Origin of the sequence: Acidovorax sp. SUPP950, assembly GCF_030158935.1 — a bacterium.
Classification (GTDB): domain Bacteria; phylum Pseudomonadota; class Gammaproteobacteria; order Burkholderiales; family Burkholderiaceae_C; genus Paracidovorax.
In genome coordinates this window covers 1-56,486 of sequence record NZ_BQXE01000004.1, presented here as the reverse complement: position 1 = coordinate 56,486, position 56,486 = coordinate 1, and the positions used below count along the sequence as shown (strand labels likewise).

Annotated in this window: 49 protein-coding genes, 4 tRNA genes and 1 pseudogene (1 of these 54 running past the window's edge); 17 read left to right on the top strand and 37 right to left on the bottom strand. The window is 68.1% G+C overall.

Features of this window, described 5'->3' with window-relative positions; all coding sequences use genetic code 11:
- From uvrC to AVME950_RS17115, 14 genes are all read right to left on the bottom strand, one after another.
- On the bottom strand, positions 1-514 hold the start of the coding sequence (gene uvrC / locus AVME950_RS17180; RefSeq protein WP_284430755.1) for an excinuclease ABC subunit UvrC. It extends 1,535 nt beyond the left edge of the window; only the first 514 of its 2,049 coding nucleotides appear in the window; the start codon lies at positions 512-514; its stop codon lies off the left edge, out of view.
- Positions 515-575: 61 nt separating this feature from the next.
- Positions 576-1,343, bottom strand: a complete 768-nt coding sequence (locus AVME950_RS17175) for an aspartate/glutamate racemase family protein (protein ID WP_284430754.1) — start codon at positions 1,341-1,343, stop codon at positions 576-578.
- A complete protein-coding gene (locus AVME950_RS17170; RefSeq protein WP_284430753.1) occupies positions 1,340-2,158 on the bottom strand; it encodes a M55 family metallopeptidase in 819 nt (272 codons plus the stop codon). Before AVME950_RS17170 ends, AVME950_RS17175 begins: the two co-directional genes overlap by 4 nt.
- 10 nt (positions 2,159-2,168) lie before the next feature.
- Positions 2,169-3,257 carry a P1 family peptidase gene (locus AVME950_RS17165; RefSeq protein ID WP_284430752.1) on the bottom strand — a complete coding sequence of 363 codons (1,089 nt, stop codon included), beginning with the start codon at positions 3,255-3,257 and terminating at the stop codon, positions 2,169-2,171.
- Entirely contained in the window at positions 3,254-4,192 is a 939-nt protein-coding gene (gene gsiD / locus AVME950_RS17160) for a glutathione ABC transporter permease GsiD (protein ID WP_272568665.1), read from the bottom strand. Before gsiD ends, AVME950_RS17165 begins: the two co-directional genes overlap by 4 nt.
- Positions 4,193-4,235: 43 nt before the next feature.
- Positions 4,236-5,156 (bottom strand): glutathione ABC transporter permease GsiC, encoded by a 921-nt coding sequence (gene gsiC / locus AVME950_RS17155; protein WP_284412092.1) that lies wholly within the window; start codon positions 5,154-5,156, stop codon positions 4,236-4,238.
- Between the two features lie 94 nt (positions 5,157-5,250).
- Positions 5,251-6,789, bottom strand: a complete 1,539-nt coding sequence (gsiB, locus tag AVME950_RS17150; RefSeq protein ID WP_284430751.1) for a glutathione ABC transporter substrate-binding protein GsiB — start codon at positions 6,787-6,789, stop codon at positions 5,251-5,253.
- Positions 6,790-6,886: 97 nt separating this feature from the next.
- Entirely contained in the window at positions 6,887-8,770 is a 1,884-nt protein-coding gene (locus tag AVME950_RS17145) for a dipeptide ABC transporter ATP-binding protein (RefSeq protein WP_272568660.1), read from the bottom strand.
- Positions 8,771-8,845: 75 nt separating this feature from the next.
- On the bottom strand, positions 8,846-9,853 hold the full coding sequence (locus tag AVME950_RS17140; protein ID WP_284398544.1) for an isoaspartyl peptidase/L-asparaginase family protein: 1,008 nt from the start codon (positions 9,851-9,853) through the stop codon (positions 8,846-8,848).
- A gap of 92 nt (positions 9,854-9,945) precedes the next feature.
- Positions 9,946-10,902, bottom strand: a complete 957-nt coding sequence (locus AVME950_RS17135) for a MurR/RpiR family transcriptional regulator (protein WP_284430750.1) — start codon at positions 10,900-10,902, stop codon at positions 9,946-9,948.
- A 249-nt stretch (positions 10,903-11,151) separates the two neighbouring features.
- Entirely contained in the window at positions 11,152-12,099 is a 948-nt protein-coding gene (locus AVME950_RS17130; protein WP_284430946.1) for a Bug family tripartite tricarboxylate transporter substrate binding protein, read from the bottom strand.
- A 179-nt stretch (positions 12,100-12,278) separates the two neighbouring features.
- Positions 12,279-13,256 carry a Bug family tripartite tricarboxylate transporter substrate binding protein gene (locus AVME950_RS17125; RefSeq protein ID WP_502868932.1) on the bottom strand — a complete coding sequence of 326 codons (978 nt, stop codon included), beginning with the start codon at positions 13,254-13,256 and terminating at the stop codon, positions 12,279-12,281.
- Positions 13,257-13,343: 87 nt separating this feature from the next.
- Entirely contained in the window at positions 13,344-14,375 is a 1,032-nt protein-coding gene (locus AVME950_RS17120) for a hydroxymethylglutaryl-CoA lyase (RefSeq protein ID WP_284430748.1), read from the bottom strand.
- Positions 14,372-15,589 carry a CaiB/BaiF CoA transferase family protein gene (locus tag AVME950_RS17115; RefSeq protein ID WP_284430747.1) on the bottom strand — a complete coding sequence of 406 codons (1,218 nt, stop codon included), beginning with the start codon at positions 15,587-15,589 and terminating at the stop codon, positions 14,372-14,374. The genes AVME950_RS17120 and AVME950_RS17115 overlap by 4 nt, the downstream gene beginning before the upstream one ends.
- Positions 15,590-15,720: 131 nt before the next feature.
- Between AVME950_RS17115 and AVME950_RS17110 the strand changes: the two genes are divergently transcribed.
- The 3 genes from AVME950_RS17110 to efp all read left to right on the top strand — a co-directional run bounded on the left by AVME950_RS17110 (position 15,721) and on the right by efp (position 18,457).
- On the top strand, positions 15,721-16,620 hold the full coding sequence (locus tag AVME950_RS17110; RefSeq protein ID WP_284430746.1) for a LysR family transcriptional regulator: 900 nt from the start codon (positions 15,721-15,723) through the stop codon (positions 16,618-16,620).
- On the top strand, positions 16,617-17,732 hold the full coding sequence (gene earP, locus AVME950_RS17105; RefSeq protein ID WP_284430745.1) for an elongation factor P maturation arginine rhamnosyltransferase EarP: 1,116 nt from the start codon (positions 16,617-16,619) through the stop codon (positions 17,730-17,732). Before AVME950_RS17110 ends, earP begins: the two co-directional genes overlap by 4 nt.
- Before the next feature lie 170 nt (positions 17,733-17,902).
- Positions 17,903-18,457 carry an elongation factor P gene (gene efp, locus AVME950_RS17100; RefSeq protein WP_272552191.1) on the top strand — a complete coding sequence of 185 codons (555 nt, stop codon included), beginning with the start codon at positions 17,903-17,905 and terminating at the stop codon, positions 18,455-18,457.
- A gap of 81 nt (positions 18,458-18,538) precedes the next feature.
- Here the strand turns inward: efp and AVME950_RS17095 are convergent, their stop codons facing one another.
- A complete protein-coding gene (locus AVME950_RS17095) occupies positions 18,539-19,096 on the bottom strand; it encodes a helix-turn-helix domain-containing protein (protein ID WP_284398565.1) in 558 nt (185 codons plus the stop codon).
- A 158-nt stretch (positions 19,097-19,254) separates the two neighbouring features.
- Here AVME950_RS17095 and AVME950_RS17090 point away from each other — a divergent pair, with 158 nt between their 5' ends.
- Both AVME950_RS17090 and AVME950_RS17085 read left to right on the top strand, forming a co-directional pair.
- A complete protein-coding gene (locus tag AVME950_RS17090; RefSeq protein WP_284430744.1) occupies positions 19,255-20,145 on the top strand; it encodes a DMT family transporter in 891 nt (296 codons plus the stop codon).
- Between the two features lie 223 nt (positions 20,146-20,368).
- On the top strand, positions 20,369-20,881 hold the full coding sequence (locus AVME950_RS17085) for a hypothetical protein (RefSeq protein ID WP_284430743.1): 513 nt from the start codon (positions 20,369-20,371) through the stop codon (positions 20,879-20,881).
- Between the two features lie 56 nt (positions 20,882-20,937).
- On the opposite strand, the pseudogene AVME950_RS17080 reads toward AVME950_RS17085, so the two are convergent.
- From AVME950_RS17080 to AVME950_RS17045, 8 genes and pseudogenes are all read right to left on the bottom strand, one after another.
- Positions 20,938-22,316 (bottom strand): annotated as a pseudogene (locus AVME950_RS17080) (Nramp family divalent metal transporter).
- Positions 22,317-22,541: 225 nt separating this feature from the next.
- On the bottom strand, positions 22,542-23,912 hold the full coding sequence (gene rimO / locus AVME950_RS17075) for a 30S ribosomal protein S12 methylthiotransferase RimO (protein WP_284430742.1): 1,371 nt from the start codon (positions 23,910-23,912) through the stop codon (positions 22,542-22,544).
- A gap of 305 nt (positions 23,913-24,217) precedes the next feature.
- The gene (locus tag AVME950_RS17070; protein WP_284430741.1) at positions 24,218-24,922 is read right to left on the bottom strand and encodes an SDR family oxidoreductase; all 705 of its coding nucleotides are present in this window, start codon (positions 24,920-24,922) and stop codon (positions 24,218-24,220) included.
- A gap of 83 nt (positions 24,923-25,005) precedes the next feature.
- Complete coding sequence (locus AVME950_RS17065) at positions 25,006-26,007, bottom strand: NADP-dependent oxidoreductase (RefSeq protein WP_284430945.1); 1,002 nt, start codon at positions 26,005-26,007, stop codon at positions 25,006-25,008.
- A gap of 109 nt (positions 26,008-26,116) precedes the next feature.
- On the bottom strand, positions 26,117-26,722 hold the full coding sequence (locus AVME950_RS17060; protein WP_284430740.1) for a TetR/AcrR family transcriptional regulator: 606 nt from the start codon (positions 26,720-26,722) through the stop codon (positions 26,117-26,119).
- 55 nt (positions 26,723-26,777) lie between these two features.
- On the bottom strand, positions 26,778-29,861 hold the full coding sequence (gene ydiJ, locus AVME950_RS17055; RefSeq protein WP_284430944.1) for a D-2-hydroxyglutarate dehydrogenase YdiJ: 3,084 nt from the start codon (positions 29,859-29,861) through the stop codon (positions 26,778-26,780).
- 155 nt (positions 29,862-30,016) lie between these two features.
- The gene (locus AVME950_RS17050; protein WP_284430739.1) at positions 30,017-30,940 is read right to left on the bottom strand and encodes a tripartite tricarboxylate transporter substrate binding protein; all 924 of its coding nucleotides are present in this window, start codon (positions 30,938-30,940) and stop codon (positions 30,017-30,019) included.
- Between the two features lie 88 nt (positions 30,941-31,028).
- A complete protein-coding gene (locus AVME950_RS17045; RefSeq protein WP_284430738.1) occupies positions 31,029-31,904 on the bottom strand; it encodes an amidohydrolase family protein in 876 nt (291 codons plus the stop codon).
- A gap of 86 nt (positions 31,905-31,990) precedes the next feature.
- Here AVME950_RS17045 and AVME950_RS17040 point away from each other — a divergent pair, with 86 nt between their 5' ends.
- On the top strand, positions 31,991-32,956 hold the full coding sequence (locus AVME950_RS17040; protein ID WP_284430737.1) for a LysR family transcriptional regulator: 966 nt from the start codon (positions 31,991-31,993) through the stop codon (positions 32,954-32,956).
- Positions 32,957-33,062: 106 nt separating this feature from the next.
- On the opposite strand, the gene phaR is transcribed toward AVME950_RS17040, so the two are convergent.
- The gene (gene phaR / locus AVME950_RS17035; protein WP_272568591.1) at positions 33,063-33,602 is read right to left on the bottom strand and encodes a polyhydroxyalkanoate synthesis repressor PhaR; all 540 of its coding nucleotides are present in this window, start codon (positions 33,600-33,602) and stop codon (positions 33,063-33,065) included.
- Between the two features lie 195 nt (positions 33,603-33,797).
- On the opposite strand from phaR, the gene AVME950_RS17030 reads away from it, so the two are divergent.
- Positions 33,798-34,223, top strand: coding sequence for a surface-adhesin E family protein (locus AVME950_RS17030; protein ID WP_272568590.1), 426 nt, complete (start codon positions 33,798-33,800; stop codon positions 34,221-34,223).
- Positions 34,224-34,243: 20 nt separating this feature from the next.
- Here the strand turns inward: AVME950_RS17030 and AVME950_RS17025 are convergent, their stop codons facing one another.
- Positions 34,244-35,164 (bottom strand): alpha/beta hydrolase, encoded by a 921-nt coding sequence (locus AVME950_RS17025; RefSeq protein ID WP_284430943.1) that lies wholly within the window; start codon positions 35,162-35,164, stop codon positions 34,244-34,246.
- Positions 35,165-35,345: 181 nt separating this feature from the next.
- A complete protein-coding gene (locus tag AVME950_RS17020; RefSeq protein WP_284430736.1) occupies positions 35,346-36,215 on the bottom strand; it encodes a 2-keto-4-pentenoate hydratase in 870 nt (289 codons plus the stop codon).
- A gap of 77 nt (positions 36,216-36,292) precedes the next feature.
- On the opposite strand from AVME950_RS17020, the gene gbd reads away from it, so the two are divergent.
- The gene (gbd, locus tag AVME950_RS17015) at positions 36,293-37,429 is read left to right on the top strand and encodes a 4-hydroxybutyrate dehydrogenase (protein WP_284430735.1); all 1,137 of its coding nucleotides are present in this window, start codon (positions 36,293-36,295) and stop codon (positions 37,427-37,429) included.
- Between the two features lie 25 nt (positions 37,430-37,454).
- On the opposite strand, the gene AVME950_RS17010 is transcribed toward gbd, so the two are convergent.
- From AVME950_RS17010 to AVME950_RS17000, 3 genes are read right to left on the bottom strand one after another with little or no spacing between them, the layout of a single operon-like run.
- A complete protein-coding gene (locus AVME950_RS17010; RefSeq protein ID WP_284430734.1) occupies positions 37,455-38,639 on the bottom strand; it encodes a phospholipase in 1,185 nt (394 codons plus the stop codon).
- A gap of 28 nt (positions 38,640-38,667) precedes the next feature.
- The gene (locus tag AVME950_RS17005) at positions 38,668-39,492 is read right to left on the bottom strand and encodes an HDOD domain-containing protein (RefSeq protein ID WP_272568586.1); all 825 of its coding nucleotides are present in this window, start codon (positions 39,490-39,492) and stop codon (positions 38,668-38,670) included.
- 43 nt (positions 39,493-39,535) lie between these two features.
- Entirely contained in the window at positions 39,536-41,902 is a 2,367-nt protein-coding gene (locus AVME950_RS17000; protein WP_284430733.1) for a Tex family protein, read from the bottom strand.
- 459 nt (positions 41,903-42,361) lie between these two features.
- Here AVME950_RS17000 and AVME950_RS16995 point away from each other — a divergent pair, with 459 nt between their 5' ends.
- From AVME950_RS16995 to AVME950_RS16960, 8 genes are all read left to right on the top strand, one after another.
- Positions 42,362-43,573, top strand: a complete 1,212-nt coding sequence (locus tag AVME950_RS16995; RefSeq protein WP_284430732.1) for an ABC transporter substrate-binding protein — start codon at positions 42,362-42,364, stop codon at positions 43,571-43,573.
- A 181-nt stretch (positions 43,574-43,754) separates the two neighbouring features.
- A complete protein-coding gene (locus AVME950_RS16990; protein WP_284430731.1) occupies positions 43,755-44,675 on the top strand; it encodes a branched-chain amino acid ABC transporter permease in 921 nt (306 codons plus the stop codon).
- A gap of 5 nt (positions 44,676-44,680) precedes the next feature.
- Complete coding sequence (locus AVME950_RS16985) at positions 44,681-45,676, top strand: branched-chain amino acid ABC transporter permease (RefSeq protein ID WP_284430730.1); 996 nt, start codon at positions 44,681-44,683, stop codon at positions 45,674-45,676.
- Positions 45,673-46,431, top strand: a complete 759-nt coding sequence (locus AVME950_RS16980; protein WP_284430729.1) for an ABC transporter ATP-binding protein — start codon at positions 45,673-45,675, stop codon at positions 46,429-46,431. The genes AVME950_RS16985 and AVME950_RS16980 overlap by 4 nt, the downstream gene beginning before the upstream one ends.
- Before the next feature lie 17 nt (positions 46,432-46,448).
- Positions 46,449-47,183 (top strand): ABC transporter ATP-binding protein, encoded by a 735-nt coding sequence (locus AVME950_RS16975; RefSeq protein WP_502869424.1) that lies wholly within the window; start codon positions 46,449-46,451, stop codon positions 47,181-47,183.
- A 90-nt stretch (positions 47,184-47,273) separates the two neighbouring features.
- Entirely contained in the window at positions 47,274-48,416 is a 1,143-nt protein-coding gene (locus AVME950_RS16970) for a hypothetical protein (protein ID WP_284430728.1), read from the top strand.
- 72 nt (positions 48,417-48,488) lie between these two features.
- Positions 48,489-48,893 (top strand): hypothetical protein, encoded by a 405-nt coding sequence (locus tag AVME950_RS16965; protein ID WP_284426305.1) that lies wholly within the window; start codon positions 48,489-48,491, stop codon positions 48,891-48,893.
- A gap of 166 nt (positions 48,894-49,059) precedes the next feature.
- Positions 49,060-50,151: a DUF72 domain-containing protein gene (locus tag AVME950_RS16960; protein WP_284430727.1), complete on the top strand. Its 1,092-nt coding sequence runs from the start codon at positions 49,060-49,062 to the stop codon at positions 50,149-50,151.
- Between the two features lie 107 nt (positions 50,152-50,258).
- Here AVME950_RS16960 and AVME950_RS16955 read toward each other — a convergent pair whose 3' ends face one another.
- The 3 genes from AVME950_RS16955 to AVME950_RS16945 form a co-directional block, all read right to left on the bottom strand.
- A complete protein-coding gene (locus AVME950_RS16955) occupies positions 50,259-51,611 on the bottom strand; it encodes an MFS transporter (RefSeq protein WP_284430941.1) in 1,353 nt (450 codons plus the stop codon).
- Between the two features lie 83 nt (positions 51,612-51,694).
- Positions 51,695-52,906 (bottom strand): multidrug effflux MFS transporter, encoded by a 1,212-nt coding sequence (locus tag AVME950_RS16950; RefSeq protein ID WP_284430726.1) that lies wholly within the window; start codon positions 52,904-52,906, stop codon positions 51,695-51,697.
- Positions 52,907-52,994: 88 nt separating this feature from the next.
- Entirely contained in the window at positions 52,995-53,270 is a 276-nt protein-coding gene (locus AVME950_RS16945; protein ID WP_272568573.1) for a metal/formaldehyde-sensitive transcriptional repressor, read from the bottom strand.
- 61 nt (positions 53,271-53,331) lie between these two features.
- Between AVME950_RS16945 and dmeF the strand changes: the two genes are divergently transcribed.
- The gene (dmeF, locus tag AVME950_RS16940) at positions 53,332-54,318 is read left to right on the top strand and encodes a CDF family Co(II)/Ni(II) efflux transporter DmeF (protein ID WP_284430725.1); all 987 of its coding nucleotides are present in this window, start codon (positions 53,332-53,334) and stop codon (positions 54,316-54,318) included.
- Between the two features lie 46 nt (positions 54,319-54,364).
- Here the strand turns inward: dmeF and AVME950_RS16935 are convergent, their stop codons facing one another.
- The 5 genes from AVME950_RS16935 to AVME950_RS16915 all read right to left on the bottom strand — a co-directional run bounded on the left by AVME950_RS16935 (position 54,365) and on the right by AVME950_RS16915 (position 56,436).
- Complete coding sequence (locus AVME950_RS16935; RefSeq protein WP_284430724.1) at positions 54,365-55,546, bottom strand: acetyltransferase domain-containing protein; 1,182 nt, start codon at positions 55,544-55,546, stop codon at positions 54,365-54,367.
- Positions 55,547-55,984: 438 nt separating this feature from the next.
- A tRNA-Asp gene (locus tag AVME950_RS16930) sits at positions 55,985-56,061 on the bottom strand.
- Positions 56,062-56,111: 50 nt separating this feature from the next.
- Positions 56,112-56,187, bottom strand: a tRNA-Glu gene (locus tag AVME950_RS16925).
- Between the two features lie 34 nt (positions 56,188-56,221).
- Positions 56,222-56,297, bottom strand: a tRNA-Ala gene (locus AVME950_RS16920).
- A gap of 62 nt (positions 56,298-56,359) precedes the next feature.
- A tRNA-Asp gene (locus AVME950_RS16915) sits at positions 56,360-56,436 on the bottom strand.
- Positions 56,437-56,486 lie beyond the last annotated feature (50 nt).

Sequence of the window (56,486 nt, the reverse complement as noted above, 5' to 3'; positions counted from 1 at the left end):
CCGTGTCTTCGCAGGTGCGCAGGCGAAAAACCTTCTGCAGCAGCAAGATGGTTTCCTTGACCGCCCAGGCCCCCGGGTAAGGACCGAAGTAGCGGTGCCGCTTGTCGATGGCGCCGCGGTAGTAGGCCATGCGCGGGAAGAGCTGGCTTGGCGCCTCGCCGGTGCCGTCCTTGCCGGCCACGCCGGTGATCTTGAGATACGGATAGCTTTTGTCGTCCCGAAACAGAATGTTGTATTTCGGATTCAGCGACTTGATGAGGTTGTTTTCCAGCAGCAGTGCCTCGGCCTCGGAGCGCACCACCGTGGTTTCCAGCCGGACGATCCGGCCCACCATGTGGCCGATCCGCGTACCGCCATGGGTCTTGGTGAAGTAGCTGGAGACGCGCTTCTTGAGGTTGCGTGCCTTGCCCACATAGAGCAAGGCGCCTTGCGCATCAAAGTAGCGGTAGACACCCGGCAGCGGCGGCAGCGCGGCCACTTGCGCGAGGAGTTCGGGGGAATGCACATCGGACATGGCGCTATTGTGGCCAGTCTCTGCGCCCCGTCGCATGCCGCAACGGCCAAGCCCTGCCGGATCAGTGCCCGACGTGCCCTTCGTAGGCCTTGCGGGCCAGCGCCATGGCCAGGATTTCGGAAGGATCGATCAATGTCCAGCCTTGCGCTTGCGGGGCCTGGGGCAAGGCCAGCGGGATTTCGGTGCAGGCCATGATCAAGGCGATGCCATCGCCATGGCGCCCACGCAACTGCCTGCCCACGCGCGTGAAACATGCCTGCGCCAACGCCAGGTTCCCGGCCTTGACCCCTTGGTAGATGCCCTGCATGAGTTCTTCACGCTCGGAGGAATCGGGAATCACGCATTCGATGCCATGGGCCGCCATGACGGTGTCGTATAGGCCCATGCCGTAGGTGCCTTGCGTGGCCAGCAGCGCCACTTTGCGGATGCCCCGCCGCTGCAATTCGGCGGCAGTCTCACGTGCGATGTGCAGCAGGTCCACGGACGGCACCCGCTCCTGCAGTGCAGCGTGCCAGGCGTGCGCGGTGTTGCACGAGATGGCCACGGCGCGGGCGCCCACGGCAGAGAGTTGCTGCAGCACCCGCGCCATTTCGTCCAACGGCTGCGGTGCGTTTGCATCGCTGAGCGCGCGGGACCGGTCCGCCACCGGGACCTGTGCCATCCAGTGCTCGGGGTATGCCTGGTCCTGAACCGCCAAACCATGGTCCCGCAGCCAGCGCTCGGACGCCTTGAGGAACAGGCGGGCGAAATCCACACCTGCCGCCGGCCCCATGCCGGCCAGGATGCCGACCTTCGCGGGCGCGCCAAAAAAATGCGGTTCGCCGTTCATCGCAGCATGCTCGACATGGCCGATAGGCAATTGACCATTCGCACGGCCGACTCGGTGTCCGGTGCCTGAAAGCGCACGGCGTTGGAGGCCGCGCGCTCCAGCGTGGGCCACTGGCAGAACAGATCGGCCAGGGCAGGCGTCTGGGCCTGCACGTCCACCAGAATCTCGCCCTCGATGCGAAAAGGCGGTATGGCAGCACAATCCTGCACGGCTGCCGCCACGCCCGCCCGGATGGCCGCGCAGGACTGCGCGGGCGACAGGCTGATGCCGCTCGTCTGGCCCGTCGCCCGCTTGGTTTGCACGAACCGGGCCTGGGGAAACAGCGGCTGGGTTTCCGCGATGAACACGTCGTCACCCGACCCCATGATCACCGGCACCCCATAGGCGCCTGCCAGGGCGCCATAGATCCCCGCCTCGCCCAGTTCCTGGCCGTTGAAGGCGATGCGCGCGAAGGCGAAGCTGTTGATGGTGTGGGCCAGAATGCCGCGCCCCTGGGCTCGGGAGTGATAGCCGATGATGCACACGCCGTCCATGCCCAGTTCCACGCCCGCCACCATGCTCAGGTAGCGGGGCTTGCCCTGGATGGCCTGCGCGCGTTCGTCGAGCAGGTCCGGCGGCATGTTCCGGAAACCACCGTGCGAATCGTTCACGTAGACCTCGGAGGCCCCGGCATCGAAGGCGCCGGCGATCGCCGCGTTGGCCTCGGCCGCCATCAGGCGCCGCGCGCGCTCGTATTCGGGATTGCCGGGCCGCACCTGCTCGGGGTGGTAGACGCCCGCGACGCCTTCGATATCGACGGAAATGAGAATTTTCATGGAGGGGTCTTCAGGAAATCGATGCGGGCAGACAGGGCAGCAACCCGCGCAATGCAGGGCGGTGGTGCCCATCCCGGCCGGTGACGGGCGTGGCATGCCACAGGGCATGGACGATGGCCTGCTCCACGCTGTCGGCCGCTGCCTGGAACAGGCCGTCCAGCAAGGTTTCGTGCAGCATCGGCGTGGCCGGCATGGGCTGGTCCGCCAGATGCGGCAGGGTGTAGCCCGTGGAGAACGCCAGGGCGATGTCGCCGCTGCCATGGCCGTAGACTGAGCCGGTGCGTGCCAGACCTGCGCCCGCGCGCAGGGCCAGGCGGTTCAGTTGGCGGGCATCCAGCGGCGCATCGGTGGCAAGCACCATGATGATGGAGCCGCGTTCGGTCTCCGCAGACTGCGCGCGCGCGCTGTCGTCCAGCAGGGTGGCCACTTCGGCACCGATGGCCTTGCCGCCCCATACCAGGTTCGGAAGCAGCCCGTAGTTGGCCAACACCAGTGCGCCGACCGTGCAGATGCCCCCCTGGCGCAGCGGCACCCGGCGCGACGCCGTGCCGATGCCGCCTTTCAGCTGGAAACTCGACATGCCCCGCCCCGCACCCACCGAACCCTGTGCCGCGCGCGCGCCGGCGTTGCCGCACGCCGCCAGGTAGTCGCCCCCGTCCAGGGCCATGCGCTGGATGTCGTTCAAAAAACCGTCATTGCACTCCAGCACCAGCGGATTGACCGTGGGCAGCGCCCTGCCCGTCTCCGGATTGGCCTCGATGCATTGGCGGATCTGCGCCTGGGCCATGGCGCCGACAGAGAAGGTGTTGGTCAACGCGATGGGCGTCTCCAGTTGCCCCAATTCCGCCAACTGCACCAGGCCCACGCTCTTGCCGAAGCCATTGATCACCGACGCACCGGCCGGCACCTTGTGGCGATAGGGGTCCAGCCCATGCGGATGGATCACGGTGACGCCGGTCTGCACCGGACCGTCATCGCGCGTCGCATGCCCCACGGTCACGCCCGCCACGTCGGTGATGGCATCGAGTGGCCCGGCCAGCAGGTTGCCGATGCGTGGCGGCACCAATGCCGCCGTGATGCCTGTCGAAGACGGTCTCATGACTGCCGGTCGATCTTCGGGTCGAGGGCATCGCGCAAGCCGTCCCCCAGCAGATTGAAGGCGAGCACGGTCAGGAAAATGGCCAGGCTGGGGAACAGCGCCACGTGCGGTGCGTTCACCATGTCCGCACGGGCCTCGTTGAGCATGGCGCCCCATTCCGGCGTGGGCGGCTGCGCGCCCATGCCCAGGAACGACAGGCTGGCCGCCGTGATGATCGAGGTGCCCACGCGCATCGTGAAGTACACGACGATCGAAGAGATCGTGCCCGGCAGGATGTGCCGCACGATGATGGTCCAGTCCGACGCACCAATGCTGCGCGCCGATTCGATGTAGGTCATCTGCTTGAGCACCAGCGTGTTGCCGCGCACCAGCCGCGCGAAGGCCGGCACGCTGAACACCGCCACGGCCACGATAACGTTCGTCATGTTGCTGCCCAGGATGGCTACCACGCCGAGCGCCAGCAAGATGCCGGGGAAGGCGAACAGCACGTCCGAGATGCGCATCACCACGCGGTCCCACCATCCCTCGTAGTACCCGGCCAGCAGACCGAGGGTCGTGCCGATCAGGCAGCCGATGAGCACCGACAGGAATCCCGCCGCCAGCGAGATTCGCGCGCCCATCAGGATGCGGCTGAAGATGTCGCGCCCCAGCGGGTCCACGCCGAACCAGTGGACGGCCGACGGCAGTTCGTTCAGCCTTTCGTAGTCGAAAAAGCCTTCGGGGTCGTAAGGCACCAGGACCGGTGCCAGCACGGCCACCAGCACCAGCAGCAGCACGAAAGCCAGCGCCACCATGGCCACGCGCTGCTTCTTGAACTTGCGCCAGAACTCGCGCCAGGGCGTGCGGACCGCGCCGGAACTGGCAGCGGCAGGCGCCACCGAGGCGGCCGCCAGTTGCGCGGCATCGGGGGGCGTGGGGATGGAGGGCGTGGTCATACCGTCTCTTCGTGTTCGTGGAATGGGATGCAGGCCGCCGTGGTCACTTGTAGCGGATGGTGGGATTGATGAAGCCGTAGAGCATGTCCACCACGAGATTGATGAGGATGAACTCCAGCGAGAACAGCAGCACCAGCGTCTGGATCACGGGGTAGTCCCGCATGGTCACGGCATCCACCAGCAGGCGGCCCAGGCCCGGCCAGTTGAAGACGGCCTCCACCACGATGGAGCCGCCCAGCAGGAAGCCGAACTGCAGCCCCATCATGGTGATGACGGGAATGAGCGCATTGCGCAGGCAATGCTTCAAGATCACGAGGCGCTCGTTGAGCCCCTTGGCGCGCGCCGTGCGCACGAAGTCTTCCTGCACCACCTCGACGAACGACGCGCGGGTGAAGCGCGCCATCACCGCGGCAACGGCCGCCCCCAACGTGATGGAGGGCAGGATGTAGTGCTGCCAGCTTGCCGCACCCACCGTGGGCAACCAGCCCAGGTTGACCGAGAACACCTGCATCAGCACCATGCCCAGCGCGAACGCGGGAAACGAGATGCCCGATACCGCCAGCGTCATGCCCAGCCGGTCGGGCCATTGGTTGCGATACACGGCCGAGATGATGCCGATGCCCATGCCGAAGATGACCGCCCAGACCATGCTGGTGACCGTGAGCGCCAGCGTGGGCATGAAGCGCTCGCCGATCTCGGCCGCCACCGTGCGGCCGGTGCGGATGGACTTGCCGAAGTCGCCCTGAACCATGCGCGTGAAGAAGTGCACGAACTGCTCGGGCAGCGGCCTGTCCAGGCCCAGGTCGTGGCGCACTACCGCGACGGCGGCCTCGTCGGCGTCCTGCCCCGCCGCCAGGCGCGCGGGGTCGCCGGGCAGCATGTGGACGAACAGGAACACCAGCACAGCCACGATCAGCAGCGTGGGCAAGAGTCCCAGCAGTCGTTTGAGAAAGTAGTTCAGCATGGGTGCGGCGCTGCGGGCGCAGCGATGTGTTTTTTGATGAAAACAGGAGCAGCCCCGCGCACGCCGGATCAGCGTGCGGGGCGGTCTTGGCCTGTTATTTCAGGTCGATCTCGTCACTGTTGATGTTGCCGTCGGGCATCACATGCACACCGGACAGGCGCTTGGCGTGGGCGTACAGCACGTCCTCCGTCACCAGCGGGATGCGCGGCAGGTCCTTGGCGAGTTGCTCCTGCGCGGTCTTGTAGAGCGCCGCGCGCTCGGCGCCGTTGGTGGTCAGCAGCGCCTTGGCGATGGACTCGTCCACCACGGGGTTGCTATAGAAGGCGTAGTTCGCCAGCTTCGGCGCCCACGACTCCGTGGAGAACAGGGGGCGCAACGCCCAGTCGGCCTCGCCGGTCGAGGAAGACCAGCCGATGTAGTACAGGCGCACCTTGGCGGTCTTGGGATCGGGCCACGAATCCACCTGCTCGGCGCGCTGGCCGGGCTCCAGTGCCTGCACCGACACCTTGATGCCGACCTGCTGCAACTGCTGCTGAATGAACTGGATCACCTTCTGGCTGGTGGTGTTGTTGTAGCCGCTCCACAACACGGATTCGAAACCGTTGGGGTAGCCCGCTTCCTTCAGCAGTTCCTTGGCCTTGGCCACGTTGTAGGGAATGGGCTGCATCTTCACCGCGTATTCCACGCCCTGCGGCACGAAGCCCTGGGCCGGGAAGGCATGGCCGTTGAAGGCCACCTTGGCCAGCGCTTCCTTGTTGATGGCGTAGCCGATCGCTTCGCGCACCTTGGGGTTGTCATACGGCTTTTGCAGCATGTTGAAGGTGAGGAAGCGCTGGATGATCGACGGCGCGGACACCACCGTGACCTTGTCGCTCTTCTTGAGCGTGGCGATCTGCTCATAGGGCAGCGTGAAGGCGAAGTCGGCCTCGCCCGTCTGCAGCATGGCAGCGCGGGTGTTGTTCTCGATCACAGGCTTCCAGGTGACCTGATCGACCTTGGGATAGCCCTTCTTCCAGTAGCCCGCGAACTTCTTGCCCACGATGGCCTCGGTCTGCTTCCATTCGACGAACTCGAACGGGCCGGTGCCCACGGGGTGGAAGGCGATGTCCTTGCTGCCCCACTTGGCCAGCGCGGCGGGCGAGATCATCGCGGCCGAGGCGTGGGCCAGCGCATTGATGAAGGGGCCGAAGGGCTCCTTGAGCGTGATGCGCAGCGTGGTCGGGTTCACGGCCTCGACCTTGGCGACGCGGTTGAACTGGTTGGCGCGCAGCAGGCGGTTCTCGGGGTTCATCACGCGGTCGAGGGTGGCCTTGGCCGCGGCGGCGTTGAAGTCGGTGCCGTCGTGGAACTTGACGCCCGAGCGCAGCTTGAAGGTATAGACGAGGCCGTCGTTCGACACTTCGTAGCTCTCGGCCAGCACGTTCTTGACCTTCATGTCCTTGTCGAACGCGAACAGGCCTTCATAGAAACTCTTGGTCACGGCCGTGGTGATGGTCGTGTTGGTGTTGTAGGGGTCGAGCGTCTCGGGCTGCTGGTAGATGGCCAGCACGGCGTTGCCGGCGGCCAGCGCGGAGCCGGACATGGCCAGGGCCAGCAGGCTGAAGGCGATGCGGCGGGTGGAAGCTTTCTTCATGGGTGAACTCCGGTGTGGAAAAGATCAGGGGTTTTCAAAATGGATAGCTGCTTTCGCTTGTCAGGCAAGCGCTGAAGGTCAATTCGAGTTGGAAACATCACCCCCCTTGCGGCGCCACGAAATGGCCGGGTCCCACCTGCACCATCGGCAGCACCACGGGCTCGTCGCCCACCGCGCGGATGGGGCTGGGAATATCCCCCTCCAGCAGCGTGCGCCGGAGGTGCCGGCGCGCCGGGTCGGCGACGGGCACGGCGGACATGAGCTTTTTGGTATAGGCATGCTGCGGGTTCTCGAAGATGGCGCGGCGCGGTCCGATCTCCACGATCTGGCCGAGGAACATCACCGCCACGCGGTGGCTGATGCGCTCGACGACGGCCATGTCGTGCGAGATGAAAAGAAACGCCACCCCCAGTTCGCGCTGCAGGTCCAGCATCAGGTTGACGATCTGTGCCTGGATGGACACATCCAGTGCCGACACGGATTCGTCCGCCACCACCACCTTGGGGTTGAGGGCCAGCGCCCGTGCGATGGCGATGCGCTGGCGCTGGCCGCCCGAGAACTCGTGCGGGTAGCGCTGCGCGTAGTCGCGCGGCAGCCCCACCTTTTCCAGCAGCCAGTCCACGCGCTCCTGCGCCTGCCGGCCACTGGCCACCTTGTGCACCAGCAGCGGCTCCATGATCGAAAAGCCGACGGTCAGGCGCGGGTCGAGGGAGGCGAACGGGTCCTGGAAAATGAACTGGATGTCGCGGCGCAGCGCCTGGACCTCGCTCGTGGGCAGGTCCAGGATGTTGCGCCCGCCGAACTCGATGGCACCGCTCTGGCTGTCCACCAGCCGCAGCAGCGAGCGGCCCGTGGTGGACTTGCCGCAGCCGGACTCACCCACCAGCGCCAGCGTCTCGCCCGGATAGAGGTCGAAGCTCACCTTCTCCACCGCGTGCACGCGGCGCTTGACGCGGTTGAACAGCCCCGAGCGCAGGTCGAAACGCGTCACCAGGTCTTTCACCCGCAGGATGGGCTGGGCCCCTGCGGGGCGCGTATCCACCGGCGTGGATTGCAGGACCGGCGCCGTCGCGGCATCGCCGGATGGTCGCAGCAGTTCGAAATGCCGCGGCAGGTCGGTGCCCTGCATGGCGCCCAGCTTGGGCACGGCCGACAGCAGCGCCTGCGTGTAGGCATGCTGCGGGGCGGCGAAGATCTGGGCGGAAGGGCCCTCTTCCACCTTGTCGCCGCGGTACATGACCAGCACGCGGTCAGCCACTTCGGCAACCACGCCCATGTCGTGGGTGATGAAGATCACGCCCATGCGCATCTCTTCCTGCAGTTGGCGGATCAGCTGCAGGATCTGCGCCTGGATGGTCACGTCCAGCGCGGTGGTGGGCTCGTCGGCGATGAGCAGCTGCGGCTTGCACGACAGCGCCATGGCGATCATCACGCGCTGGCGCATGCCGCCGGACAGCTGGTGCGGAAACCGGTCGAGCACGTTGCGCGCCTCGGGAATGCGCACCAGCTCCAGCATGCGCAGCGCCTCGGCGCGCGCCGCCGCCCGGTCCTTGCCCTGGTGGTAGCGAATGGACTCCGCGATCTGCTCGCCCGCCGTGAACACGGGGTTCAGCGAGGTCATGGGCTCCTGGAAGATCATGGCCACGTCGGCACCACGCACCGACTGCAGCGTGGCGTTGCTGGCGCGGCGCATGTCCAGCACCTGCCCGCTGCTGCGGCGCAGCGCGATGGAGCCGCCCACGATCTTTCCGCCGCCATGCTCGACCAGCCGCATCAGCGCCAGCGAGGTGACGGACTTGCCCGAGCCCGACTCGCCCACGATGGCCAGCGTTTCGCCCCGGTCCACGTGGAAGGACAGGTTGCGCACGGCGTCCACCGTGCGCTCGGAATTGGCAAAGCGGACCGTCATATCGTCCACGGCCAGCACGCGCTGCTCTGCAAGGGCCAGGGAGGTCGTCGCGCTCGAAGGGGTTGGGGTCATGGCAGGACAGGGATAGGAAATTCGGTCAGGCGATCAGGCAGCCAGTCGGTCGGTCGATGCATCGGCCCGTGGGCTTCATGCATCCGGGGTGCGGAAGATGAAGGACTCGGCCGCGTGGCCGACGCGGGCCAGCCCGCGGTACATGCCCTCGGTGTTGAACGGCAGGCACACGTTGCCGTGGCGGTCCACCGCGATCAGGCCCCCGGTGCCGCCCACGGCAGGCAGCGCGCCATGCACCACGGCATCGACAGCCGCCTCCAGCGAGGCGCCGCCGTAGGCCATGCGCGCACAGATGTCATGCGCCGCGCTCACGCGGATGAAGGCTTCGCCATGCCCCGTGCACGACACGGCGGCCGTGCGGTCGTCCGCATAGGTGCCCGCGCCGATGAGCGGGCTGTCGCCCACGCGGCCGGGGCGCTTGTTGGTCATGCCGCCCGTGGAGGTGGCCGCCGCGAGGTGGCCCTGGGCATCCAGCGCCACCGCGCCCACGGTGCCCATCTTGCGGTCTTCGTCCAGCGCGCGGCCCGACAGGCCGGCCATTGCAGCGGCCCCGTCGTGGTCCAGCACCGCGCCCGACTGGCGGGCCTGCGCGGCCAGCAACTGGGCGCGCCGGGCTTCGGTCGAAAAGTAGTGGGGCTCGACCATGGCCAGCCCAGCATCGCGCGCCAGGCGCTCGGCGCCCTCGCCCGCCATGAGGACATGCTGGCCCTGGCGCAGCACCGCGCGGGCCGCCAGGATGGGGTTGCGCACGTGGCGCACGCCGGCCACCGCGCCGGCCGCCAGCGTGGCGCCCTCCATCAGCGCGGCATCCAGTTCATGGGTCGCGTCGGCGGTGAACACCGCGCCATGCCCGGCGTTGAAGAGCGGGCAATCTTCCAACAACTGCACGGCCGTGCACACCGCATCGGCGGCGGACCCGCCCTGCTCCAGCACCGCCTGCCCGGCGCGCAGCACGTCCTGCAGCACACCGTGGTAGGCCCGCTCCTGCCGGGCGTCGATCTGCGCGCGGCTCAGCGTGCCGGCACCGCCGTGGATGGCGATCACCGGAACGGGACGGCCGGAAGGAGACGGAAAAACGGTCATGGAAGAAGCGGCAAAACCGGTCAGCGAAGTGGATGGGAACGAATCAATCGGCCAGGCGAAAGGCGATCGGGAGCGATGGATGCGGCCGCCGTTCAGGCGCGGCCACTGCCCTTGGCAGCGGGCTTCCTGGCGGCGGTGTCGGCCGAGCGTGGCGCCAGCCGCGTGCGCGAGCTGTCGTGCAGCCAGGGCAGCACCGCCTCGGTCATGCGCGCCGCGGTCTTCACCGACTCCTTGGCCTGGTGCGCCACTGCGCTGGTGAGCGCCTCGATCATGGCCAGCGCCGACGATTCGGAATTGGCCGCGTACTGGTTTTCGGTCTGCGCGAACAGGCAGCCGTGGGCGAAGGGCACCAGGGGCGACTGCAGCCCGTCGGTCAATGCCAGCACGCGCACGCCGCGCTCGAAGGCGCCCTGCGCCAGCACGACGGTGTCGGTCAGGTAGCGGGGGTAGCTGATGGCGATGAACAGGTCTTCCTCGCCCATGCGAGGCAGCAGCCGCGCGCCGTAGGACGCACCCGCCACCCCGGCCAGCAGGTGCACGCCGTCGCAATGCGCATCCAGCCCGCGCTGCAGCAGCCCGGCGAGCCAGCCACTGGCGCCGAAGCCGGCCAGGTAGATGCGCCGCGCCCCCACGATGGCCTGCACGGCGGCCTCGCACGCGGCCGGGTCCAGGGCCTCACGCGTGGCGGCGATGTTGCGCTGGCTTTCCTCCAGCGCGGCGGCGAACACATCGCCGATGCTGCTGGGCTTTTCCAGCTTGATGCGCATCTTCTCGATGGGCGCCAGCATGGCTTCGAAACCGCGCACCAGCTCGGCCCGCAGCATGGGGTAGCCGTCCAGGCCGATGGCCCGGGCGAAGCGGTTGGCTGTTGCGATGGAAACGCCCACCGCCGCCGCGAGTTCGTCGATGGGCATGGTGGCCGCCTGCAGCGGGTGGGCCAGCACGTAGTCCGCCATCTGCTGGTGCGACCGCGTGAGCGTGGGGCGCACCCGGCCGATGCGGATGGCGATCGTGGGGGCTTCGGTGCTCGGGTCGGGAACAGCGGACATGGGACAGGTGCCAGGTGGGTGGGGGAAAGCGTTCAGCCGCTTTTGATAAAAAATTTACAACACCGTCATATTAAAGAAAAAATTCAATCATTCAAAGAATTTTTACAAGCGCATGAAGGGTCCTGTTCACGGCGGCCCTCCCGCTGTCTCGGCGCACCACGGAGCGCACAAAGCAAAAAGCCCTGCGCACTGCGCAGGGCTTCGATGGCTGGAGGGCCCTCAGCGGGCAGCCCGAGGGGCGACGAACGATCAGTCCGCCTCGATCCTGGAGGCCTTGACCACTTGTGCCCAGTTGGCCAGATCGGCCTTCACCCGCTCGGCGAGCGGTTGCGGTCCCTGGTAGTCGGCGGTGGCGCCCTGCTCCAGGGCCTTTTGCTGGAATGCGGGGTTTTGCACCACGGTGCGCACATCGGCCACCAGCTTGTCCACCACCGCCTTGGGCACATGGGCCGGGGCGAACAGCGCGAACCACGACGTGGCATCCACCTTGGGGTAGCCCGCCTCGGCGGTGGTGGGCACGTCCGGCAGGCTGGCCAGGCGCTGCTTTCCAGTGACCGCCAGCACGCGCAGCTTGCCGGCCTGGATGTGGGGCATGAACGGTGGCGCGGTGCCGAAGGTCAGGTCCACCTGACCGCCCAGCAGGTCCTGCAGCGCCGGGCCGGTGCCTTTGTACGGCACGTGCACCATCTTCACGCCGCCCTGCTGCTCCAGCATGGCACCGGTGACGTGCTGCAGCGAGCCGTTTCCGGACGAGGCGTAGTTGAGCTTGCCGGGATGCGCCTTGGCGTAGGCGATCAGATCGGCCAGCGTCTTCACGGGCAGGCCATCGCGCACGACGATGATCTGCGGCGCCGACAGCACGTTCGCGATGGGTTGGAAATCGCCCGGCTCCCATTGCTTTTGCCGGGTGAGCAGCGGTGAGATCACGTGATAGCCCGAGTACTGCATGAGCAGCGTGTACCCATCGGGCTCGGCCCGCTTGACGGCACCGGCGGCGATGTTGCCGTTGCCGCCGCCCTTGTTGTCCACCACCACCGACTGGCCCAGCACCGGGCCCAGGGCCTGCGCGAGCATGCGCGCGGACAGGTCCGTGGTGCCGCCCGCGGCGGTGGGCACCACCAGGGTCACCGGCTTGTTCGGATAGCCGCCCTGCGCCCAGGCGGGGCCGGCGAAGGCCGCAGCCAGCGCGATGGCCATCGCCGCCAGGCGGCGGGATGCGCAAGGGGCGGTCGGGGTGACCGTTGTCGCTTTCGTTGTCGTTGTCGTTGTCGTTCTCATGCCATGTCTCCTTGGTTTTTTGAAATTCAAAAGAAAAAAAGCCCTGCGGCGGCAGGTCGCGCCCCGCCCTCGGTCCGCACGGGCGGGTCGGCCTGCCGTCAATCCAGCTTGGCCCCGGTGTCCTTCACCGCCCGGCCCCAGCGCGCGAGGTCGTCCCGCACCAGCGCAGCCAGCTGCGCCGAGTTGCCCTTGTAGGGCTCGCACCCCACGGCGGCGAGCCGCTCGGCCACGTCTTTCTGCTCCAGCGCCTTGGCCACCTCGGCCTGCAGCCGCGCGACCACGGCGGGCGGGGTGCCGGCCGGCGCGAAAAGCCCGTACCACGGTGTCTGGCCGAAGCCCGCCAGCGTCTCGCCGATGGTGGGCACGTCCGGCAAGGCCGCCACGCGCCGCGTGTTCACCACGCCCAACACCTTGAGCTTGCCGGCCTTGATGAAGGCGATGGAGGACGGCAGGCTCTGCACCGACAGCGGCACCTGCCCACCCACCACGTCCGTGGCCGCCGCGGCGGAGCCCTTGTAGGGCACGTGCTGCAGCGTGATGCCCGCGGTCTTTTGCAGCATCTCGCCGATCAGGTGGTTGAGCGTGCCGTTGCCCGCCGAGGCGATGGCGTACTGGCCCGGGTGCGCCTTGGCCAGCGCCACCAGCTCGGCCACGTTGGACGCTGGAAACGCCGGGTTCGCCACCAGCACGTAGCCCGCCGTGGCCAGCGGCGCCACCGGCTCGAAATCCTTCACCGGGTCGAACCCCGTGTGCTGGTAGAGCCAGGGGTTGATGACCTGCGCGCTGTCCGCCGTGAGCAGCAGGGTGTAGCCGTCCGGCCGGGCCTTGGCCGCCGCGGCCGTGCCCACATTGCCGCCCGCGCCGGGGCGGTTGTCCACCACCACCGGCTGGCCCAGTTGTTCCGACAGCTTTTGCGCCACCACGCGGGCGATCGCGTCGTTGGCGCCACCGGCCTGCTGCGGCACCACGAGGGTGATCGCGCGCTGGGGGTAGCCCGCCTGCGCCAGGGCCGTGCCCGCCATGCCGCACAGCAGCGTGCCCAGCGCCGCGCGGCGCGAGAGTGAATGCGTGTCCATCATTTTTGTCTCCTTGGGTTTTTGTCGATGCATCGCGCCGCGCCTTCCCGCGGGCCTTCCCGCGGGAAGGCCGCTGCCGCCCGGCGTTCAGGCGGCTTCGCGCGCCCGTGCCCGGTCGCGGATCGCCTCGAAGCCGTCCGGCACCGGGTGCAGGTCCAGCCGGCGCCCCGCCTTCACGATCTGGCTGGGAATGTCGTGGCCGATCAGCCCGGGCAACCTGGCCGCCGCGGCGATCAGCTGCGAAAGATCCACGCCCGTGTCGTAGCCCATCCATTGCAGCGCGTGTGCGACCTCCTCGCTGCACACGTTGCCCGACGCACCCGGCGCATAGGGGCAGCCACCCAGGCCGCCGAGCGACGCATCGAAACGGTCCGCCCCCGCATCGATGGCGGCGAGCACGTTCGCCAGCCCCATGCCGCGCGTGTTGTGAAAGTGCAGCGTGAAATCCACGCCCGGCCAGCGCGCCCGGGCGGCGGCGGTGAGCTGCGCCACCTGGGTCGGATACGCCATGCCGGTCGTGTCGCACAGGGTGATGCCGCGCACGCCCAGGTCGGCGAAGCGCTGCACCCAGCCAAACACCTGCGCCGGCGCCACATCGCCTTCCATCGGGCAGCCGAACACGCACGACAGGGACACGTTCACCGCCACGCCCGCGGCCTGGGCGGTGGCCACCACCTGCGACAGCGCCGCGAACGACTGCGCGCGCGCCATGCGCAGGTTGGCCAGGTTGTGCGTCTCGCTGGCGGACATGACCAGGTTCAGCTCGTCGGTGTGCGCCTCGATGGCGCGCTCGGCGCCGCGCACGTTGGGCACCAGCGCGCTGTACACCGTGCCGGGGCGCCGCACGATCTCGCGCATCACGATCTCGGCATCGCGCAGCGCCGGTATCGCCGTGGGCGAGACGAACGCCGTCACCTCGATCTTCGACAGGCCCGCTGCCGACAGCGCATCGACCAGCGCGATCTTGTCTGCCGTGGGCACGAAGGCCTGCTCCATCTGCAGGCCGTCGCGCGTTCCCACTTCCTGCAGGTGAATGCGGCGGCCGTTGCCGCTCCACACGCCGGCCCGGGCTTCGCCCGTTTCATCCGCCCCGTTCGACGGGTTGCGAGTCGCGGTCATTGGATCACCCCCTTGCTGCGCAGCAGCGCGATCTGTTGGGCGGTCAGGCCCGCCTCGGCCAGCACCGCATCGGTGTCGTCGCCCAGGTGAGGCGCACTGGAGCGGATCGTGCCCGGCGTGCCCGACAGCTTGGGCACGATGCCCGGCACCTCGACCACATAGCCGTCGCGCGTGGTCTGCGGCAGCAGCATGTCTCTGGCGCGGTAGTGCGGGTCTTCGGCGATGTCCTGCGCCGTATACACCTTGCCGGCGGGCACGCGGGCGGCGCCCAGGCCCTCCAGCACTGCCTGCACGGTGCGCCCGGCCGTCCATTCGCCGATGGCCGCGTCGATCTCCGCCACCCGGGCCACCCGCCCGGCATTGCTGCCCAGGTCGGGCGCCGCCGCCAGATCGGGCCGACCGATGGCGTCCATCAGCCGCTTGAAGATGCTGTCGCCATTGCCTGCCACCAAGACCCAGCCATCGGTGCACGGATACGCGTTGGACGGCGCGATGCCCGGCAGCGCGCTGCCGGCTGCATCGCGCACGGCACCGAAGGCGCTGTACTCGGGAATGAGGCTCTCCATCACGTTGAATACGGCTTCGTGCAGCGCCACGTCGATCACCTGGCCTTTGCCGCCATTCACCTTGCGGTGGTAGAGCGCCGTCAGCACGCCCACGGCGCCGTGCAACGCCGCCAGCGTGTCGCCGATGGAGACGCCTACGCGCACCGGCACGCGGCCGGGCTCGCCCGTCAGGTGGCGCAGGCCGCCCATGGCCTCGCCGATCATTCCGAAGCCCGGCAGGTCGCGGTAGGGGCCGGTCTGCCCATAGCCCGAGATGCGCAGGATCACCAGCCCGGGGTTGAGCGCATGCAGCGCCTCGGGCGACATGCCCCAGTCCTCCAGCGTGCCGGGGCGAAAGTTCTCGATCAGCACATCGGCCTCGGCGATGAGCCGGCGTGCGATGTCCTGCCCTTCCGGCTGGCGCAGGTCCAGCGCCAGCGAACGCTTGTTGCGCGACTGCACCTGCCACCACACCGAGGTGCCTTCCTTGATCAGCCGCCAGTTGCGCAGCGGATCGCCCGCGCCGGGCGCCTCGATCTTCACCACATCGGCCCCGAACTCGCCCAGCGTCTTGCCGCAAAACGGCCCGGCGATCAACTGGCCCATCTCGATCACCCGCACCCCGGCCAGGGCGGCGGGGGCTGCTGTCGTATCCGTCGTCGTCGTCATTCCTGTCGCGTCCCTTCGTTCGAATGGCGCGGATCATGCCGTGGCCCCCGCCCACCGCAAAACCCCGATGCGCGACGCCGCCATCGCAAACCGGCATGGCCGGCTGCCCGGCGGCAGTACCATCGGCGCCCATGAAGCTCGACCCGGTTTCCCTGCGCCTGTTCGTGGCGGTGATGGAAGAAAACGCCATCGCCCGCGCCGCGGCGCGCGAGCACATCGCCCCGTCGGCCGCCAGCCGGCGCCTGGCCGAGCTGGAGGGCACCCTGCAGGTGGAGCTTTTCAGCCGCAGCAACCGGGGTACCGAGCCCACCGACGCGGCCTATGCGCTGCTGAACATGGCGCGCGGCGTGCTCAACGAACTCGATGGCATCGCCCTGCAGATGCGCGACTTTCGCGCCGGGGTGCGGGGCCACGTGCGCGTGGTGGCCAACATCTCGGCCATCACCCAGTTCCTGCCGGCCGAGCTGCCGGCCTTCATGGCCGCGCACCCGCAGGTCCAGGTGCGGCTGCAGGAGCAGATCAGCAGCGCCATCGCCCATTCGGTGGCCGAGAACGCGGCGGACGTGGGCATCCTCAACCACGGCAGCTACGGAGAGCGCGTCGCCCTGCTGCCCTACCGCACCGACGAACTGGTGCTGATCGCCCCCGCCGGCCATCCGCTGGCCCGGCGGCGCTCGGTGCGGCTGGCCGATGCGTTGCCGTTCGACTTCGTGGGCGTGCACCCGGGCAGCGCCATCAACAACCAGCTCACCCGCGCGGCGGCCGAAGCGGGCCTGCCGCTCAAGCTGCGCATCCAGGTGACCAGCTACGACGCGCTGTGCCTCATGGTGTCCGCGGGCCTGGGCGTGGGCGTGCTGCCCCGCGGCAGCGCCCAGTTGTACCGCGCCACCCTGGCCCTGCGGCCCATCACCCTGGCCGAGCCGTGGGCGCACCGGCAGCTGTCGCTGTGCGTGCGGTCCGGGGAGCCGCTGTCGCGCGTGGCGCAACTGCTGGTGGAGCATCTTCGGGCACCGGCCCGGGGTGGCGCATGAGCCCTGCGCACCCCATAGCCTCCCCCCTGCGCTGGGACCTGTTCTGCCAGGTCATCGACAACTACGGCGACATCGGCGTGTGCTGGCGCCTCGCCGCCGACCTGGCCGGGCGGGGCCACGCCGTCCGCCTGTGGACGGACGACGCCACCGCGCTGGGCTGGATGGCCCCTGCCGGCGCACCGGGCGTGCAGGTCCTGCCCTGGCCTGCGCAGGCCCCGCCCGACGGCGCGGGCGATGTGGTCATCGAGGCGTTCGGCTGCGAGATTGCTCCTGATTTCATAGCATCCATGGCAAATTCCACTAGGGCATCAGGCCAAGAACGCCTTTGGATCAACTTGGAGTACCTCAGCGCCGAAAGCTATGTGGAGCGCAGCCACCGCCTGCCCTCCCTGCTGATGTCGGGCCCCGGCGCGGGCTGCACGCGCTGGTTCTTCTACCCCGGGTTCACCCGCCGCACGGGCGGGCTGTTGCGCGAACCGGGGTTGATGGACCGCCAGGCCGCCTTCGACCGCGCCGGCTGGCGTGCCCGCCACGGCGTGGCGACCGGGGCCTTCGCCGTTTCGCTGTTTTGCTACGAGCCACCCGCCTTGCCTTCGCTACTCGACCGGTTGCGGCAGCATGCCGGCGCCCATTTGCTCGTCACCCCCGGCCGCGCAACGGCAGCCGTCCAGGCGCTGGACAATCAGGACCGAAATGGCCTCCAGCGCAATCAAGACGCCGGCAGTCTGCTATCGATTTCATACCTCGCTCCCTGCCCCCAGCCGGCGTTCGACGAGATGCTGTGGGCCTGCGATTTCAACTGCGTGCGCGGCGAGGACTCGCTGGTGCGCGCCCTGTGGGCCGGCCAGCCCTTCGTGTGGCACATCTATCCCCAGGACGACCAGGCCCACCATGCCAAGCTGCACGCGTTCCTCGACTGGCTCCAGGCGCCGCCTTCGCTGCGGCGTTTCCACGCGCTGTGGAACGGACTCGAACAGGACGGTCCCCTGCCCGCCCTGGACGCCGCCACGCTGCAGGAATGGCGCGCGACCGTGCAGGCGGCGCGCGCACGGCTGCTCGCGCAGGACGATCTGTTGACCCAACTGCTGGGGTTCGTGGCCGAAAAAAGCTAAAATCCACGGTTTTGCGCCAACCCAAGGCGGCACTTTCTGACGAAGTGACCGGCCGGCGCATCCCGCCGCGGAACATGCGCTGGCGCTCGGACCTTGCGCTGCACCCCTCAGGCAGCGCCCGCAGCGCCCCGGCGCGTAGAGCGGCTTCAACCCCAGCCCAGCAATCTGCTATGAAAATCGCTCAAGAAATCCGCGCCGGCAATGTGATCATGCACGGCAAGGACCCGATGGTCGTCCTGAAGACCGAATACGCACGCGGCGGCCGCGGCGCCGCCACGGTCCGCATGAAGCTCAAGAGCCTGATCGGCAACTTCGGCACCGAAAACGTGTTCAAGGCCGACGACAAGATCGACAACGTCATCCTGGACAAGAAGGAGTGCACCTACTCCTACTTTGCCGACCCGATGTACGTCTGCATGGACACCGAATTCAACCAGTACGAAGTCGAAGCCGAGAACATGGGCGACGCACTGAACTACCTGGAAGACGGCATGACCGTCGAAGTGGTGTTCTACGACGGCAAGGCCATCTCGGTCGAACTGCCCACCAGCGTGGAACGCGAAGTCACCTGGACGGAACCCGCCGTCAAGGGCGACACGTCCGGCAAGGTGCTCAAGCCCGCCAAGATCGCCACCGGCTTCGAAGTGCCCGTGCCCCTGTTCGTGAGCCAGGGCGACAAGATCGAAATCGACACCCGCACGGGCGAGTACCGCAAGCGCGTCTGATCGATCCGGATCGAGTTTCGATCCCCAAAGGGCACCCGCTTCGGCCGGTGCCCTTTTTCATTTCCGCTGGGCCAGTCCATGTCATGTGTGCTCGATCAGCATGACCGCCGTCGTCTGAGGTTCCAGCGCTTCGAACACATGCGTTTCATCCGCCGAGTAGCTGGCATAGTCCCCCGGGCCGAGTTCCACCAGATGGCCGACCGGCCCCAGCCTGGCGCGTCCGCTGCACAGGACGACGTGCTCCACCGTGCCCGGCAAGTGGCGCTCGGAAGTCCTGGGTGCGCCGGGCTGGACCGACAGGCGGTAGAGATCGCGCTGCACGCCGGCAGGGCACACCGCCAGCAAGGTCGCCGCGTAGTTCGCCTGCTCCGAAGCCAGCGCCACCCCCTCATGGGCCCGGATGACCTGCACATGGGTTCTGGGCTGGGCGATCAATTGCGTCACCTGCACATCCAGCGCCGTGGCGAGCGCCCAGAGCGTTTCCAGGCTCGGATTGCCGACGCCCGCCTCCAGCTGGGAGAGCGTCGATTTGGCGATGGCCGCCCGTTTGGCGAGTTCCGACACGGACAGGCCGAGGCGCTCGCGCTCGCGGCGCACGGCCGCGGCCAACAGGCGGATGGGTGAAGGACTGGTGGTCAAGGGATGGTCATCCTATCTCATCAAAAAGAACAATCGTTCGACTTGACGAACGAATGAAGCAAGTTCATCATACCGCTCGTTCGTTCTTTTTAAAGAACGAACCGCTTCCTTCTGATCCCTTGCCCAGGCGACTGGGCAATCCACACAGGCAACGATCCATGCATCCGAAAACGGCAGGGACGCTGGAGATGACCACCGCCATGGTCATCGCCGGCACGGTGGGCTGGCTGGTGCTGCAGACCGGAATGCCTGCCGGCGCAGTGGTCTTCTGGCGCTGCGCGTTCGGTGCCGTGGCGCTGCTGATGCTCTGTCTCCGTCCGGGCCAGCCGGAGCGATGGAACATCGGCCGCAGGCAAGCCGGCATGGCCGCACTCGGCGGCATCGCCCTGGCGGCCAGCTGGGGCCTGCTCTTTGCCGCCTACTCGCACGCATCCATCGCGATTGCCACGGTGACCTACCACACCCAGCCCTTCATGCTCGTGGCGCTGGGGGCGCTGTTCTTCGGAGAAAAGCTGACCGCGTCGCAGGCAGGATGGCTGGGCATCGCGTTCGGCGGCCTCGTGCTCATCGTCGTGGGCGGTGGACAGTGGGGCGCGCTGCCCTCCGGCTACCTGGAAGGCGTCGGACTGGCACTGGCCGCCGCGTTCTTCTACGCCATGGCGGCCGCAATCACCAAAAGGCTGAGCGGCGTGCCGCCCCGGCTGATCGTCCTGATCCAGCTGATCGTCGGCACCCTGCTTTTGCTGTCGTTCGCCCAGGCCCCGACGGGCGGATCGACACTACCCACCTGGGGTTTGCTGCTGGCGATCGGATTCATTCACACGGGCCTGATGTCCACGCTCCTGTACAGCGCCATACAGAAGTTATCGACGTCGATGGTGGGCGTTCTGTCGTTCATCTATCCCATCGTGGCCATCGGGGTGGACGCGTGGGCCTTCGGCCATCGGCTGAGCCCGATGCAGGTCGGTGGCGCCGTCGCCATCCTCATGGCCGTGGCAGGGATGAACTTTGGATGGCGCATGGCCGCACGCCACCCAGCGCCGCGATAGCCACGCGCACGAAGCGTGCGCTGCCGCGCTTCAGCCCATTTCAGGACGATTCACGCAATCTTCAGAGCGCTGCAAGGGGAGTCTTTCCAGAATGGAGCCACCGGAAGGCCGACAGGCGCGCACCCCTTGCCAGCATCCAGGCCCGCCATGGCACAGCGGCTTCGGGTGGGCAATTGCCAGGCCTTCCGGCAATGATTTCCTTACATAACACCAGGGAGCCCGCATGCATTCGATCCGCTTTTTTTCGTCCACCACCCCCTTGGCGCTGTCCGCCATGGCCGCGCTGCTCATGGCCTCGGGCCTCAGCCGCCCCGCCCATGCCGTGGAATGCCGCGCCATCGCGACCGTGCAGCACAGCGCCGTCTCGGCCAACAACAACGCCGATGGCGGCCACCTCAACCAGCACGTCTTCGGCGCGACGCCGCCCAAGGGTTCCAGCCAGAAGGACAAGACGCTGTTCTCCAGCGTGGGGGAATACAGCGGCTTCTGGAACAACTACCAAGACCCGAAAAAATACAAAGGCACGGCCGTCGACTGCTCCGGCACGCATGCACGGCAAAAGGTGACGGTCTACAGCGTGCTGAAAAAAGACCTGATTGGCGGCTTCAACTGCACCGCTGCCAACGCCAACGGCGAATGCACCACCAAGACGAAATCGCAGTTCTCCAACGTTCAGCTCGACTTCGAAGTGGTCGGCGGCAAATGGATTCTGCTGACGGCCTATCCGACCAACTGAGCCGACCAATCAAGCAAGGGGGCCGCAGCGGCAGCTTCTGGCGGAAACGGCCTCTCTCAGCCGAACACCGCCGTCACCAGCCAGAGGTTCGCCAGCGAGATCACGGCGAACAGCCCCCAGGCCGCCAGCCGGAGGGTCCGTCCGGTGGCAAAGCGGCCCATCACCTCGGGGCTGCTGCTGAACCGGATCAGCGGCCACATCGCGAAGGGCAGCTGAAAGCTCAGCACCACCTGGCTGAGCACCAGCATCTTGCCCACACCCGCATCGCCCAGCCACCACACGCCCACGAAAGCCGGCACCAGCGCCAGGCCCCGCGTGATGAGGCGCCGCTGCCAGCAGGGAATCTTGAGGTCCAGGAATCCTTCCATGACGATCTGCCCGGCGATGGTGCCCGTGAAGGTCGAACTCTGGCCCGAGGCCAGCAGCGCGATGCCGAAGAGCGCGGCCGCGAGGGCGCTGCCCACCAGGGGTTTGATGAGGTGGTAGGCGTCGGCGATGTCGGCCACGTCGCGGTGGCCGCTGTGATGGAAGGCACTGGCGGCCAGCACCATGATGGCCGCGTTCACCAGCAGCGCGAGCGACAGCGACACCACGGCATCCCAGGTGCAGAAACGAATGGCCTCGCGCCGCGCCGTATCGGTGTCGGCCACCAGCCGGGTCTGCACGATGGACGAGTGCAGGTACAGGTTGTGCGGCATGACCGTGGCGCCCACGATGCCGATGGCCAGGTACAGCGCCCCGGGCTGCTGCAGCCGCTCCAGGCTGGGCACGAAGCCGATCGCCACCTGCGACCAGATCGGCTGCGAGAACGCCAGCTCCACTGCAAAGCACGCAGCGATGGTGGCCACCAGCGCCAGCACGATGGCCTCCACCCGCCGGAACCCCGCGCCCTGCAAGCCCAGCACCAGACCAGCGCCAGCACGATGGCCTCCACCCGCCGGAACCCCGCGCCCTGCAAGCCCAGCACCAGCACAGTGTCGAAGGCGGTGATGGCGATACCCACCGGAATCGACACGCCGAACAGCAGGTGCAGCGCCAGCGCGCTGCCCAGCACCTCGGCCAAATCGCAGGCCACGATGGCCAGTTCCGCTCCCAGCCAGAGGCACCGGTTCACGGCGGGGGAATAGCGCTCGCGGCACAGCTGGGCCAGGTCCCGGCGCGCCACCAGCCCCAGGCGCACGCACAGGGTCTGCAGCAGCATGGCGGCGAGGCTCGCCAGCAGCACGACGAAGAGCAGCCCGTAGCCGAAGCGCGAGCCGGCCTCGATGTCCGTCGCCCAATTGCCGGGGTCCATGTAGCCCACCGAGACCAGCAGGCCCGGCCCTGCGTAGCGCAGCAGCTTTTTGGAAAACGGGAGGCCAGGGTCCACCTGGACGCTGCCCTTGACTTCGGATGGGCAGAAAGGCGCGGTGGCGGTGCGCGGCAAGGGGAACATGGGCATGGGAGCTCGATGATACGTAGCCCGGTCCCGCAGCAGGCACGCGACGGCATGGCGCCGCGCCTATTGCGCAGATAGACGGCGTGGGGTTGCCATGGCGGCGCGCTCGGACTATGCGGCGAGTGATCAATCGCCGCCATGGCATGGCGCGATGGGCGGTACCTGCCGTCAGGCCTGCGCCCGCCGCGGCGACCGCCCGCGCGGGTCCCGCGCCACCTCGGGTCAGATCGGCAGTGCGACCAGGTCGTGTCCCTGCGTGCCGACGATGCGGGCCCGGGTGAACTCGCCCACCTTCATCGTCTTGCTGATCTTCTCAGGTGGCAGCAGGTGCACCACGCCGTCGATCTCGGGCGCATCGGCATAGGTGCGGCCGGTGCCGCCCTTTCTGCCCAGCGCGGGGGCGGAGTCGACCAGCACCTGCATGGTGGCGCCCACGCGGCTGCGCAGCTTGGCGGCGGACACTTCCTCGGCCACGGCCATGAAGCGCGCGCGGCGCTCTTCGCGCAACTCGAGGGGCAGCATGCCTGGCAGTTCATTGGCCACAGCGCCGTTCACGTCGCTGTAAGCAAAGCAGCCTGCGCGGTCGATCTGCGCCTCGCGCACGAAGTCCAGGAGGTGCTGGAACTCTTCTTCGGTCTCGCCCGGAAAGCCGGCGATGAAGGTGCTGCGGATGACGATTTCGGGACAGGTCTCGCGCCAGCGCTGGATGCGCTCCAGATTGCGCTCGCCGCTGGCGGGGCGCTTCATGCGCTTGAGCACGTCCGGGTGGCTGTGCTGGAACGGCACGTCCAGGTACGGCAGCACCTTGCCCGTGGCCATGAGGGGGATGACCTCATCGACGCTCGGGTAGGGGTACACGTAGTGCAGGCGCACCCAGGCGCCGTAGGGCTCGGCGATCTCGCCCAGGGTCTGCACCAGCTCCAGCATGCGGGTCTTGACGGGCTTGCCGTCCCAGAAACCCGTGCGGTACTTCACATCGACGCCAAACGCCGAGGTGTCCTGGCTGATGACCAGCAGTTCCTTCACGCCGCCTTCGAACAAAGCCTTGGCCTCGCTCAGCACATCGCCGATGGGACGCGAGACGAGGTCGCCGCGCATGGAGGGGATGATGCAGAAGGTGCAGCGGTGGTTGCAGCCTTCGCTGATCTTGAGGTATGCGTAGTGCTTGGGCGTGAGCTTGATGCCCGCCACACCGAAGCTGCCCGGCACCAGGTCGATGAACGGGTCGTGCGGCTTGGGCAGGTTGAGGTGGACGGCATCCATCACCTCCTGCGTGGCATGGGGGCCGGTGACGGCCAGCACGCTGGGGTGCATTTGCCGCACCAGGTTCCCGCCACCGTCGCCGGACCGTGCACCCAGGCAGCCGGTGACGATGACCTTGCCGTTCTCGGCCAGCGCCTCGCCGATGGTGTCCAGGCTTTCCTTGACCGCATCGTCGATGAAGCCGCAGGTGTTGACGATGACGAGATCGGCACCTTCGAAAGTCTTGGAGGTCTGGTAGCCCTCGGCACTGAGCTGCGTGAGGATCAGTTCGGAGTCGGTCAGGGCTTTGGGACAGCCGAGACTGACGAAGCCTACCTTGGGGACCTTCATCGTCTCTGGCGTCGCGATTTCATCGTAAGTATCTGATTTCATTTGGGTTTCGCAGGACGGCCCGGCGGGCAAGATAACCCGACATTGTAAATGAGGCCAGGAATTGCCCTCAGCCGCGCTGCATCCCCACGCTTGAAATCATGGGTTCCGAGGCCCTGTCTGGCATTGACTCGGCCATCTGCGCACCGGGCATGCGATTCTCCAAAGCCCCCGCTTCCCACCCCGGGCGCCGTGATCACGCGCTGGCGACACGCTTCACGGCAGGGGCAGGGAGTTTGTTGAGTGGCATGCCGGTGTGGCCGGGCTCAAAGGGCCTGAGGGAGGTAGACCGGACGCGGCGCTGTCAGGCCCTGCCTCACCTGCTGGGTGAGCACGTCGGCCAATACCTCATCGGCGCCGGCCTCCAGTCCGTCGAGTGCACGCTGCACGATCTCCTCGGCGCTGCTTTTCGGGACCTCGAAGCCCCGCGTGAGGTCAGTGTCCACATACGCCATGTGCAGGCCCAGCACCTGGGTCTTCTGCCCGGCCAGCTCATGGCGCAGTGCGTTGGTCAACGACCACGCCGCCGACTTGCTGGCCGAATAAGCGGCCAGCTCGCCACCATTGACCCACGATGCCACCGACAGAACGTTGAGCAGTGCGCCACCGCCATTCGCCTGGAGCACGGGCGCAAACGCCTTGCTCACGTTCAGCACACCAAAAAAGTTCGTTTCAAAAATGCGACGCGCCACCGCGTCGCTGTCCTGCGCCAGAAAGCCGCCCGGCTGGGCGATGCCCGCGTTGTTGATCACCAGGTTCACGTCGGCGGCCTGCTGTGCCGCAGCAGCGATCTCTTCGGGCTTGGTAACGTCGAGCCGCAGGGCGTGCACGCCGGGCAAGGTGACGGTGGCGGCGTCGCGCGCGGCGGCGTAAACCTTGCGAGCACCGCGCGCAAGCAGTTCGCGCGCAAATGCCAGGCCGATGCCGCGGTTGGCGCCCGTGACGAGGACGACGGAGTTTTCAAGGTGCATGGGGAGCTCCAAAGGGTTGGACTGGTATTTCAAATGACGATCGTCATATTTACGGACGTGCGATGTCGTTCCAATGGAACGGCTCATCGGACCTTGATGACCACCTTGCCCTTGGCTCGGCCGCTTTCGACGTAGGCAAGGGCATCGTTAGTGGATTCGAAGGGGAAGACCTGGTCGATCACGGGGCGGATGGCGCCCGATTCGATCAGCGGCGTGATCTGCCGCAACTGGCTGCCGCTGGCCTTCATGAAAAGGAATGCATAGGCGACATCGAGGCGCCGGGCCTGCCTGCGGGCGCCAGAGCTGAGGGCGCGCATCACCTGCTTCACCCACCATGGGGCATGGATGTCTTCGGCGAACCGGGGGTCCGGTGGCCCTGAGATGGAAACGAGGGTTCCGCCCGGCTTGAGCACGCCCAGGGACTTCGCCAGGGCCTTGCCGTCCTGGCTGTTCAGCACCACGTCGTAGCCGCTCAGGTGGTCTTCAAAGGCCTCGTTCTTGTAGTCGATGACCACATCTGCGCCCAGGCGTTTCACCAGAGCGACGTTGCCGGTGCTGGTGGTGGTGGCAACCGTCGCGCCCAGGTGCTTGGCCAACTGGATGGCAAACGTGCCCACGCCCCCGGAGCCTGCCTGGATGAAAACCTTCTGCCCCTTCTTGAGCTTTGCCTTTTCGACCAGCGCCTGCCAAGCCGTCAAACCCACCAGGGGGATGGACGCAGCCTCCTCCATGGTGAGGTTCCTGGGCTTCATCGCCACCGAGTCTTCCTTCACGGCCACGAATTCGGCGAACGTGCCGATGCGCAAGTCATCGGGCCTGGCGTACACCTCGTCGCCCGCCTTGAACTGGCGGACACGCGGTCCGGCGCGCACCACCACGCCGGCCACATCGTGCCCCAGGACGAACGGTGCGCGATACGGCAGGATGAGTTTGAACTCGCCATTTCGGATCTTGGCATCCAGCAGGTTCACCGCGGCCGCGTGAACCTGGATCAGCATCTCGTCGTCACGCAAGTCCGGCTCAGGCACGTCGGCGGCGCGCAAGCGCTCTTTTTTCCCATAGCGGTCCAGGATGAAAGCTTTCATGGGGTTCCCTTTTTGCAGGCAGAGCAGGCGACGAACCTGGCAGCATTGGCTGTCAGGCATTTTGAAATGATGGTCATCATATTTATGAGTAAAAAAAAGCCCAGTGATCTCACGCACCGGACGGGGCCAGACTTTTCAACGCGGCGCTGCACAGCGACTCCGACAGCGCCGAGTCATCGACGGCACGGGCCAGCACCAACGTGCCCACCATGGTGGCCACGGTCACCAACGCGCGCTCGTGGGCGCCAGGCTGTCCCCAATCGGGCGACTGACGGGCCACCAGATCAATCATCTCCTTGATGCGGAGCGTGGCCGCGCGACGCACTTCGGGCGATTGGCGCGGCATCTCGGAGCCCAGGGCGGAAACCGGGCAGCCTGTCTCGATAGCCGCCAGATGCTCCTTGGACAGATAGACCTGCATCAGCGCTTGCAAGGACTGCTCTGGCGGCACGGCTGCGACGATGCGCGCAGCGGCGGCGTTGGCTTCGGCTCCGGCACGGTCTGCCGCTTCGGCCAGCATGGCTTCGCGAGACTCGAAATGGGCATAGAACGCACCGTGCGTCAAACCCGCCTCTTTCATGATGTCGGCCACGCCGGTGCCGTCATAGCCGCTGCGCCGGATGGCACGCGCAGCGGCCTGCACGATGCGCTCGTGCGAAGCCTCTTTGGCAGCAGTTCGGCCATTGGTCTTTACTTTTCGCATGACGGCCATCATACATTTTATTTGCCCATTGCGCCCTGGCAGGTGAAAAGCGGCCGGATGCACACGGTCAGCACCCCGCGCCGGCAGAAGCGGAAGTTTCCCGCTGTGCATAGAACTGAAGCAGGACTTCCACGGGATGCCGCAGACGCCGGTCGTCCATCCGCTTGGCCTGGCTACGGCAGGAATATCCGGTGGCCAGGAACTCCGTCCTTCGCGCCGGCTCGGCGTTCAATATCGGACCCCACGATTGGGAGTAGATGAGGCGCGAGGTCTGCACATTCAGGCTTTCGTGTCCGTAGGTTCCCGACATGCCGCAGCAGCCACTGGCCCGCGCAGTGAGCTTCAAACCGGCACGGGCAAAGACCTGGGGCCACAGCGCTGCGGCGGCGGGGGCGGTCGTTTTTTCGGTGCAGTGGTTCAGCAGCTGAAAGTCCCCCGAAAGAGATTCCGACGCTCGCGCGGGCAGCGCCTCCAGCAGCCATTCCTGCGCAAGCAGGACGCCCGGCGGCTTTTGCAAAAACGGCAGCTTCGCGTATTCCTGGCGGTACACGAGCGTCATGGCAGGATCGAGACCGACCAGCGGCACGCCACACGACGCCAGAGCGCCAAGCATCTCCGCGTTTTTGAACGCCGTTCGATCGAAGGCCTGCAGAAAGCCCAGCACATGAAGCGGCTTGCCGTTCGGCATGAATGGGGCCAGCCAGACCGTGTACCCCAGCCGGGACGCCAACTCGATGAACGCGGAAAACACGGGTGTCTCGAAATAGCGCGTGAAAGCGTCCTGCACCAGGATCACGGACCGGGCGCGTTGCGCGTCCGTCAGCGCGGCCAGCAACGATGGCGTTGCACAGCGCACGCCCCAGCGGCTCAACGTGGCCTGAAAGTCGAAGCGGCTGAGCAACGGGCTGTCCACCATGCCCGCATGGCGCTCGAGCATCCGGCGCACCAGCGTGTTGGACATGGCACCGTTGTAGAGCCGTGGAAGGCGTGCCAGATACGGAACGCTGAATTCGAGCGAGCCGATGAGGTAGTCCTTCAACGGCCTTCCATACCGCGTGTGATAAAGCGCCAGAAAGCGCGACCGAAAGTCAGGAACGTTGACCTTGACAGGGCACTGCCCCGCGCACGACTTGCACGCCAGGCAACCGGACATCGCCTCATACACCTCATGGGAAAAGTCGCGGGAGCGACCCATTCCGTTGGTTGCGCGTTCGCGGCTGTTGCGCCAGCGCCTGACCAATCCGGCCAGGAACGAGGGTTGCCGCGCAGCCACCGCCAGAACATCCACCCCCGCATGGCCCTGCAGGCGCAGCCACTCGCGCAGCAGCGAGGCACGTCCTTTCGGGGAGTGCCTGCGTTCGCGCGTGGCCTTCCATGACGGGCACATCGCGTCGTCCGGATCGAAGTTGTAGCAAGCGCCATTGCCGTTGCAATGGACGGCGCTGGCAAAGCTCTGCCACACCCGCTCATCGATCTGGCGATCGGCGTCGGCACGCAATGGCACCTCATCAATGCGCAGCAGCCGGGCACTCTGGCCTGCGGGCGTGGCAATCTTTCCCGGGTTGAGCTGGTTGTGCGGATCGAATGCCGCCTTGAGCGCCTGCAATGCGCCATACAGGGGGCCGAAATACTTCGGCGCGTATTCGGAACGGACTCCCTTGCCGTGCTCGCCCCAGAGCACGCCACCGTATTTCAGGGTCAGCCCGGCGACCTCGTCGGAAATGGCTCGGATCAGCGCCGCATGGGCGGGGTTCTTCAGGTCCAGGGCGGGCCGGACGTGCAGCACACCCGCATCCACGTGGCCGAACATGCCATAGCTCAGCCCATGGCGGTCCAGCAATGCCCTGAACTCTTCGATGTAGTCGGCGAGCTTCTCTGGCGGCACGGCCGTGTCTTCGACGAAAGGCTGGGGCCGGGCCTCGCCCTGCACGTTGCCCAGCAAGCCGACGGCGCGCTTGCGCATGGCATAGACCTTGTCGACGGCCGTGCGGCCCGATGCAATGGTGTGACCGATGCGGCTCACCGTGGGGTTGCGGGCGAGGTGCCCGATGAAGGCCGCCACGCGAGCGCGCACCTCGTCCGCCGAGTCCCCGCAGAATTCGACCAGGTTGATGCCACGCGTCGGTGCCGGGTCGGCCTGGGCAGGGAAGTATTGCGCCACGTCCTGCCAGACGATGTCCTCCATCGCCAGCATCAAGACCCGCGAATCGACCGTCTCGATCGACAACGGGCGATGCTCCATCAACACCCGCGCATCGCGCAGCGCGTCCATGAAACTGGCATAACGCACATTGACCAGCATGGAATGGCGGGGGATGGGCAGCAGGCCGATTTCCGCCTCGACGACGAAGCCCAGCGAGCCTTCCGCCCCACACAAGACGCTGTTGAGGTTGAAGCGACCGCCGGGCTCTTTCAGGTGCGCCAGGTCATAGCCGGTCAGGCGGCGATTGAGCTTGGGAAAGCGCGCCTCGATCAGCTCGGCATGCTCCGTGGCGATCTGGTGCGCGCAGCGCCAGACATCGCCCACCAGGCCGCTTTCCTTCAATCGCAACGGCAGTTCCTCCGCATCCACCGAGCGGCTGGCAAACCGCACGCCCCCCAGCAGGACCATGTCCAGCACCTGCACGTGGTCGCGGGTCTTGCCGTAGGTGCAACTGCCCTGGCCGCTGGCGTCGGTGTTGATCATGCCGCCGATCGTGGCGCGGTTGGACGTGGACAGCTCAGGGGCAAAGAACAGCCCGTGCGCCTTCAGCGCCGCATTCAACTGGTCCTTGACGACGCCGGCCTGCACCCGTGCCACCCGGCGCACGGGATCGATCCACAGGATCTGGTTGAGATGCCGGGAGAGATCCACGGCGATGCCCCCGGTGAGGGATTGCCCGTTGGTGCCCGTGCCCCCGCCCCGCGGAGAAACCACCACCCGCCGGTGTTCCGGCCTGGCGAGCAGCTTCGCGAGTTTTTCGACGTCCGCGGCATCTTGCGGGAAGACCACGGCCTGGGGCAGCCGTTGATAGATCGAATTGTCTGTGGCCAGAACGGTGCGGTCCGCGTACTGCGATGTGATTTCGCCCCTGAAACCCTCGGCGGCCAATGCCTGAAGAAAACGCGGGTAGTCGCCGTCCAGCGGCGCCGGGGCGGGAATGATTGCAATCAATTTCAGGTCCTGCAATGACGAAAAGAAGCGCCCTGCCCCACGTGGCCCGTCAAGCGTTGAACGCGGCGCATCGAGAGGGCGAGAGGGCGCGGGAGCAGTGGCCTCGACAGGCCGGGTACGAACGGGCCTCACGCCAAAGCCCACGTTACGGCTCAGTCGGCTTTGAGCCGTCCCTGCTTGACCATTCGCGTGGCCAAAGCGACTTCGCCACTCACCAGCCGTTGCAGCGCAGCCCCCCCCTCCCCCACCGGCTCGCTGCCCAGATCCCGGATCACGTTGGTGAACTCCGGCTGGGCCACCGATTTGGTCATCCATTCATGCAGGCTGGCGACGCTGGCGGAAGGCGTCGCCTTGGGCGCGAAGACCCCGACGAAGGTGGTCGCATCGAACACCGGCAAGCCCAGCTGGGCCTGCGTCGGCACGCTCGCGAGCAGCCCGCCCGCCTGCGGTCCCAGCACCATCACCGCGCGGAGCGCGCCACCCTTGATGTGCGGGGTGGAGCTGGTGATCTGATCGATCACCGCGTCGATCTGACCGCCCATCAGGTCCACCAGCGCCGGCCCCGATCCTTTGTAGGGCACCGCATTGACCTGGGCCTGGGCGGAATCCTCGAACTGGAGCAACGCCAGGTGGTTGGGAGAGCCCGGCCCCGCATGGCCGACCGTCACGCCCTGGCTCGTGGACTTCACCGCCTTGATGAAATCGGCCGCGGTCTTGAACCGTGGGTCGTTGGCACGCACGACCACGACGACCGGTGTGCGGCTGAGCACCGCCACCGGCACCAGGCTGTCGGCCTTGTAAGGCGTTTTGATGATCTCCGGAAGGGTGCCCAGTTGCCCCGGCGTTGCCACCAGCAAGGTGTGCCCGTCGGCCTCGGCGCGCGCCACCGTGCTCGTGCCGACGGCACCCCCGCCGCCCGCGCGGTTGTCCACGATCACGGACTGCCCGACCCACTTGGTCAACGGCACGCCCAGCGAGCGCGCGACGATGTCCACATTCCCGCCGGGCGCGAAGGGCACCACCAGCGTGATCGGTTTCCAGGGAAAGCGGTTCTGGGCCCCGGACGGGACAGCCATGGAACATGCCGCGAGCGATGCGGCGCCTTGCAAGAAGCCTCTGCGGCTGGATGGTGGATTGAACATGCCATGTCTCCTTTTAGAAAAATCAGTCTTCCCAATAAAGCCGGGTCGGGTTGTCGACCAGCGCCTTGCGCCTGATTTCCTCGGGAAACCAGTGGGTGATGAGGCCTGCCAGTTCCGCGCTGGCGATGGACGTGGCGTCGATGCCGGGGTGGGGCCAGTCCGATCCCCAGACGATGCGGTGGGGATTGGCCTGTACCAGGCTGTGCGCCAGTGGCAGCACGGCAGGGTCCACGCCGGACGCCGCCGCAGAGATCCGGTAGGCGCCCGAGAACTTGACCCAGGCGCACCCTTCCCGCATCAGGCTCCGCAGGCTCCGGATGCCCCGGCTGTCGATGTCGCTGCAGTCCGAGGGGTGGCCGAAGTGGTCCACCACCACGGTCATGCCGCTCTCGGCGAGGCCCTGGACGAGGCGGATGTCTTCATTGATGTCGACGAGCAACTGGATGTGCCAGCCCAGCCCTTTCACCCGACCGGCAATCGACTGCACGCTGGCGATGGAAACACCGCCGCTGAACAGCGCATTGCATCTCGCGCCCCGAACGCCCAGCCGGTGAAGTTCCTCCATCTCGGTGTCCGGCGTGTCTTCGAAGATCACCGCCACGCCGCGCATGCTGCCCGCGGCGGCGTCGCCCAATGTCCGCTTCAAGAGCGAGTGGTCGCGCCCGTACACGCTGGGCTGCACCAGAACGCACCGGTCCATTCCCAAAGGGCGGTAGGCAGACCAGTACTGCTCGATCGTGGCGGATGGCGGGGTGTAGGCACGCTCGGCGATGAATGGAAATTCGCCGGGGGATCCGAAGACGTGCAGGTGCGTGTCGCACGCCCCTTGCGGAAAGACTCTTTCTGTTGCACCGGGCAGCGCCTGATGGGCTGCGCCGTGGCGGTTTGTGATGGGCATGGATTCCAGACGGTCGGGTTGAACTGCTGACCGGATTGTTTTTGCCGCAGGGGTGGTTAGTCAAATTCATTACCATCATCATCAAGATGAACCATATTCAACCCACTACCCATCAGGACCGCGCGGTCGTCAACCTGCGCAAAATCGATCTCAACCTGCTGGTGATGTTCGAGGCGCTGGTGGAGGAGCGCAGCGTGGCCAAGGCAGCGGCCCGGCTCAATCTGACCTCTTCCGCCGTCAGCCACGCACTGCGGCGCCTGCGCGAGCAGTTCAATGACCCGTTGATGCTGCGCACGGCAGAGGGCATGGTTCCCACCCCGGAGGCCGTTCGCCTGGCGACGCGTTTCCGCAAGGCTTTCAGCGAAATCGAGAACGCCATCGGCGTGGCCGGCGCGTTCGATCCCGCAACGGCGCGCAGAACGTTTCTTCTGCGCGTGTCCGACTACGTGGGGGTCCTCTTGCTCCCACGCCTGTGCACCGAGCTGCGTTCCGTGGCGCCCGGCATCAGCCTGTCGGTGCAGTCATTCGAGATGCGCCAGCCTTCGGACCGCGTCGAGTACGAAGGGGTGGAAATCAGGCTCTCGGTGTCGCGGGGGCACTCCGTTCTCTCGGCCTCGCGGCGCATCCTGGATGACCGCTGGATGGTGCTCATGAGAAAGGACCACCCTGCCGCCTCCACCCCGCTCACGCTGGAAAAGTACCTCGAACTGGGGCATCTCAAGGTGTCGGGGGTGGGCAGCAACATCCTGGACGAACTGCTGGCCGAACGCGGCCTGGCACGCCGGGTCATGGTGCAGGTGCCTACGTGGCAGGGCATGGTGCCGGTGATCGAATCCACCGACCTGATCGCAGCGATGCCGGCGCACTGGATGGACAGCGTGCTTTCCGGATCGAACTGCGTTGCCTTCCCCATGCCGCTGCCGGAACTGGCGCTGTCGATCGACGCCGTCTGGCATCCCCGCAACGACCACGATCCGGGGCACAAGTGGTTCAGGGAACTGATCCACCGGATCTTCCAGGACGCCCACCGGAAATCCCACGTGCAGGACTGACGGCGCGCCGCGGCGCTCGGCAAAGCCCGTGCGTGGGTGAAGCGGCCGCACTGGCCCGGGGACGACTCCCGCTCCCAGGCCCTCGCCCGGGCTCTGGGGCCTGCCTTCAGCGCTTGATGCCGAAGGCGCCGAGCATCTGCTCGGTCTGCTTTTGCATCTGCTCCTGCATCTGCGTGAAGATGGCCTGCGACTGGTCCACGTAGCTGCCCATGATGCCCTTGAACATGGGCGACTGCAGGTTCATGAACTGCGACCACATTTCGGGCGTGATGCCCTTGGACTGCTCGGCCATCTTGGCCTGGATGTCGGTGAACACCTGCACGTTCTTTTCCAGGTAGGCGCCCATGAAGCCCTGCATGGCGTGGCCGTAGAAACGGATGATGTTGGCCAGCACGGCCTCGGTGAACATGGGCGCGCCGCCGGCTTCCTCTTCCAGAATGATCTGCAGCAGGATGCTGCGCGTGAGGTCTTCGCTGGTCTTGGCATCGCGCACCACGACCTGCTCGCCCGCCATCACGAGTTGCTTGACCTCGGCCAGGGTGATGTAGGTGGAGGTGGAGGTGTCGTACAGCCGGCGGTTGGGGTACTTCTTGATGATCCTCTGCTGTGCGGTCGAGGGGGTTGGGGGGGACGTGGTTTCTGGCACAGCGGGCTCCTGGGGTGCGGGGCACCCATGATTTTGATCGTTTGCAGTGCAACCGATTTTAGGGAGCGCAGCAGCGCGCCCTTTCGCAGGATTACCCTGATGCGGCTTTGCCGCCTTGATCCACGTCAATCCGAGGCGGCGCAGATCGCATAAGATTCGCCGCTGCACCGTTTGCACCCCATCCTTGGAGGCCCCGTGTCCCCCCTTCGCCCTGCTCTGTTAGCGGCCCTGCTCCTGACAGCACAGGCACACGCGCAAACCGACGAACAATGGCTCACGATCCAGGGCTTTCCGGAAGACAAGACGGGTGACCTGGTGCAGATCAACCCCACGCAGATTCCCTGGCAGAACCAGTTCACCATGGAAGTGCGCGTATCGCGCAGCACCCAGCGCTCCAGCTACCGCAAGCACCCCTACCGCTCGTTCAAGGGCGTGGCCGTGATCGACTGCGGCACGCAAAAGGGGTGGTACCTGGCCCTGAACTACTACGCCGAGCCCGTGTGGCAAGGCCCCGTGACCGCGCGCGAGGAATTCAAGGAAGACGAGGCGCCGGTGTCCTTCGCCGGCATCCCCGGCGAGCCGGCGCGCAAGCTGATCACCGCCTCCTGCAGGAAGCGCTGAGCCGGCACGGCCAACCCCGCTCAGGCCAGCCCGAACGCCGTGCGCAGCGCCCGCGCCGCATCCGCATGCGCCTGGCGGGCTTCCGGGATCGCTCGGCCCATCTTGATGAACTCGTGCGTCACGCCTCGGTAGATCTCCAGATCGACCGCCACGCCGGCGGCGCGCAGCTTGTCGGCATACGCCACGCCTTCGTCCACCAGCGGATCGCATTCGGCCAGCCCGATCCAGGCCGGCGCCACGCCGTCGACGTCGGGCGCGTTCAGCGGGGCGAAGCGCCAGTCGTCGCGGTCCGCGGGCCCGCGCACGTAGTGGCCGAAGAACCAGGTGATCGCGGGCTCCTCCAGCACCAGGCCGTGGGCGAACGCAGCATGCGAGCGCGTGTCCTGGTGGGCGGTGCAGCCGGGGTAGAACAGCAACTGCAGCGCAAGCGGCAGGCCGGCATCGCGCGCCAGGATGGCATTGACGGCCGACAGCGTGCCGCCCGCGCTGTCGCCCCCGACGGCGATGCGCGCCGGGTCGGCGCCCAGTGCATGGGCCTGCGCCGCGAGCCAGGCCAGCGCATCCCACGCATCGTTGGAGGCCGTGGGAAACCGGTGCTCCGGCGCCAGCCGGTAGTCCAGCGACACCACCATGCAGCCCGCCAGGCGCGAAAGCTCCCGGCACAGCACGTCGTGCGTGGCCACGCTGCCGATGGTGAAGCCGCCACCGTGCAGGTACAGCAGCACCGGCAGCGGCGCACCGCGCGTGGGGGCGTACAGGCGGGCCGGCAAGGCATGGCCGTCACGGGCGGGGATGTGCAGGTCTTCCACGCGCTCGAGGGCGGCCTTGGGCACTTCGAGCACGCCGGCACCAGCCTCGTAGGCGGCGCGGGCCTCGGCGGGGGGCAGCGTGTGCAGGGGCGGCCGGCCGGCGCGCTCCATGCGGTCGATGACGCTGCGCATCTGCGGGGTGAGCCGGGCGGTAGATGGGGCGGAAGGTGTCACGGTCGCGGGCCACCCCGTGGGATGGCGGAAAAAGGGCCAAAAGGATAAGGGCCCGATCATCCCGCAACTCGGCCGTGGGCAGGCGGGGCTGGGTTATTCGCCCCGGCCGGCGTTCCCGCCCTCGCTCAACGGCAGCGCATCACCGGAACGTCACGCGCACTGGCGCCGCGCCCGGCAGCCCGTCGAACGTGGCGGTGACCTCCAGCCCCGGCCGCGGCGGCAGCAGCGCGGAGAACGACCCCAGGCTCACGAGATCGCCCGGCTGCAGGGTGATGTCCTCCTTGGCCAGCGCCTCGGCCAGCCAGACGACGGCGTTGAGCGGGTGGCCCAGGATGTCGCTGCCCCTGCCGCCGCCCAGCCGCGCGCCCTGGCCATCGGTGAGCGTCACCGCCATGTTCTGGAGCGCGTCCACCATCGCATAGCGCTCCGCGCGCAGGCGCGGCACGGCAATGGGGGCGCCAGCCACGCCCAGCCGCGCCCCCACGTTGATGGCTGCCACGCCGGCCCCGTTGAGCTGGGGCGGCGCCTGCACCAGCAGGTCGGGCAGCTCGATGAAAGGGATGACCTGGTCGATGTGCTCCAGCACCTCCATCGGCGTGCGCGCATGGTTGATGGCGGCGCTCTTGACGCGCACCAGCATGTCGGCCTCGAACAGCGGGCGGGCGCCGAACGCCGCATCCACCACGGCGCCGTCGCGCAGCACCATGCCTTCGTACAGCTTGCCCCACACCGGCTTGTCGGTGCCGAAGCGCTTTTGCACTGCGGGGTTGGTCAGCCCCGCCTTGTAGCCCACCACCCGGCCCAGGCGGTGTGCCAGCAAGGCATTGAACTTGGCGCGCGTGCAGGCGGCATCGGCATCGCTCAGGGGCGGCAGGTTGGCGGCGGGCGTCCTGCCCGAGTAATGGGCGGCCAGTTCGGCCACCTGGACGTCGCTCGGGCATTCGGCCTGGGCGGTTGTCGCACAGGCGACCGCTAGCACGGCGGCGATGAGGGTTTGCTGCATGGCCATGGAAGGCTCCCGGTTGTAGATTGGCTGGCCGGCATGCTAACCACAACCGCGCCCTGGGCGCATCCTCGCAATCCACCATGGCCTTCATCTACTACGTCACCCAGATCCAGTTCGAATTCGGCGCCATCCAGCTCCTGAAACAGGAGTGCAACCGCGTGGGCATCACGCGCCCGCTCGTGGTGACCGACCCCGGCGTGAAAGCCGCCGGCGTGCTGCAGCACGCGCTGGATGCACTGGCCGGCGTGCCCGTGGCCGTGTTCGACCAGACGCCGTCCAACCCCACCGAAGCCGCTGTGCGCGCCGCCGTGCAGGTGTACCGCGACCACGGTTGCGACGGCCTCATCGCGGTGGGTGGTGGCTCGGCCATCGACTGCGCCAAGGGCATCGCCATCGCGGCCACGCACGAAGGGCCGCTCACGCACTACGCCACCATCGAGGGCGGCTCGCCGCGCATCACCGAGCGCGCCGTGCCGTTGATTGCCGTGCCCACCACCGCCGGCACCGGCAGCGAGGTGGCGCGCGGCGCGATCATCATCGTGGACGACCACCGCAAGCTGGGCTTCCACTCGTGGCACCTGGTGCCCAAGACGGCCATCTGCGACCCGGGCCTGACCCTGGGCCTGCCGCCCGCGCTGACGGCCGCCACCGGCATGGACGCGATCGCGCACTGCATGGAGACCTTCATGTCCTCGGCCTTCAACCCACCGGCCGACGGCATCGCGCTGGAAGGCCTCACGCGCGGCTGGGCGCACATCGAACGCGCCACCCGCGACGGCAGCGACCGCGAGGCCCGCCTGAACATGATGAGCGCGAGCATGCAGGGCGCGATGGCGTTCCAGAAAGGGCTGGGCTGCGTGCATTCGCTGAGCCACAGCCTGGGCGGCGTGAACCCGCGGCTGCACCACGGCACGCTGAACGCGGTGTTCCTGCCCGCCGTGGTGCGCTTCAACGCGCAGGACCCCGCCGTGCAGAAAGACCGGCGCCTGGAGCGCATGGCCCACGCCATGGGGCTGGCGTCCGCGGGCGACATCCCCGAGGCCATCCGCGACATGAGCGCGCGGCTGGGGCTGCCCACGGGCCTGGCCGCGATGGGCGTGACCGAGGCGCTGTTCGGCGACGTGATCGAAGGCGCCATGGCCGACCACTGCCACAAGACCAACCCGCGCGAGGCGAGCGTGGACGACTACCGGGCGATGCTCGCCGAATCGATGTGAGCGTTGCGGCCGCGGCGGCCCGCCCTCAAAGCGGCAGGACCGCCGCCGGGTCAGGCCGGCGCAGCCATTCGGCGAACTCGTCGGCCAGCTGGCGGCTGGCCGACGTGGCCGCGCTCCAGGCGCGCACCCGAGCGGTCAGGTCGCTGCCGTAGTGCAGAAAATCGTTGCGGTCGGGCAGCTTGGCGTTCGGCAGCGTGCGCACCCAGTCGGGGTGCGGCGACAGCACCACCATGCGGTCCAGCGCGGGCGTGGCGCGGTGGCGCCAGCGCAGGCCCTTGTCCAGCCAGCCGGGCACCACGCTCTGCTGGAAGTGCGGGTACAGCACCAAGGCGCCAGGGGGATCTGAACGTTTTTGGCCTCCAGCACAATCAACACTAGGGCATATCGCTATATTTTTTATAGCATCCATCCGTTCGATGTCCGCCAGCGGCCGGTAGCGCAGATGCAGGTGGTAGTCGGTCAGGCCCCCGTCCCAGTAGGCACCGGCCGGCGCGCCCGGAATGTCGTGCACCGCCTGCAGCACGAAGGGAATGGAGCAGCTGGCCTGCAGCGCCGGCAAAAAGTTGGCCCCGGTCAGCGCCACCTGCCGCGTGGGGTAGTCAGTGGTGGCGAACGGCAGCGGCGCCATGGCGGCGCCGGGGGCATCGCCAGCCGGGATGGAGAACACCACCCGCTCCAGCCACCACCCCAGCGCGCGGCGGTGCACCGCGTTGGCGGTGAACGCGCCCAGGTAGCCGAGCGGCGTGGCCAGCCGGCGTTCGCGCGAGAGCAGGTGCCGCCCCCGCGAAGTCACGATGTGCAGCCGCCAGCGCGGGTGCGCGAGCAATGGCCCCACCTGCGCGCCGTAGAAGTCGCGCAGCCCCTGCCCGAACTGCGTGCTCACCTGCGCAGCCGTGGGGCGCTGGCGGCCGGGCGGCGGCGCGTAGTGCTGGTGGATGTAGGCGTGCTCCAGCCGCTCCAGCGCGGCCTCGGGCGAGTCCAGGCAGGCAGTGGCCATGCGCCAGGCGCCGATCGAGGCGCCCACCAGATGCACCGGCTGGGTGGAGCCCTGCAGCCAGTGCCCGAACACGAATCGGTCCAGCGGCCCGAGGACCAGCCCCTTGGGTCCGCCGGCTGCGGCAGGTATCACGCCGATGTCGGCGGGCTGCAGGCCGTGCCGGGCGATGTGCGCCCGCGCCAGCGGCCCCGCGTGGATGCGCAGCGCCTTCATCGGCCGGGGCACCGGCGCGCCACGGCGCTCACACGTAGTCGCCCGGGTCGGGGCGCACGGTCCAGTCGATCGGGTCCTGCTGCAGCACCATGTCGATATCGAGCCCCAGCGCCAGCCCGACCTCGCCGGGAAAGGACACCGCCAGCTCCTTCTCGCCCAGCGCCGCCTCGCGGGCCCGCACGCGCCAGGCGGCCAGGTGCAGCACGCCGGCTAGGGGCTCGTACACGCTGTTCTCGAACGGCGCGCTCTGGTACTGCAAGGCATCCACCACCACCTGCGGCAACTGCCAGCGGCGCGCCATGCCGGCACTCACCTGCGAATAGCAGTAGCCCAGCAGCCGCTGCTCCAGCTTGGAGCGGCGCGGATCGAAGGGGCCGACCAGCCGGTTGATGGCCTGCACGCGGTCCGGATTGCCCAGGTGCAGCAGCAACTCGCCCACGCCGTGGAGCAGGCCCGCGGTGTATGCCGCGATCTGGTTGTGGTGCACGCTGCCGGCCAGCGACCGCGCCAGCTTGGCGGTGTGCAGGCTGTAGCGCCAGAACTGCTGCAGGTTGACGCCCGGCACCGACCGCGAGGTCGTGCCCAGCGGCGCGGACGCCACCAGCGTGCGCAGCTGCTGCACGCCCAATAGCGACAGCGCCTCGGGAATGCCGCTGATCTGCTGCTGGGCCTGGAACGTGGGGGAGTTGGCCTCTTCCAGCAGCCGCGCGGCCATGGCCGGGTCGGTGCCGAAGAGCTGGGTGACGCGGCGCAGGTTGGGCTCGGGCGCCGCCAGCTCGTTCATCAGCAGCGCCACCGCGCGCGGCACGCTCGGCAGCGCGACGGGAATCCCCAGCAGGGCGATGAGCTCCATGGAACGGCCGGAAGTAAGGTTCCGGCGATTATCCACGCAACTTTTACCGCTTATTACCTTGCAGCTTGGCGAAGGCCGAGGCCATGGCCGACGGGGGGGCGGGCTCGTTGCTGCGGCGTGGTGCCGCATGCTGGCCCCGCCCCGACCCTTCGAACCGGTTGTCGCGGGGCGCACCCCGGTCGCCGCCGCTGCGCGGGGGTGCTGCATCGAGCTTCATGGACAGGCCGATGCGCTTGCGCTCCACGTCCACCTCCATGACCTTCACCTTCACGATGTCGCCGGTCTTGACCACCTCGCGCGCATCGTTGACGAACTTGTGGCTCAGCTGGCTCACGTGCACCAGGCCGTCCTGGTGCACGCCCAGGTCGATGAAGGCGCCGAACTGCGCCACGTTGCTCACCGTGCCCTCCAGCACCATGCCTTCCTTCAGGTCCTTGATGTCTTCCACGCCGTCGTTGAAGCGCGCCACCTTGAAGTCCGGGCGCGGGTCGCGGCCGGGCTTCTCCAGCTCGCCCAGGATGTCCTTTACCGTGATGACGCCGAACTTCTCGTTGGCGAACAGCTCGGGCTTGAGCGTCTTGAGCATGTCGGCGCGGCCCATGATCTCGGCCACGGGCTTGCCGGTCTTTTGCATGATCTGCTCGACCACGGGGTACGTCTCGGGGTGCACGCCCGTCATGTCCAGCGGGTTCTCGCCGCCGCGGATGCGCAGGAAGCCCGCGCTCTGCTCGAAGGTCTTGGCGCCCAGGCCCGACACCTCCATGAGCTGGCGGCGGCTCTTGAACGCGCCGTTGGCCTCGCGCCAGCGCACCACGGCCTTGGCCACGCTGCCCGACAGGCCCGACACGCGGCTGAGCAGGGGCACGCTGGCCGTGTTCAGGTCCACGCCCACCGAATTCACGCAGTCCTCCACCACCGTGCCCAGGGTGCGGGCCAGCTCGCTCTGGTTCACGTCGTGCTGGTACTGGCCCACGCCGATGCTCTTGGGGTCGATCTTGACCAGCTCGGCCAGCGGGTCCTGCAGGCGCCGCGCGATGGAGGCGGCGCCGCGCAGGCTCACGTCCACGTCGGGCATTTCCTGCGAGGCGTATTCGCTGGCGGAATACACGGACGCGCCGGCCTCGCTCACCACCACCTTCTCGATGGCGCGCTCGGCCTTGGCGGCCAGCTTGATGAGGTCGGCGGCCAGCTTGTCGGTTTCGCGGCTGGCGGTGCCGTTGCCGATGGCGATCAGGTTCACACCGTGCTTTTCGACCAGCTTGGCCAGCGTGTGCAGCGAGCCTTCCCAGTCGCGGCGAGGCTCGTGCGGGAACACGGTGGCGGTCTCCACCAGCTTGCCGGTCGCATCCACCACCGCCACCTTCACGCCGGTGCGGATGCCGGGGTCCAGCCCCATCACCACGCGCGGGCCGGCGGGCGCGGCCAGCAGCAGATCGCGCAGGTTGTCGGCGAAGACCTTGATGGCGACCTTCTCGGCCTCGTCGCGCAGGCGGGCGAACAGGTCGCGCTCGGTGGAAAGGCTCAGCTTCACGCGCCAGGCCCAGCCCACGCATTTGCGCAGCAGGTCGTCGGCCGCGCGGCCGGCATGGCTCCAGCCCAGGTGCAGGGCGATCTTGCCCTCGGCGATGCTGGGCTTTCCGGGCTCTGGCTCGACGGGCAGGACCAGCTTGGCCTCCAGGATTTCGAGCGCCCGGCCGCGGAACACGGCCAGCGCGCGGTGCGAGGGCACGCGGCCGATGGGCTCGTCGTACTCGAAGTAGTCGCGGAACTTGGAGACCTCGGGATCGGCCTCGTTCTTGCCCTCGACCTTCTTGCTGCGCAGCAGGCCCTCGGCCCACAGCCATTCGCGCAGCGACTGCACCAGCACCGCGTCTTCGGCCCAGCGCTCGGAGAGGATGTCGCGCACGCCGTCGAGCACGGCCGGCACGGTGGAAAAGTCGGCACCCGGCTTGCCATCGTCCAGCACCTCGGGGGGTCGGGTGAACGCGGCGGCCTCGGCGGCCGGGTCCAGCGTGGGGTCGGCGAAGAGCTTGTCGGCCAGTGGCTCGATGCCGAACTCGCGGGCGATCTGGCCCTTGGTGCGGCGCTTTTGCTTGAAGGGCAGGTAGAGGTCTTCCAGCTCCTGCTTGGTCGGTGCACCCGCGATGGCGGCGCGCAGCGCGTCGGTCAGCTTGCCCTGCTCGTCGATGGCCTTGAGCACCGCGGCGCGGCGGTCTTCCAGCTCGCGCAAGTACGACAGGCGGGCCTCCAGCTCGCGCAGCTGGATGTCGTCCAGCCCACCGGTCACTTCCTTGCGGTAGCGCGCGATGAAGGGCACCGTGGCGCCCCCATCGAGCAACTCGACGGCGGAGGCCACCTGCTGCTCGGTGACCCGGATTTCTGCGGCAATCTGCCGGATGATCTTCTGCATGCTGAAAACGCGCCCGAGGGCTCGGCTTTGGAAAAGCGGGCGAGTGTGCCACAGGCCTTCCCGGCCCTTGTTTCAGTCCGCACCGCCCCCTGCCCCGTGCCTTGCGTGGCGGCCCGGCCGGCACCGGGCGACATTCCATCCCAGGGAAGACCTGTAGGCGCGGCAGCCCGGTGCGCTTGTACGATCCCCAGGCACTCCCATCGCCCGCCCAGGACCGGGCGGCAATGGCGACCACCGCTGCATGGAATGCCCCTTGCATCAGGACAGCCCGGGCATCCGCTTTCCGTGCCTGCAAGGCGCCTTCGCACCCAGCGATGCGCACGTTCCCGGTGCATGGCACGGCAACGCGGGCCGAAGTGGGGCTGCAGGGCCCCGCGACGGCCAGGCGATGCACGGCACGGCCTGCAGCGGGCCCGGCTGGTTTTTCCCCTTGGTTGATCGACGATTGAAGGACTGACGATGGCACGAATTTCCCGCACTTCCCTTCGCACCCGGCTCGGCGCCACCGCCCTGGCGGTCCTGGGCGCCTGCGCCGGCCTGCCGGCAGCGGCCCAGCAGCCGGCCACCCCCATCAAGGTGGGCATCGCGCTGGACATCTCCGGCCCGTTCGCCGCCCTGGGGGCCGAGGCGCGGGACGGCTTCGCGCTGGGCATCAAGCAGCTGGGCGGCAAGCTGGGCGGCCAGCCCGTGCAGTTCGTGCAGACCGACATGGCCGGCAGCCCCGACCAGGCCAAGCAGCTGGTGGACCGCTTCGTGCAACGCGAGAAGATCGACCTGTTCACCGGCCCCATCGCCTCCAACGTGGCGCTGGCCGTGGCGCCCACACTGTTCGCCGCCAAGGTGCCCTACCTGTCGAACAACGCGGGCCCCAGCCAGCTGGCGGGCGCGCAGTGCAACCCCTACTTCTTCGGCACCGCCTACCAGAACGACCAGTACCACGAGGCCGCCGGCCAGTTCGCGGCCGACCGGGGCTTCAAGCGCATGGTGCTGATCGCGCCCAACTACCCCGCCGGCAAGGACGGGATCAATGGCTTCAAGCGCAAGTTCAAGGGCACGGTGGTGGACGAGATGTACACCAAGCTCGGCCAGATCGACTACGCAACCGAGCTGGCGCAACTGCGCGCCGCCAAGCCCGAGGCCGTGTACTTCTTCCTGCCCGGCGCCATGGGCATCAACTTCATCAAGCAGTTCGTGGGCGCGGGCCTGTCCAAGGACATCACGCTGGTGACCAGCGGCTTCTCGGCCGACGAAGACGTCATCAGCGCCGTGGGCGAACCCATGCTGGGGCTGTTCAACACCTCGCACTGGGCGCACGACCTGGACAACCCGGCCAACAAGGCCTTCGTGGCCGCGTTCCGCAAGGAATACGGCGGGCGCTACCCGTCCATCTACGCCGCGCAGGCCTTCGACGTGATCACCGCCATGGACTCGGCCGTCAAGGCCGTGGGCGGCAAGGTGGCCGACCGCGATGCGCTGATCAAGGCGCTGGCCAAGGCGCAGTTTCCTTCGGTGCGCGGCAACTTCCGCTACGCCAACAACCACTACCCGGTGCAGAACTTCTACCTGCGCACCATCGGCAAGGACGCCGAAGGCCGCGTGACCAACAAGACCATCAAGACGGTGCTGGAAAACTATGGGGATGCGTTCTCTGCCCAGTGCAGTATGAAATAGCCCCCCTGAGTCGCTTCGCGCCTTCCCCCCGGAGGGGGGACGCCGCCAGCGCGGCGGGGCGGCCCTTGCGCGGCGGCTGCTGGCCTGGGGCCGCGCCGGTGGCATGGGCCGTGCGCAACGCGTCGTCGCATGGAACAACCGAAATGACATTGAACACCTCCTTGCGCCCGGGCGCCACGCCATGAATCCGATCCTCGTCTTCGAACAACTGCTCAATGGCGCGGGCTACGGGCTCATGCTTTTCCTGATCGCGGCGGGGCTCACCCTGGTCTTCGGGATCATGGACGTGATGAATCTCTCCCACGGCTCGCTGTTCATGGTGGGCGCATATGTGGCGGCCACGGTGCATGTGCAGAGCGGCTCGTTCTCCGTGGCGGTGCTGGTGGCCGTGGCGGTGACGGTGGCGGTGGCGGCGCTGCTGGAGGTGACGCTGATGCGCCGCCTCTACGGGCGCGACCACCTGGCCCAGGTGCTGGCCACCTTCGGCGTGATCCTCGTGGCGGACGATGCCGTGAAGATGGTGTGGGGCCCCTCCCCCGTCATGGCGCCCACGCCGGCCTGGCTCTCGGGGCCGGTGGAACTGTTCGCCGGCCTGCCCTACCCGTCGTACCGCCTGGTGGTGCTGGGCGCGGGCGTGCTGGTGGCGGGTGTGCTGTACCTGCTGGTCAACCACAGCCGCGTGGGCATGCTGGTGCGCGCGGGCGCGTCGGACCGCTGGATGGCCGAGCTGATGGGCGTGCGCGTGCGGCGCGTGTTCTGCGGCATCTTCGTGCTGGGTGCCGCCCTGGCGGCCCTCGCGGGCGCGCTCATGGGGCCGCTGATGGCGGTGCAGGTGGGCATGGGCGAATCCATCCTGATCCCCGCGCTGGTGGTGATCGTCATCGGCGGCATCGGCTCGGTGCGCGGCGCCTTCGTGGCGGCCCTGCTGGTGGGCCTGGTGGACACCATCGGCCGCGCCTTCCTGCCGCTGCTGCTGCGCGCCACCCTGCCGCCCGCCGTGGCCGCCGACTTAGGGCCGCTGTGCGCCGAGGTGGCCATGTACGCCCTGATGGCGGCGGTTCTGAGCTTTCGCCCCGCGGGGCTGTTTTCTGCCAAGGCCTGAGCGACATGTCTGCTGCCTCCCTGACTTCCTCTTCCCCACCGCAGCGCCGTGCCGCCGCGCGCTGGCGCGGCGCGCTGCTGCCGCTGGCCCTGCTGGCGGCACTGGCGGTGTTTCCGCTGGTGGCATCGGCCCTGGGGCTGGATTTTTACATCGGCTTCGTGCGCCGGGTGCTGGTCGTGGCCCTGGCCGCCGCCAGCCTGAACTTCATCATGGGCTTCGGCGGCATGGTGGCGCTGGGGCATGCGGGCTTCATGGGCGTGGGCGCCTACACGGTGGTGGTGCTCAGCGACGCGGGCGCCACCTCGGCCTGGGTGGTGTGGGGCGCCGCCATGGTGCTGGCCGCGCTGGCGGCTGCGCTGGTGGGCGCCATCTCGCTGCGCACCCAGGGCGTGTACTTCATCATGATCACGCTGGCCTTCGCGCAGATGCTGTACTTCGTGTTCGTCTCGCTGCGCAGCTACGGCGGGGACGACGGCTACACCCTGCCCATGCGGCCCGTGCTCGGCCTGGGCCTGGACGCCATGCACGAGCCCACCCTGTACTGGGTGGTGCTGGCGCTGGTGGCGCTGGTGCTGTGGTGGCTGGACCGGGCCACGGCCTCGCGCTTCGGCGCGGCGCTGGCGGGCATCCGCGACAACGCGACGCGCATGCGCGCGCTGGGCTATCCGGTGTACCTGCTGCAGCTGGCCGCCTTCACCCTGGCCGGCGCGGTGGCGGGCCTGGCGGGCGCGCTGCTGGCCACGGGCAACAGCTTCGTGAGCCCGGCCATGATGCACTGGACGCAGTCGGCCACGCTCATCGTGATGGTCGTCATCGGCGGCCTGGGCCGGCGCTGGGGCGGGCCGCTGGGCGCGGCCGTGTGGCTGGCGCTGGAAGAGGCACTCAAGCTGCACACCGACCACTGGCACATGCCGCTGGGCCTGCTGCTGATCGCCACCGCGCTGTACGCGCCCAGGGGCCTGGCCGCGCTGGCGGACCTGCGCGCAAGGAGCGCGCGATGAGCCTGTTCCAAGTGCAGGGCCTGGTCAAGCGCTTCGGCGGCCTGCTGGCCACCGACCACGTGGACCTGAGCGTGGCGCACGGCGAGATCCACGCCCTCATCGGCCCCAACGGCGCGGGCAAGACCACCCTGGTCCACCAGATCTCGGGCCTGCTGGCGCCCGACGCAGGCCGCGTGCTGCTCGACGGTGACGACATCACCGCCCTGCCCATGCACCGCCGCGTGGCCAAAGGCCTGTCGCGCTGCTTTCAGGTGACGCGCATCTTCCCGGCCCAGACCGTGCGCGACAACCTGCTGCTGGCCGTGCAGGCGCACAGCGGATCGAGCTTTCGCTTTCTGCAGCCGCGCTCGCAGGCGCACGGGCTGTACGAGGCCGCCGACCGGCTGGCAGAGCGCGTGGGCCTGCAGGGCTGCATGGACGGCATCGCCGGTGCCCTGCCCCATGGCGCCCAGCGCACGCTGGACGTGGCGCTGGCCCTGGCCTGCGCGCCCAAGCTGCTGCTGCTCGACGAACCCATGGCCGGCATGGGGCCGGAGGAATCGCAGCAGATGGTGCAGCTGATCGACAGCCTGCGCCAGGACATGGCCGTGCTGCTGATCGAGCACGACATGGAGGCCGTCTTCCGCCTGGCCGACCGCATCTCGGTGCTGGTGTACGGCCGGGTGCTCACGGCCGGCACGCCCCATGAGATCCGCAGCAACGCCGAAGTGCAGGCCGTGTACCTGGGCACCGAAACCCTGGAGGCCACCCCATGAGCGCGCCCACGCCTTCGATGCACAAAGGGCCCGCGCCCGTGGCCGAGCCCCTGCTGAGCTGCCAGGGCCTGGAGGCCGGCTACGGCGTGAGCCAGGTGCTGTTCGGCATCCACCTGGACATCGCCGCGGGCGAAGTGGTGTCTCTGCTGGGCCGCAACGGCATGGGCAAGAGCACCACCATCAAGACCCTGGTGGGCGCACTGCGCCCCACGGCCGGCGCCATCCGCTTCGCGGGCCAGGCCATCGGGGCGATGAAGAGCGACGCCATTGCCCGCCTGGGCCTGGCCATCGTGCCCGAGGGCCGCCACGTGTTCCCCAACCTCAGCGTGCGCGAACACCTGCTGGCCTTCGCCAGCCACCGCAGCGGCCTGGGCGAGCCCTGGGACCTGCAGCGCATCTACGGCGTGTTCCCGCGCCTGCAGGAACGCGAGCACCACCTGGGCCACCAGCTGTCGGGCGGCGAGCAGCAGATGCTGGCCATCGGCCGCGCGCTGTCCACCAACCCGCGCCTGCTGATCCTGGACGAAGCCACCGAAGGCCTGGCCCCGGTGATCCGCGAGGAAATCTGGCGGTGCCTGGCCACGCTCAAGGCCGCGGGGCAGACCATCCTGGTGGTGGACAAGTACGTGCACCGCCTCATGGGCCTGGCCGATCGGCACGTGATCCTGGAGCGCGGGCGCGTGGTGTGGCAAGGGGATTCCGAGGCGCTGAATGCGGATCGGGGGCTGTGGGCGCAGTACCTGAGCGTGTAGGCTCGGAGCAAGGCCAGTCCAGGCGATCACGCGGGGCGGGCTCGCTCGAGAGCGACCTTGCACCGCAACCGTACCTGCACGTTGATTTCCATGACGCCCTTCCTCGTCGCTGGCCGGACCCCGGCACCCCTGGCCGTGATCTGCGCACTCCTGCTGCCTGGTGCTTGCTCGGCCGGGCAAGCCACACCCGGCGATCCGCAGACATCCAGGGCGCAAGCCGTTTCGGCGGCGGTACCTGCTGGCAAAGCCCACCCAGCCAATCCCCGGTTTCTCTACGTCATCTACTGCAACGGCACCGTGGACCGACTCGATCTGGCGCGGCCCGCCAAAGTCTCGTCGTTCGCGCTCAGCGAGCGCAGCGGCACGCCGCCGGCCGTCGCTGTGGCGCCGTCTCCGGGCGTCAAGCCCGACAGTTGCCTGGCCCGCCCCACTGCCACGGATGGCACGGGTGGCGCAGCAGAGCGCCAGGTGCGGTTGGTCGCGACGCCCCAGTTCTACCGCAGCGATGCCGATGGGCAGAAAGCCTATCGCCTGCTGACGTTCTCGCTGCCCGACTGGACGCTGCGCCAGCAGGCGGACCTGGGAATGTTCGACGTGCTCAACGGCACGCCGCCGCGCATGGTGCGTGGCCCGCAGGCCGGCCATTGGGTGCCCCGCCCATCCGAGGGGGCGCCTGATGCCACGGCCGAGTTGGCCGGGTATGCGGGCGGCCAGGGCCTGGCCTTTGCACGCTTCACCCAATGGTCGGGCGATGTGTCCTTGGTGGAGTTCGCGGGTCCCGGCCCGTCCCAAGGCACGCCGCAGGCCCAGGCGGGCTTTGCCGATCACGCCGCGCGTCGCTTCGTGCGGCTGGCCGACCCCACCGATGCGGGCAGCGGCCCCGTGCGGCTGGCGCCGGGAGGGCGGTTTGCAGTGCGCGAGGTCCAGCGGCCGCAGGCCCCCGCCCCCTCCGCCCAAGGCGCTGCCGACACCGCCCCTTCGCGAAACACCGGCGAACTGCGCGTGTACCGCACCGCCGATGGGCAGCAGGTGGCCAGCGTGGCGGACGCGCGCATCGCAGGCACCTGGAATGGCATTGCCATCACGCCCGGCGGCTGGGCCGTTTACACCGACGGTCGGGGCGCATACCGCTTCGTGGCATTAGGGCGCACCTTCGGCACGGAGCCTGTGCAGGACGGCGAGACCGACGACCTTGATGGAACGCGCCCCGGGCTGGTGTACAGCGGGCAGTGAGCGCGGGGGGCGTCCCTAAAATGCGCAGACCACCGCCACGCCGCCACAACCAACGCCTGCGCCTTTAAGACCATGACGCCCTTCCCCTATCCGGTCCGCACCGAATGCCCGCCCGGCGCATGCGTGTGTGACCGCGATGCGTTGCTGCAGGCGCCGAGCGGCGACTTGCGCGTGCTGCGCCTCACGCGAGAGGAGGAAAAGCGGCTCATCGATCGGCTGGAGAACCTGGGCAGCCTGGGCGAACTGCGCCGCATGCAGGACCGGCTGGAAGCGCAACTGGGCATCCGCCTGAGCATCACCACCAGCCCCAACGAGGTCCGCAGCCTGCGCGGCATCGCCATCCTGGTGCTGGAGCAGCGGGGGCTGTGCCGCAAGACCCGGCAGGCCATTCCTGCCGCGATCAAGAAGAGCATGGACCGGCACCCCGACATCGCCTATGAGCTGCTCAACGAAGGGGGCCTGTTTTCGGGCGAGTGACGGGCGGCGGTGCCCCGGCTGCCGCCGCTTCGGAGCCGAAACGAAAGGAAACCGTCCAGGCCCTGGAAGAACGCGCCACAGCCCCCCACATCGACACGGTGCAGGGCGGGCATTCCTGCCTTGCATCCTGCCTTCCGCGCGCCCGCTCATCGACTCCCTGCCCTCCATGCAAGACGATCTTTTCGGCGACCTGCCCGTTCCCCCCGAGCCGCCCGCTGCGGCGCCCGCCAGACGCCCTGCCCCATCGGCCGAGCCCACCGAGGCCAAGGCCCCTGCCGTGCGCCGCAGCGGCACGGTACAACCGGCGGCCTGGGACGACGACCTGCGCTCGCTGGCCGCGCGGCTGCCGTCCCGCTTGCGCATGGGTACGTCGTCGTGGACCTACCCCGGCTGGAAGGGCTTGCTGTGGGAAGGCGAGCATTCGGAGCAGGCGCTTTCCAAGAACGGCCTGCCGGTGTATGCCCAGCACACGCTGATGCGCACGGTGAGCATCGACCGCAGCTTCTACCGGCCGCTCACGGTGAGCCAGTACGAGCGCTACGCCTCGCAGGTGCCGCATGACTTCCGCTTCGTGGTGAAGGCGCCCAGCCTGGTGACCGATGCGCTGGTGCGCGGCGAGGACGGGCGCGGGCGCCAGGCCAACCCGGCGTTTCTGGATGCCGCGCTGGCCACGCAGGAGTTCGTGGCGCCCGCGCTCGAAGGCCTGGGCGCCAAGGTGGGTGCGCTGGTGTTCCAGTTGAGCCCGCTGCCGCTGGCGCAGCTCGACCGGCTGCCGCAGGTGCTGGAGCGACTGCGCACAATGCTGCTCGCGCAGCCGCCACTGGCGCCCACCGCGCCGGACGGCGTGCTGGCCGTGGAGGTGCGCGACCCCGAGTGGCTGTCGCCCGAGTTCATGCCGCACTTTGCCGCCGTGCTGCGCGAAGCCGGCGCCACCTACTGCGTGGGGCTGCACGCCAAGATGCCGCCGCTGGCGGAGCAACTGCACCTGCTGCGCCGGCTGTGGCCCGGACCGCTGGTGTGCCGCTGGAACCTGAACCCGGTGCATGGCGCCTATGGGTACGAAGACGCCGAAAAGCTCTACGCCCCCTATGACCGCATCCTGCACCCGGCCCCCGAGGTGCACGACGTGCTGGCGCGCACGATCGCGGGGGTGACCGGGGCGGGCCAGAATGCCTTCGTCACGGTCAGCAACCATGCCGAAGGGTGCGCGCCCCTCACCCTGCGTACGCTGGCGGAGCGGGTGGCGCCCCTGGAATAGCGCAACGGCTCAAGCGGCCGACCATGCCCCAAACGAAATGCTATTAATTTAATAGCGCAATGCCCTAGTATCGATTGTGCTGGCGGCCTAAAAGGCCAAAACCGGATTCAGGCATGCGCCGTGGCGCCATGCCGCAGCCGCATCACGCTGCACACGCCCGCCAACGCCGCGCAGCCGGCCGCAGCCATCAGCGCCACCGATTCGCCCTGCCCGTCGTGCTGGCCCCAGACCGCGAAGATGCCCGCCAGCAGCACGGCGCCCAGGGTCTGCCCGGTCAGACGCGCGGTGCCCAGCATGCCGCTGGCCGCGCCGGAACGGTGCAACGGCGCCGAGGCGACGATGGTGTGGTTGTTGGGCGACTGGAACAGCCCGAAGCCTGCCCCGCACAAAAGCATGCGCCACGCCACGTCGAACACGCCCGGCTGCGGCGGCAGCACGGCCAGCGCGACCAGCCCGCAGGCGAACACCGCCATGCCGACGCCGCCCAGCAGGCCATCCGCGAAGCGGCCGATGAGCCGTCCCGCGAATGGCGCCACCACCACGATGGCCAGCGGCCAGGCGGTGATGAGCAGGCCCGCCTCGAAGTGCGACCGGCCCTGCGCCTCCAGCAACAGGAACGGCAGCGACAGAAAGGCCAGCATCTGCGCGCAGAAGGCCCCGACCGACGCGCCCATCGACAGCGCGAACACGGGGATGCGCAGCAGGTCCACCGGAAACAGCGGCACGGCCACGCGCCGCTGCCGCCACAGATACACCCAGCCCACCGCGACGCCGGCCAGCAGCAGCGCCCAGCCCAGCGGGGCCGCCGCACGCGAGGCCTCGCCCCGCACGCCGAGCTGCTCGCCACCGATGAAGATCAGCGCGAACATGAGGATGTTCAGCGTGACGTCCAGCACCGTCAGCCGCGCGCCGGTGTGCGTGCTGGGCGGATTGAACGGCAGCGCGCGCAGCCCCAGCCACAGCGTGAACAGGCCCAGCGGCAGGTTCAGCGCGAACAGCCAAGGCCACGATGCGAAAGACAGGATGGCCGCCGCCACCGAGGGCCCGGCCATCGACGAGGTGGCCACGACCAGCGAGTTGATGGCCATGCCCCGGCCCAGGTGAGCGCGCGGATAGGTCAGGCGCACCAGCGCGGCATTCACGCTCATGATGCCCGCCGCACCCAGCCCCTGCACCGCGCGCGCCACGACCAGCGCTGGGAGTGAAGTGGCCAGCATGGCCCCGAGCGACGACACGGCGAACAGCGCCATGCCCAGCAGGTACACGCGCCGGTAGCCGATGCGCTCGCCCAGCGAGGCGAGCGGCAGCAGCATGACCAGCGTGGCGATCTGGTAGGCGTTGACGACCCAGATGGCCTGCGCCGCGCCCGCGTTCAGTTCGCGAGCGATACCGGGCAGCGCGAGGTTGACGATGCTGCCGTCCAGCACCGCCACGGCCAGTCCGAGGATGATGACCAGCATGGCCCGCGCACGGTCGCGCCCCGGCAGCCCGTCGGAGGCGGCGGGCGCGCCCTGCCCCACGGCGGCGGCGCCCGGACCGGGGCTCAAACCCGCGCCTCCACCGGTCCGGCGGCATGCGGGCCCGCCAGCGTGATCCAGGTCAGCGCCACGCCCACCAGCGCGCCTGCGGCCATGCCGATCACCATGGGCAAGGGCTGTCCATTGGCGAACAGGCCGACGATGCCCATGGCGGCCGCACCTGTCAGCATCTGCAGCGTGCCCAGCAGGGCCGAGGCGGTGCCGGCGATGGCGCCGTGCTGCTCCAGCGCCAGCACCGACGTGGTGGGAATCACCAGCCCCATGAAGGCGCTGGACACGAAATACAGCGCGATCAGCACCGCCAGCTGGTCACCGCCCAGCAGGTAGTAGGCCAGCAGCAGCACCATGACCACGCCCGCCGCGCTGGCCGCCACCTTGACGAGTGGCACCAGGCCAAACCGCTGGCCCAGCAGGCCGGTGAACTGGGACGAGCCGATGAAGGCCGCCGCGTTCAGCGAGAACGCCAGGCTGTACTGCGTGGGTGTGAGCCCGTAGTGGTTGATGAGCACAAACGGCGAGCCCGCCAGGTAGACAAAGAACCCCGACATGGCGCAGCCGCCGATGAAGACCAGGCCCAGGTAATGGCGATCGCGCAGCAGGAGCCCGTAAGCCCGCAGGGCGCTGCCCAGGCTGCTTTCCACCCGGTCGGCAGCGGGACGCGTCTCGCGCAGCGCGCCATAGACCAGCGCCAGCCCCGCGATGGCGGCCACCGCCACCACCCAGAACACGCCGCGCCAGCCGGTGAGCGCGATGACGCCGCTGCCCGCGAGCGGCGCGAGGATAGGCGACACGCTGAACACCAGCATCAGCAGCGCCATCAGGCGCGCGGCATCGGTGCCGGTATGCAGATCGCGCACCACGGCGCGCGGAATGGCCATTCCGGCTGCGGCGCCCAGGCCCTGCAGGAAGCGCAACGCCACCAGCGTCTCGATCTCGGTCGCGAGGGCGCAACCCACGCTCGCCGCGGTGAACAGCAACAGCCCGAAATACAGCGGCGGCTTGCGCCCCACCATGTCGGATACGGGGCCGTAGAACAGCTGCCCCGCCCCCAGCGCCAGGAAGAACGCCGTCAGGCTCCACTGCACGGCGCCGACCTGCGCGCCCAGGCTGCGCCCGATGTCGGGAAGCGCCGGCAGGTACATGTCGATGGCAAAGGGGCCGATGGCCGAAAGAAGGCCCAGAACGAGGGCGGCGCGGAGGAAGGGCGAAGGAAACATGGGCCCGATTGTCGCCAACGGCGGCATCCGCCGCTCGGGCGCCCGATTGGCCGGCGGCCGGGCGCGGTCTTGCCCCGGAGCACCCGGCCTATTTGAGGTAGGAGCGCAGCGCCGAGGCCACCGCCGCCACGTCCTGCGCGCGCTGCTGTGCGGGGGTAGCAGGGTCGCCCAGGTGCTGAACGATGTGGCCTTCCAGCACCTGCGCCATCAGGCCGTTCACCGCGCCGCGAACGGCCGCGATCTGCTGCAGCACCGCCATGCAGTCGGCCTCCTGTTCCAGCGCCCGCTCGAGGGCCGCCGCCTGGCCCTGGATGCGCCGCACGCGGGCCAGGAGCTTCTTTTTTCCGTGGATGGTATGGGCCATGGCCGGATTGTACGAAGGGTTGAAAATATACTGGGGTACAGTATCTCTCACCATGACGGTCATGACCCAAAGCCCTTCCGCCAACGCCCCCCTCGCAGCCGGCTGGCAGCACCCCCATGTCTTCAGCCAGGGCAATCCCCTGGCCGAGCGCAACACCCGCTGGGCGGTGGCGCTGACGGTCGCCATGATGGTGGCGGAGATCGTCGGCGGCTGGGCCTTCGGCTCGATGGCATTGCTGGCGGACGGCTGGCACATGGGCTCGCATGCCCTGGCGCTGGGGCTGTCCGCCGTGGCGTATGCCGCGGCCCGGCGCCACGCGAGCGATGGCCGCTTCGCCTTCGGCACCTGGAAGATCGAAGTGCTGGGCGGTTACACCAGCGCCATCCTGCTGCTGCTCGTGGCCGGGCTCATGGTGTACCAGTCGGTGCAGCGGCTCCTCGCCCCGGCGCCCATCCAGTATGAGCAAGCCGTCTTCACGGCCGCGCTGGGACTGGTGGTCAACCTGGCGTGCGCCTGGCTGCTGCGCGGCGGGCACGCGCACCACGCACACCACGAACACCCTGCGCATGAAGGTCACGGCCACAGCCATGGGATGACGCCAGCCGATCTGAACCTGCGGTCGGCCTACCTGCACGTGGTGGCCGACGCTGCCACATCGGTGCTGGCCATCGCCGCGCTGTGCGGGGGGCTGCTGTGGGGCGCCGACTGGCTCGACCCGGCCGTGGGCCTGCTGGGCGCGGCCCTGGTCGCGGGCTGGGCCTGGGGGCTGCTGCGCGATACCGGGCGGGTGCTACTGGACGCGGAAATGGACGCGCCCGTGGTGCAGGAAATCCGCGATGCGATCGCCGCCAGCCCCATTCCCGCCAGCGTGTGCGACCTTCACGTGTGGCGCGTCGGGACGGGCCTGTATGCCTGCATCCTGTCGCTGTCCACGGCCCATCCGTCCGTGGCGCCCGACTTCTTCAAGCGCCTGCTGAGCGTGCACGAGGAACTGGTGCACGTCTCCGTCGAGGTGAACCGGGCCGACACCTCCGGCCGGCCCCACTGACCCCGCTGCGCACCGACGCGGGCACCCGCGACGGCACCGCCCACGCTCAAAGGTACTTGAGCCAGGCGATGTCGCGCCGCCGCGCCTTGAAGGCCCCAAAGGCTTTCACCGCGGGGTACAGCGCCACGGCCAGGACGGCTGTGCACAGCCAGACGGCCCACATGGCGTCGAACCCGAAATACGTGCCCTGGGTCTTGCCCCACACGGCCACCGCCGCGAGGTAAAGCAGCTTGAGCACGTACAGGTGCAGCAGGTAAAAGAACATGGGCGCGGCACCGAACCCCGCCAACACCCGCAGCCCGGCCCCGGGCCGCGCCCGCTCGAACGCCCGCAGCACCAGCAGGCCGATGCCCAGCGTGAGCGCGATGAACAGCAGCGAAGGCGGGTATTTGGTCACGTTGAAAAACGACATCGCGGTGGCCAGGGCCGTGTCGCCCGCCACCCAGGGCTTGTCGCCGTACACGTTCCACCAACGCAACACGGCAAACCCGGCCAGCAGCCCCGTGCCCCAGGCCAGCAGGCGGCGCTGCCGCGCGCCCGCATCCGTGGACGCCAGGAACCAGGGTCCGGCCGCATAGCCCAGCGCGATCACACCGATCCAGGGCAGCAGCGGATAGGAAGTGCGCAGGCGCAGCGATTCGCCCACTTCGATCCAGCCGCGGTCGTGCAGCACCGCCCAGGGAATGTGCAGCGCATGGCCGAACGGAAAATGCAGCCCGTCGAGCAGGTTGTGCCCGGCCACGATCGCCACGCCCAGGGCGATCAACACGGTGCGCGGCAGCCACAGCAGCGCAGCCAGGGCCAGCATGCTCAGGCCGATCACCCAGATCACCTGCAAGTACACCACCTGCGGCGGCCACTGGAAGGTCCAGGCAAAGTTCACCAGCGTGAGTTCCAGCGCGACCAGGAAGCACCCCCGCTGGAGCAGGAACACCGAGGCCGCCCCCCGGCCTCCGCCCTGCCGCGAACCATACAGGCAGGCGGACAGCCCCGTGAGGAACACGAACACCGGCGCGCACACGTGGGCCAGCAGCCGGCTCGCGAACAGATCGGGCGAGGTGGCCGCGACGACCATGGGGTCGCTGACCTGGTGGTGCAGGAAAAAGGTTTCGCGCACGTGGTCCAGCAGCATGAACAGGATGACGAGCCCGCGCAGCGCGTCGATGGACTGCAGCCGCGCGGAGGCGGAGCCAGCATGGGGTGGAGGCAGGGAGCGGTCGATGGGCATGTAAGGGGTGGCGCGCGGTGCCTGCATCGCCCTAGGCTGCCGGGCGGCGGGCTGTGGCGGCAGAGGCGATCCGTTGACGGCGAGGGGGCGAAAGGCGCGATTGTGCCCGTTTGGAACAGGTCTGCTGCGATGCGCCTTCCGTCGGATCCAAAAAACAAAGGGGTTTTTTGCGCACAGCAATGGGGTCCATCCTGCGACGGTGCAATGGGCAACCGGATCGACAACATGTCAAAGTCCTTTTCCCTCAGCCTCCTATTAGGCCATGGGCTGACGGACCATGCGCTGGCAGTGCGGCAGTGCGGCATGCACCATTCTTGTGAAAGAGCCACTGTAGGTCGGTCCGCAACGGATGGACACAATCCCAAGCGGCCAAGCCGCCATCGCCACCAAAAACCAAAGAAAAAGCCCTCGCAAGCATTGCTTGCGAGGGCTTCCATATGGCGGAGTGGACGGGACTCGAACCCGCGACCCCCGGCGTGACAGGCCGGTATTCTAACCAACTGAACTACCACTCCTGGCAGGCAGCGTTTGCTTGTGAAAAGACACAAGCCAAGTGCTACAAACTTGGCGACCCTACGGGGATTCGAACCCCGGTACTCACCGTGAAAGGGTGATGTCCTAGGCCTCTAGACGATAGGGTCAAAACCTGGGAACTAGCCGTTCTCTAACTCTCAGTGGTGGAGGTAAACGGGATCGAACCGATGACCTCTTGCATGCCATGCAAGCGCTCTCCCAGCTGAGCTATACCCCCACTTTCTTCGGCATTCACCAAAGAAAAACCCTTGCACATCCAAGACCTGCAAGGGCTTTGACTGGCGGAGTGGACGGGACTCGAACCCGCGACCCCCGGCGTGACAGGCCGGTATTCTAACCAACTGAACTACCACTCCTGGCAGGCAGCGTTTGCTTGTGAAAAGACACAAGCCAAGTGCTACAAACT

Coding starts and splice junctions, on each gene's coding strand:
- AVME950_RS17175 (WP_284430754.1), bottom strand. CDS start 1,343: ATGAACGGCGAACCGCATTTTTTTGGCGCGCCCGCGAAGGTCGGCATC.
- AVME950_RS17170 (WP_284430753.1), bottom strand. CDS start 2,158: ATGAAAATTCTCATTTCCGTCGATATCGAAGGCGTCGCGGGCGTCTAC.
- AVME950_RS17165 (WP_284430752.1), bottom strand. CDS start 3,257: ATGAGACCGTCTTCGACAGGCATCACGGCGGCATTGGTGCCGCCACGC.
- gsiD (WP_272568665.1), bottom strand. CDS start 4,192: ATGACCACGCCCTCCATCCCCACGCCCCCCGATGCCGCGCAACTGGCG.
- gsiC (WP_284412092.1), bottom strand. CDS start 5,156: ATGCTGAACTACTTTCTCAAACGACTGCTGGGACTCTTGCCCACGCTG.
- gsiB (WP_284430751.1), bottom strand. CDS start 6,789: ATGAAGAAAGCTTCCACCCGCCGCATCGCCTTCAGCCTGCTGGCCCTG.
- AVME950_RS17145 (WP_272568660.1), bottom strand. CDS start 8,770: ATGACCCCAACCCCTTCGAGCGCGACGACCTCCCTGGCCCTTGCAGAG.
- AVME950_RS17140 (WP_284398544.1), bottom strand. CDS start 9,853: ATGACCGTTTTTCCGTCTCCTTCCGGCCGTCCCGTTCCGGTGATCGCC.
- AVME950_RS17135 (WP_284430750.1), bottom strand. CDS start 10,902: ATGTCCGCTGTTCCCGACCCGAGCACCGAAGCCCCCACGATCGCCATC.
- AVME950_RS17130 (WP_284430946.1), bottom strand. CDS start 12,099: ATGGCCATCGCGCTGGCTGCGGCCTTCGCCGGCCCCGCCTGGGCGCAG.
- AVME950_RS17125 (WP_502868932.1), bottom strand. CDS start 13,256: ATGGACACGCATTCACTCTCGCGCCGCGCGGCGCTGGGCACGCTGCTG.
- AVME950_RS17120 (WP_284430748.1), bottom strand. CDS start 14,375: ATGACCGCGACTCGCAACCCGTCGAACGGGGCGGATGAAACGGGCGAA.
- AVME950_RS17115 (WP_284430747.1), bottom strand. CDS start 15,589: ATGACGACGACGACGGATACGACAGCAGCCCCCGCCGCCCTGGCCGGG.
- AVME950_RS17110 (WP_284430746.1), top strand. CDS start 15,721: ATGAAGCTCGACCCGGTTTCCCTGCGCCTGTTCGTGGCGGTGATGGAA.
- earP (WP_284430745.1), top strand. CDS start 16,617: ATGAGCCCTGCGCACCCCATAGCCTCCCCCCTGCGCTGGGACCTGTTC.
- efp (WP_272552191.1), top strand. CDS start 17,903: ATGAAAATCGCTCAAGAAATCCGCGCCGGCAATGTGATCATGCACGGC.
- AVME950_RS17090 (WP_284430744.1), top strand. CDS start 19,255: ATGCATCCGAAAACGGCAGGGACGCTGGAGATGACCACCGCCATGGTC.
- AVME950_RS17085 (WP_284430743.1), top strand. CDS start 20,369: ATGCATTCGATCCGCTTTTTTTCGTCCACCACCCCCTTGGCGCTGTCC.
- rimO (WP_284430742.1), bottom strand. CDS start 23,912: ATGAAGGTCCCCAAGGTAGGCTTCGTCAGTCTCGGCTGTCCCAAAGCC.
- AVME950_RS17070 (WP_284430741.1), bottom strand. CDS start 24,922: ATGCACCTTGAAAACTCCGTCGTCCTCGTCACGGGCGCCAACCGCGGC.
- AVME950_RS17065 (WP_284430945.1), bottom strand. CDS start 26,007: ATGAAAGCTTTCATCCTGGACCGCTATGGGAAAAAAGAGCGCTTGCGC.
- AVME950_RS17060 (WP_284430740.1), bottom strand. CDS start 26,722: ATGATGGCCGTCATGCGAAAAGTAAAGACCAATGGCCGAACTGCTGCC.
- AVME950_RS17050 (WP_284430739.1), bottom strand. CDS start 30,940: ATGGCTGTCCCGTCCGGGGCCCAGAACCGCTTTCCCTGGAAACCGATC.
- AVME950_RS17045 (WP_284430738.1), bottom strand. CDS start 31,904: ATGCCCATCACAAACCGCCACGGCGCAGCCCATCAGGCGCTGCCCGGT.
- AVME950_RS17040 (WP_284430737.1), top strand. CDS start 31,991: ATGAACCATATTCAACCCACTACCCATCAGGACCGCGCGGTCGTCAAC.
- AVME950_RS17025 (WP_284430943.1), bottom strand. CDS start 35,164: ATGCGCAGCGTCATCGACCGCATGGAGCGCGCCGGCCGGCCGCCCCTG.
- AVME950_RS17020 (WP_284430736.1), bottom strand. CDS start 36,215: ATGGCCATGCAGCAAACCCTCATCGCCGCCGTGCTAGCGGTCGCCTGT.
- gbd (WP_284430735.1), top strand. CDS start 36,293: ATGGCCTTCATCTACTACGTCACCCAGATCCAGTTCGAATTCGGCGCC.
- AVME950_RS17010 (WP_284430734.1), bottom strand. CDS start 38,639: ATGAAGGCGCTGCGCATCCACGCGGGGCCGCTGGCGCGGGCGCACATC.
- AVME950_RS17005 (WP_272568586.1), bottom strand. CDS start 39,492: ATGGAGCTCATCGCCCTGCTGGGGATTCCCGTCGCGCTGCCGAGCGTG.
- AVME950_RS17000 (WP_284430733.1), bottom strand. CDS start 41,902: ATGCAGAAGATCATCCGGCAGATTGCCGCAGAAATCCGGGTCACCGAG.
- AVME950_RS16995 (WP_284430732.1), top strand. CDS start 42,362: ATGGCACGAATTTCCCGCACTTCCCTTCGCACCCGGCTCGGCGCCACC.
- AVME950_RS16990 (WP_284430731.1), top strand. CDS start 43,755: ATGAATCCGATCCTCGTCTTCGAACAACTGCTCAATGGCGCGGGCTAC.
- AVME950_RS16985 (WP_284430730.1), top strand. CDS start 44,681: ATGTCTGCTGCCTCCCTGACTTCCTCTTCCCCACCGCAGCGCCGTGCC.
- AVME950_RS16980 (WP_284430729.1), top strand. CDS start 45,673: ATGAGCCTGTTCCAAGTGCAGGGCCTGGTCAAGCGCTTCGGCGGCCTG.
- AVME950_RS16975 (WP_502869424.1), top strand. CDS start 46,449: ATGCACAAAGGGCCCGCGCCCGTGGCCGAGCCCCTGCTGAGCTGCCAG.
- AVME950_RS16970 (WP_284430728.1), top strand. CDS start 47,274: ATGACGCCCTTCCTCGTCGCTGGCCGGACCCCGGCACCCCTGGCCGTG.
- AVME950_RS16965 (WP_284426305.1), top strand. CDS start 48,489: ATGACGCCCTTCCCCTATCCGGTCCGCACCGAATGCCCGCCCGGCGCA.
- AVME950_RS16960 (WP_284430727.1), top strand. CDS start 49,060: ATGCAAGACGATCTTTTCGGCGACCTGCCCGTTCCCCCCGAGCCGCCC.
- AVME950_RS16955 (WP_284430941.1), bottom strand. CDS start 51,611: ATGCTGGTCATCATCCTCGGACTGGCCGTGGCGGTGCTGGACGGCAGC.
- AVME950_RS16950 (WP_284430726.1), bottom strand. CDS start 52,906: ATGTTTCCTTCGCCCTTCCTCCGCGCCGCCCTCGTTCTGGGCCTTCTT.
- AVME950_RS16945 (WP_272568573.1), bottom strand. CDS start 53,270: ATGGCCCATACCATCCACGGAAAAAAGAAGCTCCTGGCCCGCGTGCGG.
- dmeF (WP_284430725.1), top strand. CDS start 53,332: ATGACCCAAAGCCCTTCCGCCAACGCCCCCCTCGCAGCCGGCTGGCAG.
- AVME950_RS16935 (WP_284430724.1), bottom strand. CDS start 55,546: ATGCCCATCGACCGCTCCCTGCCTCCACCCCATGCTGGCTCCGCCTCC.